Origin of the sequence: Rhizobium sp. ERR 942 (assembly GCF_007828395.1) — a bacterium.
Taxonomy (GTDB): Bacteria; Pseudomonadota; Alphaproteobacteria; order Rhizobiales; family Rhizobiaceae; genus Rhizobium; species Rhizobium dioscoreae.
Genome location: NZ_VIUA01000003.1, coordinates 278,028 through 332,627, shown reverse-complemented (window position 1 = coordinate 332,627; position 54,600 = coordinate 278,028). Strand labels below are relative to the sequence as shown.

60 protein-coding genes (2 of these 60 running past the window's edge) are annotated in these 54,600 nt (G+C 60.2%); 37 read left to right on the top strand and 23 right to left on the bottom strand.

Annotated features, from left to right (window positions below; translation table 11 throughout):
* The 3 genes in view from FBZ97_RS14275 to rsmA are tightly spaced (at most 6 nt apart) and all read left to right on the top strand, a layout consistent with a single transcriptional unit that may run on beyond the window.
* Positions 1-383, top strand: partial view of a peptidylprolyl isomerase gene (locus tag FBZ97_RS14275; protein WP_229002101.1) — the 3' portion only. Its footprint begins 505 nt before the window's first position; 383 of the gene's 888 nt are visible here — the last part of the coding sequence; the start codon falls outside the window, past its left edge; it ends in the stop codon at positions 381-383.
* 6 nt (positions 384-389) lie between these two features.
* Entirely contained in the window at positions 390-1,415 is a 1,026-nt protein-coding gene (gene pdxA / locus FBZ97_RS14270; RefSeq protein WP_145320553.1) for a 4-hydroxythreonine-4-phosphate dehydrogenase PdxA, read from the top strand.
* Entirely contained in the window at positions 1,415-2,242 is an 828-nt protein-coding gene (gene rsmA / locus FBZ97_RS14265; RefSeq protein ID WP_145320555.1) for a 16S rRNA (adenine(1518)-N(6)/adenine(1519)-N(6))-dimethyltransferase RsmA, read from the top strand. Before pdxA ends, rsmA begins: the two co-directional genes overlap by 1 nt.
* Before the next feature lie 6 nt (positions 2,243-2,248).
* Here rsmA and gmk read toward each other — a convergent pair whose 3' ends face one another.
* The 7 genes from gmk to fabD all read right to left on the bottom strand — a co-directional run bounded on the left by gmk (position 2,249) and on the right by fabD (position 8,948).
* Positions 2,249-2,911: a guanylate kinase gene (gmk, locus tag FBZ97_RS14260; RefSeq protein WP_145320557.1), complete on the bottom strand. Its 663-nt coding sequence runs from the start codon at positions 2,909-2,911 to the stop codon at positions 2,249-2,251.
* Between the two features lie 3 nt (positions 2,912-2,914).
* Positions 2,915-3,802: a YicC/YloC family endoribonuclease gene (locus FBZ97_RS14255; RefSeq protein ID WP_069616192.1), complete on the bottom strand. Its 888-nt coding sequence runs from the start codon at positions 3,800-3,802 to the stop codon at positions 2,915-2,917.
* Positions 3,803-3,912: 110 nt separating this feature from the next.
* Entirely contained in the window at positions 3,913-5,127 is a 1,215-nt protein-coding gene (mltG, locus tag FBZ97_RS14250; protein ID WP_113329084.1) for an endolytic transglycosylase MltG, read from the bottom strand.
* 213 nt (positions 5,128-5,340) lie between these two features.
* Positions 5,341-6,603: a beta-ketoacyl-ACP synthase II gene (gene fabF, locus FBZ97_RS14245; RefSeq protein ID WP_145320559.1), complete on the bottom strand. Its 1,263-nt coding sequence runs from the start codon at positions 6,601-6,603 to the stop codon at positions 5,341-5,343.
* Positions 6,604-6,717: 114 nt separating this feature from the next.
* Positions 6,718-6,954: an acyl carrier protein gene (locus FBZ97_RS14240; protein WP_004122114.1), complete on the bottom strand. Its 237-nt coding sequence runs from the start codon at positions 6,952-6,954 to the stop codon at positions 6,718-6,720.
* Positions 6,955-7,240: 286 nt separating this feature from the next.
* Positions 7,241-7,978 carry a 3-oxoacyl-[acyl-carrier-protein] reductase gene (gene fabG / locus FBZ97_RS14235; RefSeq protein WP_092710547.1) on the bottom strand — a complete coding sequence of 246 codons (738 nt, stop codon included), beginning with the start codon at positions 7,976-7,978 and terminating at the stop codon, positions 7,241-7,243.
* A gap of 25 nt (positions 7,979-8,003) precedes the next feature.
* Positions 8,004-8,948, bottom strand: a complete 945-nt coding sequence (fabD, locus tag FBZ97_RS14230) for an ACP S-malonyltransferase (protein ID WP_113329086.1) — start codon at positions 8,946-8,948, stop codon at positions 8,004-8,006.
* Positions 8,949-9,142: 194 nt separating this feature from the next.
* On the opposite strand from fabD, the gene FBZ97_RS14225 reads away from it, so the two are divergent.
* A complete protein-coding gene (locus FBZ97_RS14225; protein WP_113390087.1) occupies positions 9,143-10,186 on the top strand; it encodes an aldo/keto reductase in 1,044 nt (347 codons plus the stop codon).
* A 48-nt stretch (positions 10,187-10,234) separates the two neighbouring features.
* Here the strand turns inward: FBZ97_RS14225 and FBZ97_RS14220 are convergent, their stop codons facing one another.
* Together FBZ97_RS14220 and FBZ97_RS14215 are read right to left on the bottom strand one after the other, a co-directional pair.
* Positions 10,235-11,443, bottom strand: coding sequence for a hypothetical protein (locus FBZ97_RS14220; RefSeq protein ID WP_145320561.1), 1,209 nt, complete (start codon positions 11,441-11,443; stop codon positions 10,235-10,237).
* A gap of 128 nt (positions 11,444-11,571) precedes the next feature.
* The gene (locus tag FBZ97_RS14215) at positions 11,572-12,318 is read right to left on the bottom strand and encodes a phosphoglycerate mutase family protein (RefSeq protein WP_145320563.1); all 747 of its coding nucleotides are present in this window, start codon (positions 12,316-12,318) and stop codon (positions 11,572-11,574) included.
* A gap of 390 nt (positions 12,319-12,708) precedes the next feature.
* Between FBZ97_RS14215 and rpsF the strand changes: the two genes are divergently transcribed.
* The 4 genes from rpsF (at position 12,709) to rplI (ending at position 15,158) form a co-directional block, all read left to right on the top strand.
* Complete coding sequence (gene rpsF / locus FBZ97_RS14210; RefSeq protein ID WP_069616186.1) at positions 12,709-13,155, top strand: 30S ribosomal protein S6; 447 nt, start codon at positions 12,709-12,711, stop codon at positions 13,153-13,155.
* 13 nt (positions 13,156-13,168) lie between these two features.
* Entirely contained in the window at positions 13,169-13,417 is a 249-nt protein-coding gene (rpsR, locus tag FBZ97_RS14205; protein WP_004122103.1) for a 30S ribosomal protein S18, read from the top strand.
* A 165-nt stretch (positions 13,418-13,582) separates the two neighbouring features.
* Entirely contained in the window at positions 13,583-14,560 is a 978-nt protein-coding gene (locus tag FBZ97_RS14200; protein ID WP_145320565.1) for a DUF2232 domain-containing protein, read from the top strand.
* A 19-nt stretch (positions 14,561-14,579) separates the two neighbouring features.
* Positions 14,580-15,158: a 50S ribosomal protein L9 gene (gene rplI / locus FBZ97_RS14195; RefSeq protein WP_069616184.1), complete on the top strand. Its 579-nt coding sequence runs from the start codon at positions 14,580-14,582 to the stop codon at positions 15,156-15,158.
* Positions 15,159-15,254: 96 nt separating this feature from the next.
* Here rplI and FBZ97_RS14190 read toward each other — a convergent pair whose 3' ends face one another.
* From FBZ97_RS14190 to FBZ97_RS14180, 3 genes are read right to left on the bottom strand one after another with little or no spacing between them, the layout of a single operon-like run.
* Positions 15,255-16,322 carry an HlyD family secretion protein gene (locus tag FBZ97_RS14190; protein WP_113351692.1) on the bottom strand — a complete coding sequence of 356 codons (1,068 nt, stop codon included), beginning with the start codon at positions 16,320-16,322 and terminating at the stop codon, positions 15,255-15,257.
* A 17-nt stretch (positions 16,323-16,339) separates the two neighbouring features.
* Positions 16,340-17,986, bottom strand: coding sequence for an MFS transporter (locus tag FBZ97_RS14185; RefSeq protein ID WP_145320567.1), 1,647 nt, complete (start codon positions 17,984-17,986; stop codon positions 16,340-16,342).
* A gap of 8 nt (positions 17,987-17,994) precedes the next feature.
* Positions 17,995-18,438 (bottom strand): MarR family transcriptional regulator, encoded by a 444-nt coding sequence (locus FBZ97_RS14180; RefSeq protein WP_092710521.1) that lies wholly within the window; start codon positions 18,436-18,438, stop codon positions 17,995-17,997.
* 329 nt (positions 18,439-18,767) lie between these two features.
* Here FBZ97_RS14180 and FBZ97_RS14175 point away from each other — a divergent pair, with 329 nt between their 5' ends.
* The gene (locus FBZ97_RS14175; protein WP_145320569.1) at positions 18,768-20,264 is read left to right on the top strand and encodes a replicative DNA helicase; all 1,497 of its coding nucleotides are present in this window, start codon (positions 18,768-18,770) and stop codon (positions 20,262-20,264) included.
* Between the two features lie 60 nt (positions 20,265-20,324).
* Here the strand turns inward: FBZ97_RS14175 and FBZ97_RS14170 are convergent, their stop codons facing one another.
* From FBZ97_RS14170 to FBZ97_RS14160, 3 genes are all read right to left on the bottom strand, one after another.
* Positions 20,325-20,627, bottom strand: coding sequence for an AzlD domain-containing protein (locus FBZ97_RS14170; protein WP_145320571.1), 303 nt, complete (start codon positions 20,625-20,627; stop codon positions 20,325-20,327).
* On the bottom strand, positions 20,624-21,328 hold the full coding sequence (locus FBZ97_RS14165) for an AzlC family ABC transporter permease (RefSeq protein ID WP_145320573.1): 705 nt from the start codon (positions 21,326-21,328) through the stop codon (positions 20,624-20,626). Before FBZ97_RS14165 ends, FBZ97_RS14170 begins: the two co-directional genes overlap by 4 nt.
* A gap of 115 nt (positions 21,329-21,443) precedes the next feature.
* Entirely contained in the window at positions 21,444-22,265 is an 822-nt protein-coding gene (locus tag FBZ97_RS14160; protein WP_145320954.1) for an AraC family transcriptional regulator, read from the bottom strand.
* Positions 22,266-22,491: 226 nt separating this feature from the next.
* On the opposite strand from FBZ97_RS14160, the gene FBZ97_RS14155 reads away from it, so the two are divergent.
* On the top strand, positions 22,492-22,992 hold the full coding sequence (locus FBZ97_RS14155) for a GFA family protein (protein WP_069616177.1): 501 nt from the start codon (positions 22,492-22,494) through the stop codon (positions 22,990-22,992).
* Between the two features lie 315 nt (positions 22,993-23,307).
* On the top strand, positions 23,308-24,471 hold the full coding sequence (gene alr, locus FBZ97_RS14150) for an alanine racemase (RefSeq protein WP_145320575.1): 1,164 nt from the start codon (positions 23,308-23,310) through the stop codon (positions 24,469-24,471).
* A 21-nt stretch (positions 24,472-24,492) separates the two neighbouring features.
* Here the strand turns inward: alr and FBZ97_RS14145 are convergent, their stop codons facing one another.
* Positions 24,493-25,128 (bottom strand): LysE family translocator, encoded by a 636-nt coding sequence (locus FBZ97_RS14145; protein ID WP_145320577.1) that lies wholly within the window; start codon positions 25,126-25,128, stop codon positions 24,493-24,495.
* Between the two features lie 151 nt (positions 25,129-25,279).
* Between FBZ97_RS14145 and radA the strand changes: the two genes are divergently transcribed.
* From radA to FBZ97_RS14125, 4 genes are all read left to right on the top strand, one after another.
* On the top strand, positions 25,280-26,683 hold the full coding sequence (gene radA, locus FBZ97_RS14140; RefSeq protein ID WP_113351685.1) for a DNA repair protein RadA: 1,404 nt from the start codon (positions 25,280-25,282) through the stop codon (positions 26,681-26,683).
* A 92-nt stretch (positions 26,684-26,775) separates the two neighbouring features.
* Positions 26,776-27,396 (top strand): CvpA family protein, encoded by a 621-nt coding sequence (locus FBZ97_RS14135; RefSeq protein WP_069616173.1) that lies wholly within the window; start codon positions 26,776-26,778, stop codon positions 27,394-27,396.
* Positions 27,397-27,560: 164 nt separating this feature from the next.
* Positions 27,561-29,045: an amidophosphoribosyltransferase gene (gene purF, locus FBZ97_RS14130; RefSeq protein ID WP_113351684.1), complete on the top strand. Its 1,485-nt coding sequence runs from the start codon at positions 27,561-27,563 to the stop codon at positions 29,043-29,045.
* Positions 29,046-29,114: 69 nt separating this feature from the next.
* Positions 29,115-29,855: an SDR family NAD(P)-dependent oxidoreductase gene (locus FBZ97_RS14125; RefSeq protein ID WP_113351683.1), complete on the top strand. Its 741-nt coding sequence runs from the start codon at positions 29,115-29,117 to the stop codon at positions 29,853-29,855.
* Between the two features lie 15 nt (positions 29,856-29,870).
* Here FBZ97_RS14125 and FBZ97_RS14120 read toward each other — a convergent pair whose 3' ends face one another.
* Positions 29,871-30,080, bottom strand: coding sequence for a hypothetical protein (locus FBZ97_RS14120; protein ID WP_141720155.1), 210 nt, complete (start codon positions 30,078-30,080; stop codon positions 29,871-29,873).
* Here FBZ97_RS14120 and cysS point away from each other — a divergent pair.
* The 8 genes from cysS to rarD all read left to right on the top strand — a co-directional run bounded on the left by cysS (position 30,079) and on the right by rarD (position 37,113).
* Positions 30,079-31,470, top strand: a complete 1,392-nt coding sequence (gene cysS / locus FBZ97_RS14115; RefSeq protein ID WP_145320579.1) for a cysteine--tRNA ligase — start codon at positions 30,079-30,081, stop codon at positions 31,468-31,470. The two genes, FBZ97_RS14120 and cysS, sit on opposite strands and share 2 nt — an antisense overlap.
* A 200-nt stretch (positions 31,471-31,670) precedes the next feature.
* Positions 31,671-32,039: a DUF559 domain-containing protein gene (locus FBZ97_RS14110; protein ID WP_113390078.1), complete on the top strand. Its 369-nt coding sequence runs from the start codon at positions 31,671-31,673 to the stop codon at positions 32,037-32,039.
* The gene (locus tag FBZ97_RS14105; RefSeq protein WP_145320581.1) at positions 32,036-32,518 is read left to right on the top strand and encodes a GFA family protein; all 483 of its coding nucleotides are present in this window, start codon (positions 32,036-32,038) and stop codon (positions 32,516-32,518) included. The genes FBZ97_RS14110 and FBZ97_RS14105 overlap by 4 nt, the downstream gene beginning before the upstream one ends.
* The gene (locus tag FBZ97_RS14100) at positions 32,515-33,006 is read left to right on the top strand and encodes a GFA family protein (RefSeq protein WP_145320583.1); all 492 of its coding nucleotides are present in this window, start codon (positions 32,515-32,517) and stop codon (positions 33,004-33,006) included. The genes FBZ97_RS14105 and FBZ97_RS14100 overlap by 4 nt, the downstream gene beginning before the upstream one ends.
* On the top strand, positions 32,999-33,475 hold the full coding sequence (locus FBZ97_RS14095; RefSeq protein WP_069616166.1) for a GFA family protein: 477 nt from the start codon (positions 32,999-33,001) through the stop codon (positions 33,473-33,475). The genes FBZ97_RS14100 and FBZ97_RS14095 overlap by 8 nt, the downstream gene beginning before the upstream one ends.
* Complete coding sequence (gene pip / locus FBZ97_RS14090; protein WP_113329104.1) at positions 33,472-34,431, top strand: prolyl aminopeptidase; 960 nt, start codon at positions 33,472-33,474, stop codon at positions 34,429-34,431. Before FBZ97_RS14095 ends, pip begins: the two co-directional genes overlap by 4 nt.
* 45 nt (positions 34,432-34,476) lie before the next feature.
* A complete protein-coding gene (cimA, locus tag FBZ97_RS14085) occupies positions 34,477-36,093 on the top strand; it encodes a citramalate synthase (RefSeq protein WP_145320585.1) in 1,617 nt (538 codons plus the stop codon).
* A gap of 108 nt (positions 36,094-36,201) precedes the next feature.
* Entirely contained in the window at positions 36,202-37,113 is a 912-nt protein-coding gene (gene rarD, locus FBZ97_RS14080; RefSeq protein WP_145320587.1) for an EamA family transporter RarD, read from the top strand.
* A gap of 127 nt (positions 37,114-37,240) precedes the next feature.
* Here the strand turns inward: rarD and FBZ97_RS14075 are convergent, their stop codons facing one another.
* Positions 37,241-37,864 carry a TIGR00730 family Rossman fold protein gene (locus tag FBZ97_RS14075; RefSeq protein WP_113329107.1) on the bottom strand — a complete coding sequence of 208 codons (624 nt, stop codon included), beginning with the start codon at positions 37,862-37,864 and terminating at the stop codon, positions 37,241-37,243.
* A 155-nt stretch (positions 37,865-38,019) separates the two neighbouring features.
* Here FBZ97_RS14075 and FBZ97_RS14070 point away from each other — a divergent pair, with 155 nt between their 5' ends.
* From FBZ97_RS14070 to FBZ97_RS34420, 6 genes are all read left to right on the top strand, one after another.
* A complete protein-coding gene (locus FBZ97_RS14070; protein WP_145320956.1) occupies positions 38,020-40,071 on the top strand; it encodes a LysM peptidoglycan-binding domain-containing protein in 2,052 nt (683 codons plus the stop codon).
* A gap of 203 nt (positions 40,072-40,274) precedes the next feature.
* Positions 40,275-42,161: an ABC transporter ATP-binding protein/permease gene (locus tag FBZ97_RS14065; RefSeq protein WP_113351674.1), complete on the top strand. Its 1,887-nt coding sequence runs from the start codon at positions 40,275-40,277 to the stop codon at positions 42,159-42,161.
* A 133-nt stretch (positions 42,162-42,294) separates the two neighbouring features.
* Complete coding sequence (locus FBZ97_RS14060; protein WP_145320589.1) at positions 42,295-42,993, top strand: phosphatase PAP2 family protein; 699 nt, start codon at positions 42,295-42,297, stop codon at positions 42,991-42,993.
* Positions 42,994-43,298: 305 nt separating this feature from the next.
* Positions 43,299-43,997, top strand: a complete 699-nt coding sequence (locus FBZ97_RS14055; RefSeq protein ID WP_113329110.1) for a phosphatidylserine decarboxylase — start codon at positions 43,299-43,301, stop codon at positions 43,995-43,997.
* A 20-nt stretch (positions 43,998-44,017) separates the two neighbouring features.
* Positions 44,018-44,878: a CDP-diacylglycerol--serine O-phosphatidyltransferase gene (pssA, locus tag FBZ97_RS14050; RefSeq protein ID WP_015339321.1), complete on the top strand. Its 861-nt coding sequence runs from the start codon at positions 44,018-44,020 to the stop codon at positions 44,876-44,878.
* 327 nt (positions 44,879-45,205) lie between these two features.
* On the top strand, positions 45,206-45,346 hold the full coding sequence (locus tag FBZ97_RS34420) for a hypothetical protein (RefSeq protein WP_015339320.1): 141 nt from the start codon (positions 45,206-45,208) through the stop codon (positions 45,344-45,346).
* 75 nt (positions 45,347-45,421) lie between these two features.
* On the opposite strand, the gene FBZ97_RS14045 is transcribed toward FBZ97_RS34420, so the two are convergent.
* Positions 45,422-46,186 carry an SOS response-associated peptidase gene (locus tag FBZ97_RS14045; RefSeq protein WP_113329111.1) on the bottom strand — a complete coding sequence of 255 codons (765 nt, stop codon included), beginning with the start codon at positions 46,184-46,186 and terminating at the stop codon, positions 45,422-45,424.
* Positions 46,187-46,229: 43 nt separating this feature from the next.
* A complete protein-coding gene (locus tag FBZ97_RS14040) occupies positions 46,230-46,550 on the bottom strand; it encodes a YnfA family protein (protein WP_145320590.1) in 321 nt (106 codons plus the stop codon).
* Positions 46,551-46,712: 162 nt separating this feature from the next.
* Here FBZ97_RS14040 and FBZ97_RS14035 point away from each other — a divergent pair, with 162 nt between their 5' ends.
* From FBZ97_RS14035 to FBZ97_RS14005, 7 genes are all read left to right on the top strand, one after another.
* Positions 46,713-47,132, top strand: a complete 420-nt coding sequence (locus FBZ97_RS14035) for an NUDIX domain-containing protein (RefSeq protein WP_069616156.1) — start codon at positions 46,713-46,715, stop codon at positions 47,130-47,132.
* Positions 47,133-47,226: 94 nt separating this feature from the next.
* Positions 47,227-47,661: a TIGR02301 family protein gene (locus FBZ97_RS14030; RefSeq protein ID WP_145320593.1), complete on the top strand. Its 435-nt coding sequence runs from the start codon at positions 47,227-47,229 to the stop codon at positions 47,659-47,661.
* Positions 47,662-47,765: 104 nt separating this feature from the next.
* Positions 47,766-48,023, top strand: coding sequence for a hypothetical protein (locus tag FBZ97_RS14025; RefSeq protein ID WP_068385602.1), 258 nt, complete (start codon positions 47,766-47,768; stop codon positions 48,021-48,023).
* Positions 48,024-48,039: 16 nt separating this feature from the next.
* Complete coding sequence (locus FBZ97_RS14020; RefSeq protein ID WP_145320595.1) at positions 48,040-48,798, top strand: hypothetical protein; 759 nt, start codon at positions 48,040-48,042, stop codon at positions 48,796-48,798.
* A 176-nt stretch (positions 48,799-48,974) separates the two neighbouring features.
* The gene (locus FBZ97_RS14015; protein ID WP_145320597.1) at positions 48,975-49,814 is read left to right on the top strand and encodes a folate-binding protein YgfZ; all 840 of its coding nucleotides are present in this window, start codon (positions 48,975-48,977) and stop codon (positions 49,812-49,814) included.
* Complete coding sequence (locus tag FBZ97_RS14010) at positions 49,811-50,428, top strand: HD family hydrolase (protein ID WP_145320599.1); 618 nt, start codon at positions 49,811-49,813, stop codon at positions 50,426-50,428. Before FBZ97_RS14015 ends, FBZ97_RS14010 begins: the two co-directional genes overlap by 4 nt.
* Positions 50,425-50,958, top strand: a complete 534-nt coding sequence (locus FBZ97_RS14005; protein ID WP_145320601.1) for a tyrosine phosphatase family protein — start codon at positions 50,425-50,427, stop codon at positions 50,956-50,958. The genes FBZ97_RS14010 and FBZ97_RS14005 overlap by 4 nt, the downstream gene beginning before the upstream one ends.
* 57 nt (positions 50,959-51,015) lie before the next feature.
* Here the strand turns inward: FBZ97_RS14005 and FBZ97_RS14000 are convergent, their stop codons facing one another.
* The 3 genes from FBZ97_RS14000 to FBZ97_RS13990 form a co-directional block, all read right to left on the bottom strand.
* Positions 51,016-51,648 carry an EF-hand domain-containing protein gene (locus FBZ97_RS14000; protein WP_246661768.1) on the bottom strand — a complete coding sequence of 211 codons (633 nt, stop codon included), beginning with the start codon at positions 51,646-51,648 and terminating at the stop codon, positions 51,016-51,018.
* Between the two features lie 271 nt (positions 51,649-51,919).
* A complete protein-coding gene (locus FBZ97_RS13995; RefSeq protein WP_113329117.1) occupies positions 51,920-52,432 on the bottom strand; it encodes a superoxide dismutase family protein in 513 nt (170 codons plus the stop codon).
* 147 nt (positions 52,433-52,579) lie between these two features.
* Positions 52,580-52,918 carry a hypothetical protein gene (locus FBZ97_RS13990; protein WP_113351666.1) on the bottom strand — a complete coding sequence of 113 codons (339 nt, stop codon included), beginning with the start codon at positions 52,916-52,918 and terminating at the stop codon, positions 52,580-52,582.
* Positions 52,919-53,209: 291 nt separating this feature from the next.
* Here FBZ97_RS13990 and FBZ97_RS13985 point away from each other — a divergent pair, with 291 nt between their 5' ends.
* Positions 53,210-54,600, top strand: partial view of a DUF2339 domain-containing protein gene (locus tag FBZ97_RS13985; protein ID WP_246661767.1) — the 5' portion only. Its footprint extends 1,372 nt past the window's final position; the window shows 1,391 of its 2,763 coding nt (coding positions 1-1,391); the start codon lies at positions 53,210-53,212; its stop codon lies off the right edge, out of view.

The following is a 54,600-nucleotide window of genomic DNA, read 5'->3' as shown; positions in this document are numbered from 1 at the left end:
GGAACGCCATTTTGAATCAGCGCAAGGCGGAAGCCGAAGCATCGCGGTCGAAGTTCCCGGGCTGCGACCAGGCAAAGGTTTTCGCCGCGACCATGCGTGATGTCTCCGTCCAGGACCTTGGCCGCGTCCTTGCACCAGAAGTTCCGGAAATGTGGAAGCCGCTCCTGGAGAAGGCATCCGGCAACACGACCACGCCGATCGTAACCGATCGCGGCGTCGAATATGTCGCCATTTGCTCGCAACGTCAGGTGAATGATGACGTCGCCGCCGCTGCCGTGTTCCGTGCCGAGGATATCGGTAAGGACAAGGCAACGGGTGTGAGCGCCAATGACAAGAAGTATATGGATGAGCTGCGCTCCAAGGCGCAGATCGTCTATCGCTGATTGACGATGCCACCGCGCTCCTCCCTCCCCCTCGCGCTCACGCAGGGGGATCCGGCTGGCATAGGTCCCGACATCACCCTCGCCGCCTGGCTTCACCGCCGCGAGCTGGATCTGCCGCCCTTCCTGTTTCTTGGCGATACCGCCGTGCTTGAGGCGCGAGCTTCTCAGCTCGGCCTGACCGTACCGCTTGCGACTGCCGATCCGGCGAATGCCTGCAATATCTTTCCCGATGCGCTGCCGATCCTGCCGATCGACGCTGGCATGGATATCATCGCCGGCGAGCCGCATGTGGCGACCGCAAAAGGTACGATTGCCGCCATCGAAACGGCCGTTTCCCTCAGCATGAGCGGCCGGACATCCGCAGTCGTCACCAATCCGATCGCCAAATCGGTGCTCTATGACGCCGGTTTCGGCTTTCCCGGCCATACGGAATTCCTGGCGGATCTTGCAACGCGCGCCACTGGAAAGCCGGTCATGCCGGTCATGTTGCTTGCCGGTCCCAAGCTTCGCGCGATCCCAGTCACCATCCATATTCCGCTGAAGGAGGTGCCTGAAACGTTGACCTCCGATCTGATCGCCGAAACCTGCCGGATTACCGATCACGACCTCCGCGTCCGTTTCGGCATCTCCAAGCCGCGTCTTGCCGTTGCCGGTCTCAATCCGCATGCGGGAGAGAATGGCGCGCTCGGCAAGGAAGACGACGAAATCGTACGGCCTGCGATCGACAGGCTCCGCTCCGAGGGCATCGACGCATTCGGGCCCCTGCCCGCCGACACCATGTTCCATGACGACGCCCGTCGACGTTACGATGTAGCCATCTGCATGTATCACGATCAGGCATTGATCCCGGCCAAAGCGCTCGGCTTCGACGATTCCGTCAATGTCACGCTCGGCTTACCTTTTGTCCGCACGTCTCCGGATCACGGCACGGCTTTCGGCATCGCCGGTAAAGGTATTGCCAAGGAAGACAGCCTTGTCGCTGCGCTGAAGCTGGCCAGCGAAATCAGCAGCACGACCGGAAACAACCCCTGATGGCCGCTCTCGATGGCTTGCCGCCCCTTCGCGATGTAATCCAACGCCACGGCCTCGATGCGCGCAAGGCGCTTGGCCAGAACTTCCTTCTCGACCTCAATCTGACCCAGAAGGTCGCGCGCGCAGCCGGATCACTTGAGGGCGTCACCGTTTTCGAGGTCGGGCCTGGGCCGGGCGGACTGACGCGCGCCATCCTGGCGCTCGGTGCGGCCAAGGTCATCGCCGTCGAGCGCGATGCGCGCTGTCTGCCGGCGTTGGCCGAAATTGCCGATCACTATCCGGGCCGACTAGAGGTGATCGAAGGCGATGCGCTGAAGACGGATTTTGCCTCCCTTGCCCCGCAAGGGCCGGTGAAGATCATCGCCAACCTGCCCTATAATGTCGGGACGCAGCTTTTGGTGAACTGGCTTCTGCCGGCGCAATGGCCACCCTTCTGGCAATCCCTGACCCTGATGTTCCAGAAGGAAGTCGGCCAGCGGATCGTGGCGCAGGAAGATGACGATCATTATGGCCGGCTCGGCGTGCTCTGCGGCTGGCGGACAGAGGCCCGCATGGCTTTCGACGTGCCGCCACAGGCCTTCACGCCGCCGCCCAAGGTGACCTCGACCGTGGTGCATCTGACGCCGAGGAAAAACCCTATTCCTTGCGCCGTCGACAAGCTGGAGAAGGTAACCCAGGCCGCCTTCGGCCAGCGCCGCAAGATGCTGCGACAGAGCCTCAAGCCGCTTGGCGGCGAAGCCCTGCTGCTAAAGGCCGATATCGACCCGCAGCGCCGCGCCGAAACGCTTTCGGTAGAAGAATTCTGTCGGCTGGCAAACTGCCTGTAACCAGCTTTATAGCTTCGGCGTCTCTTCCAGCAGACCGCGGACGAAATCGAACATGCCATGCCGACGGTCGCGACGCAGGCGCTCGGCCTTGACGATCGACTGAACCGCGTCGAAAGCAATGTTCAGATCGTCATTGACGATAACATAGTCGTATTCGCGCCAGTGAGCGATCTCGGCCCTGGAATTGGCGAGGCGCATGGCGATGACCTCTTCGGAATCCTCAGCACGGCGATGCAGGCGCGATTGTAGCTCCGTCATGGTCGGCGGCAGCACGAAGATGGAGACGACGTCAGCGGGCATCTTCTCCTGCAACTGCTGGGCGCCTTGCCAGTCGATATCGAAGAGCATGTCGCGGCCTTCCGACATCGCCGTCTCGACGGGCTCGCGCGGCGTGCCATAGAAATTGCCGTGTACCTCCGCCCATTCGAGCAGGGAGTCGGAATCGCGAAGGCGCTCGAATTCGCGCTGCGAGACGAAATGGTAGTGCACGCCCTCGATTTCGCTCGGCCTGCGCTGCCGCGTCGTGACGCTGACGGAGAGGCTCACCTGCTTGTCCTTGTCGAGCAGTGTGCGCGCGATCGTCGACTTGCCGGCTCCTGAGGGAGAGGAGATGGCAAGCATCAACCCCCGGCGGGCGATCGGAATGGATGTGGATGTCGCCGGCTTCATGGCCTACTCCAAATTCTGAACCTGTTCGCGGAACTGGTCGATGACTACCTTCAGCTCGATGCCGGCGGCAGTCACGGCCGCTGCATTCGATTTCGAACAGATGGTATTCGATTCCCGGTTAAATTCCTGTGCAAGAAAATCGAGCTTGCGGCCGACAGGGCCGCCCTTGGAGATCAGATCGCGCGCCGCGGCCACGTGGGCCTTCAGGCGATCGATCTCCTCCCGCAAATCGGCCTTGGTGGCGAGAAGGGCAGCTTCGGCATGGAGCCGGTCACGGTCAAGGCCCGACGAGCCGTCCAGAAGCATCGAAACCTGCGTCGCCAGTCTCGCAGCAATTTCCTGCGGGGAACGGGACGGATCGCGCTCGACCGTTGATGTCAGCGCCTCGATCGTCGCGACATGACCGAGCAGAACCTTGCCGAGTGCATCGCCTTCCTGCCGGCGCATGTCGCGGAGATCGGCGAGTGCCGCCTCGAGGCCGGCCATGATATCTGCGTCGCGCGCGGCGACGGCGTCCTCGTCTTCCTCGGCTTCCTTGAATTCCACCAGGCCGCGCACAGCCATCAGGCTTTCCAGGCGCAGCGGAGCGGGATCCACGATGCCGGCCAGCTGATCGCGTAGCGCCAGGACCGCCGTCAGCGCATCCTGGTTCACGACGACCTCGATACGGCTTTCTTCCACCGAGAGCGACAGGCTGACCTGAAGATTGCCGCGGGAGAGCCGATCCGCGATCGACTTGCGAACGTCAGTTTCGAGGCGCTCCAGGCCCGGCGGCAAGCGCAGGCGGATATCCAAGCCCTTCCCGTTCACGGAGCGTAGTTCCCATGCCCAGCGGCCACGACCACTCGTTCCCTCACGCCGGGCAAAGCCGGTCATGGACTGCAACGCCATGCAAGCCTCCGATAGTTCCTATCCCCAATCCATCGAAAATCTTCGGATTACGGGCCAATGTAAAGTGAATCCACGCCGGGCACTCTATGCAGACCACGGCGCGGCGAGGATTAGTTGGTCTTCTTCTTCTGCTGCGTGCCCGAACCGGGGGCTACGGCAGCATCGTCGGGCTGACCATCAACGGCAATGGCGCTGGGATCTTCGCCCTTCTCGGCAACCAGCTTGCGCCAGCGCCTGACATTGGCATTGTGCTCGTCCAGCGTTGCGGCGAAGACATGTCCACCGGTGCCGTCCGCCACGAAATAGAGGTCCTGCGTCTTCCAGGGGTTGGCGACGGCCTCCAGAGCATCCTTGCCCGGATTTGCGATCGGCGTCGGCGGCAAGCCCTTGATGAGGTAGGTATTATAAGGCGTGTCCTTCTTCAGGTCGGACTGGTAGATGGGGCGATCGGACGGCTTTCCTTCACCACCGAAGAGGCCATAGATGACCGTCGGGTCGGACTGCAGGCGCATACCCTTGCCCAACCGGTTCAGGAAGACGGAAGCGACATGGGCGCGTTCGTCCGCCACACCGGTTTCCTTCTCCACCATGGAAGCCAGCGTGATGAAATCCTGCTTGCTCGCCAGCTGGACGCTGGAATCGCGCTTCTCCCAAATCTGATCGACCAGTTTGGCCTGTGCCGCCGCCATCTGCTGAACGATTTCGGTGCGCTTGGTACCGCGCGTGAACTTATAGGTGTCCGGTCTCAGACTGCCTTCCGGCGGCAGGGCCGACGGCAGATCGCCCTCCAGCACAACATCGGCCTGCAGCTTGTTGAACATCTGCCGCACCGTAAGCCCTTCCGGCAAAGTAACCGAATAGAGGATCGACTTGCCGGACTTCAGCAGCTCCATGATGTCCTTCATGGAAGCGCCGGCCTTGATCTCGTATTCGCCGGCGCGAAGCGTTTCACCATCATGCAGATAGGTGGCCGTCAACCAGCGGAAGATGCGCTGATCGGTGATGATGTTATTGGATTCCAGGCGGTTAGCGATCTCGCTGAGGCCAGCACCATTGCGCACGATGAAATTGGTGTTGGTCGTCAGAGGACCGGGACCCTGATAGATCGAAAACGCGTAATACGCGCCGCCGATGGCGGCAACGGCGACGAAAACCGCAAGCGTCATCAGGAAGTTCAGGAAGATGACCATCTGGCTGCGGGCCTTGCGCGAACGCTTCGGCGGATCCGGAACACGCTCCGGACGCAGGGCTTCATTCGCCGATTTCGGGATAATCGGTCCTTTCTGCCCGTTCGGAGTTCCGTTGCTCTGGTTCGTATCGCTCACCGGCAATCCCTTCCTTTTTGTGATTGCCTGCTCTTTGGCCAAGCAATGCGGCAAAAAGCAGGTTCAGAAGATAAGGCGGAGCTCGAGGCTCCGACTTCGACCGATCAGGCGTTCCCGCACCACATTTCCGAGAAAGACGAAGGCGCAGCAACAATCAAGGATGCGGGCGAGATTGCCACAAGGCACCCTCATCCCAACAGTTACGCGTTGTTATTAAGCCTCATAACGGCGCAGGACAAGCGACGCATTCGTGCCGCCGAAGCCGAAGGAGTTCGACAGCGCGACGTTGATTTCGCGCTTGCGGGCCTTGTGCGGAACGAGATCGATGGCGGTCTCGCGCTCCGGATTGTCCAGATTGAGCGTCGGCGGGGCGACGTTGTCACGAATGGCGAGGGTCGCAAAGATCGCTTCGATGGCACCGGCAGCGCCAAGAAGATGACCGGTTGCCGACTTGGTGGACGACATGGAAATCTTCGACGCGGCATTGCCGACCAGCCGTTCGACAGCGCCGAGTTCGATCGTATCGGCCATCGTCGATGTGCCATGGGCATTGATGTAGTCGATATCGGCAGGCGTCAGGCCCGCGCGCTTCAGCGCAGATGTCATGCAGCGGAAAGCGCCTTCGCCGTCCTCGGACGGAGCAGTGATATGATGGGCGTCGCCCGAGAGGCCGTAGCCGACGACTTCTGCGTAGATCTTGGCGCCGCGCGCCTTGGCGTGTTCCAGTTCTTCGAGAACGACGATGCCGGCGCCCTCGCCCATGACGAAGCCGTCACGGTCGCGGTCATAGGGGCGCGAGGCCTTTTGCGGCGTATCGTTGAAGTCTGTCGACAGCGCCTTGCAGGCAGCAAAGCCTGCAAGCGAAATGCGGCAGACCGGAGCTTCGGCACCGCCTGCTACCATGACGTCGGCATCGCCGAGCATGATAAGACGGGCGGCATCGCCGATCGCGTGCGCACCGGTCGAACATGCGGTAACGACCGCATGGTTCGGTCCGCGCAGCTTGTGGCGGATCGAGACCTGACCGGAGACGAGATTGATGAGACGACCGGGGATGAAGAAAGGCGAAATACGGCGCGGACCCTTGTCGCGCAGCGTGTAGCCAGCCTCGACGATGCCTTCGAGGCCGCCGATGCCGGAACCGATCATGACGCCCGTCGCGATCTGATCCTCATCCGTGGCCGGGTGCCAATTCGCATCGGCCAGCGCCATGTCGGCGGCCGCCATGCCGTAGATGATGAAGGGATCGACCTTGCGCTGCTCCTTCGGCTCCATCCAATCGTCTGCGTTGAACGTGCCGTCGGTGCCGTCGCCGACAGGGATGCGGCAGGCAATCTTTGCCGCGAGATCATCGACCTCAAATTCGGTCACGAGGCGGGCGCCGTTGTGCCCAGCGAGCAAACGCGTCCAGGACACCTCCGTGCCACAGCCCAAAGGTGATACCATGCCGGTACCCGTGATAACGACACGTCTCATCGCCCGCAGACCCCCGTCTTTTTATGATGATATGCGTATAAGCTTGCTTCGTCCGACGTCGCCGGACGAAATAGGGCGGACTCTTCAGCCCGCCCCGTCAAAAAGCGCGAAAGATTAGGCCTGAGCCTTCTCAATGAACTTTACCGCGTCGCCGACCGTCAGGATCGAGTCAGCAGCGTCGTCCGGAATTTCAACGCCGAATTCTTCTTCGAAGGCCATGACCAGTTCGACGGTGTCGAGCGAGTCCGCACCCAGATCGTCGATGAAGCTTGCGCTTTCAACAACCTTGTCGGCGTCAACGCCAAGATGATCAACAACAATTTTCTTTACGCGTTCTGCGATATCGCTCATGTCGGTTTCCTCGACCTTATATCCTGATGAGAATGCCTTGTGACATCCCTACCCTAATTCAAACCTGCAGCATCTGTTCCGACGCCGCTGGCAAACCCGTTCAACCCGGCATTGAGATCCGGTCCAGCGCCTTGAATGTGGCCCAGTCCGCCTGAATTTTCCGGACGACTGTTCACAGTCATGGCCCGCTTAACACGGTTTAAGTCCGTCGCAAAGCCAGAAAATAGCCGGCTCCGGGTTGCTCAACATGCTATTGGCGGGAAAGTTCCCCCCAACAGCAATTCCTTTAGATCATTGCCATGCCACCGTTGACATGGATCGTCTGCCCCGTGACATAGCTCGCCTCCGAGGAAGCGAGATAAGCAACGGCAGAAGCGACTTCCTGACCCGTGCCCATACGCTTCATGGGGATCGCCCCCATGATGGCTTCTTTCTGCTTGTCGTTCAGCTTGCCCGTCATCGCGCTTTCGATGAAGCCGGGGGCAACGCAGTTGACCGTGACGTTTCGCGTTGCGATTTCCTGCGCCAGCGACTTGGTGAAGCCGATCATGCCCGCCTTGGAGGCGCAGTAGTTGGCCTGGCCCGGATTACCCGTCACGCCGACGACGGAGGTGATGTTGATGATGCGGCCGTAGCGGCGGCGCATCATCGGATGGGTCAACTCCCGCGTCAGGCGGAAGACGGCGGTCAGATTGACTTCCAGCACGGCGTCCCAGTCCTCGTCGCTCATGCGCACGAAGAGGCCGTCCTTGGTGATGCCGGCATTGTTGACCAGGATATCGACGCCGCCGAGCTCCTCTTCCGCCTTGGCGCCGAGCGCCTTGACTTCGTCGCGGTCCGACAGGTTGGCCGGAAAGATCTTGACGCGATCGCCGAGCTCGGAGGCCAGCGCCTCCAGCTTTTCGACGCGCGTGCCGTGCAGGCCGACGATGGCGCCCTGCTTGTGCAGGAGCCGGGCAATTTCTTCACCGATGCCGCCGGATGCGCCGGTTACCAGGGCCTTGCGGCCGGTCAAATCAAGCATGTGCGTCCCTCGTTCCTTGAATATATCAGCCGAGCAATGCGGCAAGCGCCGTATCTATATCAGCAGCATTGTTGACGGCGATGCCGTTGACCGACTTGTCGATGCGGCGGGCAAGACCCGTCAGCACCTTGCCGGCGCCAATTTCATACAATGTTGTCACATTGTTGGCGGCAAACCATTCCACCGTCTCACGCCAGCGCACCTGGCCGGTAACCTGCTCGACCAGCAACCGCGCAATCTCATCAGCATCGGTAACCGGAGCCGCCTTCACATTAGCGATAACAGGCACGACCGGGTTGGCCTTGGCGACGCCGGCGAGCGCCTCGCGCATGGCGTCGGCAGCCGGAGCCATCAACGCAGAATGGAACGGTGCGGAGACGGGCAAGAGGATGGCGCGCTTAGCGCCCTTGGCGGTCGCAAGTTCCGCTGCCTTTTCGACCGGGGCTTTCTCGCCGGAGATAACGATCTGGCCGCCACCATTGTCATTGGCGATCTGGCAGGCGCCGAGTGCAGAAGCCTCCTCGCAAACGGCGACGACATCGGCATGTTCAAGGCCGATGATCGCGGCCATGGCGCCGACGCCGACGGGAACTGCCGCCTGCATGGCGTTGCCGCGGATGCGCAGCAGCCGCGCCGTATCGGCAAGCGAGAAGGTGCCGGCGGCACAGAGCGCGGAGTATTCGCCGAGCGAGTGACCGGCAACATAAGAGACCTTGCTCTTCAGATCGAGGCCGCGAGCCTGCAGCACGCGGATGACTGCGAGCGAGACGGCCATCAGCGCAGGCTGCGCATTGGCCGTCAGCGTCAGCTTGTCTTCCGGGCCGTTGAAGATGACGTCGGAAAGCTTTTCACCGAGCGCTTCATCGACTTCCTCGAAGACGGCGCGCGCCTCGGCGAAATTGTCGGCAAGATCCTTGCCCATGCCGACGGCTTGGCTGCCCTGGCCGGGAAATGTGAAAGCAACAGTCATTATAAAGCGTCCTTTTGGGGGTCGTTTTGCTTCCCAATGACATTGTTTGCAGCGGAGTCAATAGTGCAAGCCCCGCAGCCACAGGCTTTTGCACCCGCGAAGCGCAATGATTTTTTTCTTGCGCTCGCTCAGATCGGGCCTAAATTTGCGCGACCTCATTCATTTTGACCTTCTCCCATCCCCAAGGTTTTCCCATGAAATATAAGAGATTAGGCCGTACCGATATTTCCGTTTCGCAGATTTGCCTAGGCACGATGACGTGGGGCACGCAGAACAGCGAGGCCGAAGCGCACGAACAGATGGATTATGCTGTCCAGAAGGGCATTAATTTCTTCGATACCGCCGAAATGTATCCGACGACGCCTGTGGGGCCGGAGACTCAGGGCCGCACCGAGGAATATATCGGCACCTGGTTCGAGAAGACCGGCAAGCGTAAGGATGTCGTGCTCGCCACCAAAGTCGCCGGTCCGGGTCGCGAATATCTGCGCGGCGGGCAAGGTCCGGACGCCGCCAATATCAATGCGGCTGTCGACGCCAGCCTGAAGCGGCTGAAGACCGACTATATCGACCTCTATCAGGTTCACTGGCCGAACCGCGGCCATTTCCATTTCCGTCAGAATTGGCGCTACAATCCCTTCAACCAGGATCGCGAGAAGGCTATCGCCGATATCACCGAGATCCTGGAGACGATGGGTGAGCTGGTGAAGGCCGGCAAGATCCGCGCCGTCGGCCTCTCCAACGAGACGACCTGGGGTATCCAGAAATATCTGACGATTGCCGAGCAGAAGGGTCTGCCGCGCGTCGCCACCACGCAGAACGAATACAACCTCCTCTACCGCCATTTCGACCTCGATCTGGCGGAGCTCTCGCATCACGAAGATGTCGGCCTGCTCGCTTATTCGCCGCTCGCCGGCGGCATCCTCACCGGCAAATATGTCGGTGGTGCTCGTCCGGCCGGCTCGCGCGGCTCGATCAATCTTGATATCGGGGGCCGCCTGCAGCCGCTGCAGGAGCCGCCGGTTAAGGCCTATCTCGAGATCGCCGCCAAATACGGTATTGACCCGTCGAAACTGGCGCTGGCCTACTGCCTCACCAAGCCCTTCATGACGTCCGTCATCATCGGCGCGACGACGATGGCGCAGCTTGAGACCGACGTGGCCGCCGCTTATGTGACGCTACCCGAGGAGGCACTGGCCGAGATCGAGCAGGTGCACCGGAAATATCCGATGCCTATGTGAGAAGCCTGTCGATAGGATTCAAAAGGATAAACGGGCAAGTTTGCCCGTTTATTCGGCCGTTACAGCGGAAGCACTGCAGCAGATTTCGCGAACGTAGTCGTTGCCATGAGTGATGATGGCGTTGAGAGGAATTTTTTTACTCCCTATCAGGTGTTGATATACCAGCGGAGCGATATTTTTGTCGTAGACGTCCTTAATGGTAAGGGCATACCGCCCCTGCGCGGTCAAATGGACCGCCATAGGAGGGTTTGCCCCCTTGGCCAACTGTATGGCTGTCGTCAACGAGGGATCGACGAATATTTGGATGTATTGTTTGCCAAAGCGATTTTCTTCGAACTCGCGCACCCACACCGACGTCTGAAGCATATAGCCGGATTTCTTGCCGATCGACACACGATACCAATCGCCGATGCTCTTTTTGATCGTCAATTCGCTCCCATTCGGGAAAGTCGCAATCGTCTTGGCGCTCATGTTCCGGCTGGTCTTGAGCAGGGCCGCTCCTGCGTCGTCTTGAACAATGCCGTTTCTCGGGATTGGAACTTGCAGAAGCGGCGACTCCTCGTTCAGTGGCTGAGTTGCCTTACGCGCTTCAGCACTCGCTGCCGGAGCATTGTTAGACGACGACTTTGCTGCGAACTCCTGAATCTCCTGGTATGACACGGTCGTCACTCGAAACTGTGTCATTTCGCTCGATGACAGATAACGAATATCGTTGCTGTCATATTTGAGCGTGAGCTGCAGCAAGCCCGGGTCAATGCCCATTTCGTTCATATAGGCAATCACGTCAGCTGTCTGCCGTTGGACGGCTGCTACGGCAGTCTCGACATCCATTCCTTTTGTATCGCTGACCGAAGACTTGTGAACGCCGATCGAGCCCGGTTCGGCAAACCGGCCCACTCCGCCAAGAAAGGACAAGGAACAAGCCGAGGAGCATTCGGCGCTTCTTACAGCGAGAGTGCTGAGCCCCAGAGATCTTATCAGCCGGCCAAGTTCCAATGCCTTGGATACATTGCCGCCGCCGCTGTCGAAGCCGACGTAGATAGCGTGGCTGGAAACAGCCTTATCGCGGAATAAGCTCAAATCATCATCGGCTTCGAAGCTGCCAATTACGGTGATATAGGTAATTCCATCATCCGCAGTCCGAACGTCGTAGCTCAACCGAGCCGCAGCATCTTGCGCAAGAAGGGCGAAGCCCAGAGCAAAACCCAGCAAAGCAAAGCTTTTCTTCACAGCCCACCCCCATTGCAGCCAAGCCATGAATTCCACAGCTCCGGCCGTTTCACAAGCCATGATTGCAAACACGCATTCGAAAGATTCGGCCTTGCCGATGAAATTAAAGCAGGCTCACATGGCAGCGGGAAAAAGCCATGCTTACGGCAAGCGGCCTATTGCTTTGTCTTCGGCGCAATCGCCAATTCGGAACCATAAGCCGCCTTCAATTCCTCCTGCCCCTTCACACGGTCCACGGACTTATGAAGCAGGATCGAGCGATAGCCTTCCGAACTCCGCCCCTCGATCAAGGTGACATCGGCGTTTCCTGGATTGTCCGAGCGCTCGAACCAATCGACGGGGTGATGCAGGAAATTCATCTCGAAGGCTCGGTTGGTGACGCCGTGGCCGACGATGATGACATTGTTCTTTCCGTTTTCGGCGTCGTGCATGACGGTCTGCAGGAACAGACGGACACGCTGGGCGACATCGGCGCGGCTCTCGCCGTCCGGCGGCCGTGCGTAGAACTTGCCGTTATTGTTGCGCAACCGTGCCCATTTCTCGAACTCGTCGGGAAATTTTCGCTTCTGTTCGGCATGGTCATAGATTTCGGTGAAGAGGCCGAAGTCCTGCTCACGCAGGAGATAATCCTCTCTGATATCTCCGAAGAGTTCGGCAGGCAGAACCTCCAGCAGGGCATCCTTGCTCTGCCGCGTCCTCAGGAAGGGCGAATACCAGACGCTCAGCTTGCGCAGTTCGGCTGATGGCAATGCCTTGAGATAGGCTGATATCGCCTGCCCTGCTTCCAGCACCTGCCGATACCCCCATTCCGTCAAGGGCACATTATGATCGCCGAACTGCCGATAGGCCCGGTCGTCGATATTGCCGAGGGATTCGCCGTGCCGAACGAGAAAGATGCGCATGAACCGTCCCTGTTGCTGCAATTCGTATTCCATCATATGGGAGAGCGCGGCGGGTGCAACGCTGCGGCGGATGGGAGCTCGCGATTTGGCCCAAGCACCGACGCCGCTCACGGGCAAAACGGCATAATTTCGCCCCTACCCTTGCCTTTCGACGAAAAATCCGTATAAGCCGCCCTGTTCGCAACCCGGTCTTCTGGCTGGTGGCTGAACGGAGGGCCGGTTTCCGATAAGGGAATCGTTCGGAACGGAAGCGTTCCAGCCTCCCGTGTCTCCGCTCTCGACCGTCTCGGAAACGCTTTTCTTGCTTGGGTTTACCCTCTCAGGAGCAGTCGTTGAGGCTTAGCCGCCGAATATCGGGTTCAGACCAACGCAAGAAAGGCAAAGCTATCCATGGCTCTTTACGAACATGTATTCCTTGCCCGGCAGGATATTTCCGCTCAGCAGGTCGACGCCCTCGTAGAACAGTACAAGGGTGTCATCGAAGCTCACGGCGGTAAAGTCGGGCGTATCGAGAACTGGGGCCTCAAGTCCCTCACCTACCGCATCAAGAAGAACCGCAAGGCTCACTACGCCCTGATGGACATCGATGCTCCGGCCGCTGCGATCCAGGAAATGGAACGCCAGATGCGCATCAGCGAAGACGTCCTGCGTTACATGACGATCGCTGTCGAACAGCACGAAGACGGCCCGTCGGCCATGATGCAGAAGCGCGACCGCGACGACCGTCCGCGCCGCGATGGCGACCGTCCGGAGCGCAGCTTCGGCGATCGTGGTCCGCGCCCCGATCGTGGTGACCGCGAAGACCGTCCGCGCCGCCCGCGCGAAGACCGCGTATAAGGAGATTTGAGAAATGTCTGAAGTTTCTTCCGCACCGGTCCGCCGTCCGTTCCATCGCCGCCGCAAGACCTGCCCGTTCTCGGGCGCCAATGCGCCGCGCATCGACTACAAGGACGTTCGTCTCCTGCAGCGCTACATTTCCGAGCGCGGCAAGATCGTTCCGTCCCGCATCACGGCCGTTTCTCAGAAGAAGCAGCGCGAACTCGCCCAGGCGATCAAGCGCGCCCGTTTCCTCGGCCTGCTGCCCTACGTCGTCGCTTAATAGCGCCTGACGCAGAATGAATTAGAGGGAAGGCAGCGATGCCTTCCCTTCTCCCTTTCGCGATGGGCGCGGATCGGAACCTTGAAACCCCATGTTGGGGATAAGCTTTCAGGCCCGTGTGGCGAAAGCATCCTCTAACTGCTCGATACGAAGCAGGACAGCGACGTGAAAAAGTTGACCGCAAAAGAGCTTGGCATCGGCGCGCTCGCCGGTCTGACCGCCGCCCTACTCGTGTATGGCGCGACGGTACAGCCATTGCTGTTCATCCTGTTCGGCGCACTTTCCGCTCTCCCGATCCTGATCGTCGGCCTCGGCTGGGGTAACATGGCCGTCATCGTTGCCGTCGTGGTCGCCGGCATCGTCGGAACCGTTACGCAGTCGGTCTATTTCGGGCTCTTCGTCGTTCTCCTGACGCTGATCCCCGCATGGCTCAGCCATCTCGCCAATCTGGCGCGTCCCGCCTCCGAACTCGGAGGCCCGGATAATCTGATGGCCTGGTATCCGCTCTCCGACATCATGCTGCACCTGTGCGGTCTCGCCGCAATCGTCATCATCGTCGCCGGCGCGGTCATGGGCTACGGTGCCGATCTAGTGGGACAGGTCGTCGACGCCTACATGGCCGCCGTAAACCAGCAGTCTCCCGATCTTCAGCTCAATCCGGCTGCGATCGCGAAGATGAAGTCGCTGATGCTCTACATGATCCCGATCGCCTGGGGTATGATCTGGGTCATGATGCTGCTGGCCGCCTATTACGTGGCGACACGCATCGTTGCGGCTTCGAGCCATAATCTGCGCCCGCGCGACGATATCCCCTCGTCGCTGCGCATGAATCGCAATGCGATCTTCGTCTTTCTCGTGGCGATCGTCGCTATCTTCTTTGGCGGAGTTCTGGCTCTCATCGCCGCCGCCGTGCTCGGCGCCTTCGGCGCTGGCTTCATCGTTTCCGGCTTTGCTTCGCTGCACTACCGGACGCGGGGCAAGGACTGGCGCCTGCCGGTTCTGATCCTCTGCTACCTGGTATGCTTCTTTGTGACGCTGCCGCTCTTCATCGTTCTCGTTCTCGGTCTTTACGATACCCGCAAGGCGATATCGCTGACCCCGAACAAGAATGCCGACACACCCAAACAAGACACGAAAATCTGACATCGAAAGGAACAAGAAAATGGAAGTCATTCTTCTCGAACGCATCTCCAAGCTCGGCCAGATGGGCGAAACCGTCAAGGTTCGCGACGGCTTTGCCCGTAACTACCTGCTGCCGCTCGGCAAGGCACTGCGCGCCAATGCCGCCAACAAGGCTCGTTTCGAAGCCGAGCGTGCAACGCTCGAAGCCCGCAACCTCGAGCGCAAGAGCGAAGCCCAGAAGGTTGCCGACGTTCTCGCCGGCAAGTCCTTCATCGTCGTTCGCTCGGCTGGCGAAACCGGCCAGCTCTACGGTTCGGTCGCTGCCCGTGATGTCGTCGAAATCCTCGCCGCCGAAGGCTTCAACGTCGGCCGCAGCCAGGTTCACATGAACACGCCGATCAAGGCCATCGGCCTGCACAACGTCACGATCGGCCTTCACGCCGAAGTCGAAATCACGATCGAACTCAACGTTGCACGCTCCGCTGAAGAAGCCGAGCGTCAGGCCAAGGGCGAAACCCTCACCTCCGCCGACGCCATCTACGGCGTTGACGAAGACGCCCTGCGTCCGGAAGACTTCTTCGATCCGGAAGCTGACCGCGACGGCGACGAAGAAGCTTGATCTTCAAGCCTTTTTCGTAATTTCTAATGCAAGAAAGCCTGGGTCCTCCGACCCAGGCTTTCCTGTTTTCTGACAGAAGATGGAGCGAACGCCAGGTCAGTCGTTATCCTTGATTTCCGGCAACGGAGCCGAATCCTTGTCGATCGAAACGACGACGGACATACCGGGCGCCAACTGGTCCGCCAGAGGCTGCCCATCCTCGATCTTGATCCTGACGCCGAGACGCTGGGCGACCTTGGTGAAATTGCCCGTGGCATTATCGGGTTTGATGACCGCAAATTCCGAGCCAGCGGCCGGGGAGAAGCGCTGGATGCGGCCCTTGATCTCGCGATGTCCGAGCGCATCCACGGAGATCGTGGCGGGCTGATCGAGCTTCATGCCATCAAGCTGCGTTTCCTTGAAATTGGCGATGACCCAGACGTCCTTCGGAACGAGGTTCATCAGCTGCGTGCCGGGCGTCACATATTGGCCAAGACGCACGCCGATCTCGCCGACGCGGCCGTCCTGCGGCGCCCTGATGGTCGTATTGTCGAGATCGATATCGGCAAGCTGCACGGCCGCTTCTGCGCCGCTGACACCGGCTTCCAGCGAAGCGCGGTTGACGATGATCGTCGTCAGGTTCTGCTGGGAGACATCGAGAGCGGCCTTTGCCTGATTGACCGATGCCTGCGCCTGCTGCAGTGTCGCCTGCGCCTGCTCGGAATCGCTTGTCGTCGAGACGCCTCTGGAGACGAGTGTCGTGACGCGATCGAAGGCAAGCTGGGCACGCTTCAGCGCTGCATTGGCGCTGTCGATCTGCGCCTGGCTGGAGACGATGCCGGCCTTGGCGGCCTGCTCCTGCTGCTGCGAATTGGCAAGCGCGGCCTTCTGTCCGTCCAGCGTCGCGTGGGCCTGCGCCACCTTCTGCTTGTAGATGCGGTTATCGATCTGGGCGAGCACATCGCCCTCCTTGACGAGCTTGTAGTCCTTGATCGGCACGTCGGTGATATAGCCGCTGACCTGCGGGCTGATGGTCGTGACATAGCCTTTGACATAGGCGTCGTCCGTGGTTTCGACCGCGGTCTTGAACGGCGGTAGATGCCAGGCGTAGAGCACCAGCATGACGCCGCCGACACCGGCGAGAACGGCGATGACTTCGATTGGGGAGCGAACGAGCCTCGACATGGAGCTATTTCATATCCTCATGGGTTGGATGTCGCGACCTCTACCCGATCGCCAGCGAAGCGAGCCCTGACGACGCGGAAGAGAACATGGATTGAGAGGCCGGCAAGTGACAGGAAGGCGATTACGGCGGCAGTGAAGAAGGCATCTCCATAGGCAAGCATATTGGCTTCGCGGCTGACCTGTGCGCCGAGCAGCGCCAGCCCCTCCCCCTTCAGCAGCGCGCTATCCCCAATCACCTTGCCATAGGAGGATGAAAGCTGGCTGACGCGTGTGGCCACATGCGGATCCGTCAGCAGCACGCGCTCAGTCAGGACGGCCGAATGGAACTTCTCGCGAATGGTGATCAGCGTGCCGTAGAAGGCCGAGCCGATAAGGCCGCCGATGCTTTGCGTGAAGGTGAAGACGACGAAGAAGGTCACCAGATAGGGCGGGCCTTTGGATATAGCCTCCTTGAAGCCTGCCGACATGGATGGCGGCAAGAAGAGCGCCGCGCCGGCCGCCACCAGGGCCTGGCTGAGATACATCTGCTCGGGGCGGGTCAGGTTCGTCACCTGCGAATCCATCAGCGAGCCCACCCCCATCAGAATAAGCGCGACGAACTGGATCTGCCACGTGTAGCCATAGCTCATGAACACGGTGCAGATGAGGCCGCCGATGATCGAGAAGGCGAGGATAATCCAATAGAGCAAGGCAAGCTGGTCATAGAGCAGGCCGACCGCATTCTGATAGAAGGTCATGATGACGGAGGTCTGCTCGGCGGCAATGATGCGGAAGACCAGGAGGATCGCCGTCAGATGCAGAATTTCCGGCCGAAGCAGCCAGCGAACGTCGATCAAAGGCGTCGACCGTCTCAGTTCGACGACGATGGCAACGGTCAGGGATGCGACGGCAATAGCCAGAATGACGCCGAGCCATGGCACCTCCAGCCACCAGTAGAGGCGCCCGACCGACAAGGCGACGGCAAGACAGCCGAAACCGACCGCGACAAGAAGATAGCTGAAGATATCGCCCAGCACGATAACCTTGACACGCGGCGGCGGCGTCAGCGGCAGCAGATAGATGATCGGCATGACGAGGAGCGCCAATGCCATTTCAAGCGTATAGAGGCCGCGCCATTCGCCATAATCGAGTAGCGAGGGCGATACGAGACGGGTGATGGGAGCGGCAAGCAGCGTGTTCATCATCGCCAGGCTGACGCCGATCGTCATCTTCTTGGCAGGCTCGAAGGCCTCCAGCATATAAAGAAAGCCGAGCGTCGAGAGTGGCGCACCGGCAATCCCGCTCAGGAAGCGGACGACGATCGCAGAATGCAGGTCGGAAACGAAAAGATTGAGCAGCGAGGCGAGCACGAAGCCAAGAATGCTGACCTCGGCGAAATTGCGCACGCCATATTGAAGGCGGATCTTCACCAGCGCGATGGCGAGGCTGACATTAGGTGCCATATAGGCAGCAGAAAGCCATGCCGACTCTGTGGTGGTCGCCGCGATGGTTCCCTGAATTTGCGTAAGGTTGGCGAAGGCGAGATTGAGACCGAGGCCCTGCGTCAGGAAGAACATGACGGACGCCGCAATATAGAGCGGCACTTTCCAGCCCGGCATAGGCGGTGGAGCGGGTGGGACGGCGTTGGCTTCCGCATTGGCGACCGGGCCCGGATCCCCGCTCATGCACTACCTCATGATTTGCCGATATTCTGAAGATTGGCAGTCATGGCACGGATAACTTTCAGCGCCATGCCGACATCCTCGTCCGAAATCCCCTCCAAGATATCCGCACGCACACCGGTGGCAAGAGCCTCGACCTCGGCGGCAACGACTTTTCCTGATTCCGTCATGAAGATCTGCTTGGCGCGGCGATCGGATACGGCGGCGCGGCGCTCAATGAAATTCTGCGCCTCCATGGCATCGAGGATGCGCACGAGCGTCGGCGTTTCCAGCTCCAGCTCGTCGGCAAGCTCCCTCTGGTTTATTCCGTCCCGGCGGGAGAGTTTGCGAAAAACCCTCGCGCGGGAAAGGGTCATGCCGTGCTCTCGAACGAGAGCGTCGAAAGCCGCCCTCAGCTTGCGATTGAACGCGGAGAGGTCGTCGAAGAGTTCTTGTCTTGATGGCGCACCTGGCATTATTGCAACTTTATACTATTAGCATCCTACCCTAATTTAAGGGGAATACCCGGATTTTCCCAGTTTTTCAAGCAGGATAGCCGCAACAGTTGATGCGCGCAGCGAAAGACCAGCTAAAATGTTCCCCACAGATAGTTTGCATAAGTGATTCGTGTGTCGATCTTTGCGTTGCAAAGTGGCCACAAGGGATTTTTTACGTGGCGGAAACTTGTCCCTGTGGACGAGTGGAACAACGTTGATAGGTCGGTATGGCCATCCGTTTGCACGGTTGACCATGACATCGGAACATCGCAAACCAGACGACACCCTAAAGCATGAAGAGATGGAAAATGAACGAAGCTGCGCGCAAGCTTGCCGCCATTGCTCCCGCCGACCAGCATTATCGCGAAGCGCCCAATAACATTGAGGCGGAACAGGCTCTGCTCGGTGCCATCCTCGTCAACAACGATGCCTATTATCGCGTCTCCGATTTCCTGAAGCCGATCCATCTCTACGAGCCGCTGCACCGGAAGATCTTCGAAGTCGCCGGTGATATCATCCGCATGGGCAAGACCGCCAATCCTGTGACCATCAAGAGCTTCGTGCCGGCTGACGAGAAGGTCGGCGACATGACGGTCGCGCAATATCTCGCGCGCCTCGCCGTCGAGGCCGTGTCGATCATCAACGCTGAAGATTACGGCCGCGCCATCTATGACCTGGCGCTGCGCCGTGCGCTGATCACCATCGGCGAGGACATGGTCAACATCGCCTATGACGCGCCGCTCGACATGCCGCCGCAGGCGCAGATCGAGGATACGGAGCGCCGGCTGTTCGAGCTTGCCGAGAATGGCCGCTACGACGGCGGCTTCCAGTCGTTCAACGACGCCGTGGCACTGGCGATCGACATGGCGGCTGTTGCCAAGGAGCGTGACGGCGGCCTCTCCGGCATCTCCACGGGCATCCACTCGCTTGATAGCAAGATGGGCGGCCTGCAGCGCTCCGACTTGATCATCCTTGCCGGCCGTCCCGGCATGGGCAAAACCTCGCTTGCCACCAACATCGCCTATAATATCGCCGCCGCCTACGAGGGCGAAGTGCAGCCTGATGGCTCGATGAAGGCAAAGAACGGCGGCGTTGTGGGCTTCTACTCGCTGGAAATGTCGTCGGAGCAGCTCGCCACCCGTATCATCTCCGAGCAGACGGAAGTCTCCTCCTCGAAGATCCGCCGCGGCGACATCAACGATGCCGATTTCGAAAAGCTGGTGGCCTGCTCGATGATGATGCAGAAGGTGCCGCTTTATATCGACCAGACGGGTGGTATTTCCATCGCCCAACTCGCCGCTCGCGCCCGCCGCCTCAAACGCCAGCGCGGCCTCGACGTTCTGGTCGTCGACTACGTGCAGCTCATGACCGGTTCGAAGAAGTCGGGCGAAAACCGCGTTCAGGAAATCACCGAGATCACCACTGGCCTGAAGGCGCTCGGCAAGGAGCTCAACGTTCCGATCGTGGCACTCTCCCAGCTCTCGCGTGCGGTCGAAAGCCGCGACGACAAGCGGCCGCAGCTTTCGGACCTTCGCGAATCCGGCTCGATCGAGCAGGACGCCGACGTGGTGCTCTTTGTGTTCCGCGAGGAATATTATGTGAAGAACCAGGAGCCGCGCGATCCGAACGATCCGAAATATGCGGAATGGGAAGCGCTGTTCGACCGCGTGAAGGGCACGGCCGATGTCATCATCGCCAAGCAGCGTCACGGACCGACGGGCACGGTGAAGCTCGCCTTCCAGTCGGAATTCACCCGATTTGCCGACCTCGCCGACCCGTCTTTCACGCAGTACGAAGAACATTGACGCTTGCCGCGTCAATGTTCCACTGGGATGAGAACCGCTTCGCACTTTGCCGGAAAGGCTTCAGAGTCCCACAGCCCTCAGCAAAGCCACCGTCGCAACGCCGACAACAACACTTGCCAGCAACGGCAAGTGGCGAGAGACGATTGCGGTGACCGTGCAGGCCAGCGTCTCCGCCCAGCCGGTAGCAAAAGCTGTGGGGGCAATGACAGCCATCAGCACGGCCGGTGGAATGGCTTCGATTGCGGTTTGCCGACGCTCGTCAAGCTTCACGTAGCGAATCAAGACGAGACCGCCAACACGGGTGAAGATCGTTGCGGCAGCCATGGCGAGGATGGCGAGCAGGGCGTGGAAATCGAGCGTCATGCCGCTTGCTCCCGCGCTCTGCCCTTCCAGAAAGCCATTGCCAGTCCCGCCAGCGCGCCGGCTGCAATATGCCAGACACCAGGCACGAACTGGTGGACTGCAACGGCTGCAATTCCGCTTGCGGCAAGCACCGCGCCGGTTTCCGGTCCTTTCCAGAAGCCCATGACCAGCACGATGAAGACGGCTGGAAAGGCGAAGTCGAGACCGATGACGGCGGGATCGCCGAGAAAGGCGCCAAGCAGAGCACCCGCAAGCGACGAGCCGACCCAAGCCAAGTAAAATGGCGTGACGATGCCCGCATACCAAGCGGGCGTGAGCCGCATCGTGCCGGCGCGGAACTCCGCCATGGCCCAAATCTCATCGGCGAGAAACAGCATGGCGAGATAGCGTTTGATGCCGGTGAAAGATTGCATCTTCGTGCCAATCGAAGCACTCATCAGCAAGTGCCTGACATTGACGAGCAGGGCCGCGATGCTAGCACCCATCCAGCTTGCGGGATGTGTCCAGATATCCATCGCCACGAATTGCGAGCCGCCAGCGAAGACGAGCGCGCTCATCAGTGTGGTCTCCAGCGGCGAAAGCCCCTTGGTCGCCGAAACCGCGCCGAACACGAGGCCGATCGGCAGGACGGCGACGATCAGCGGAAGAATGGCACGCATCCCGGCTTTGAATTCGCCGACCGGCCGGCTTTGCTGCAACATTGGCAACCTCCACTTCAACAACGACGGAGGGGTAGCCGACGGCAGCCGGCGCTGTATTGAACGAAAGTGATCAGACGCATTCCGGACAGAAAGCCGTTTCGCAATTGGAAATGCGCTAGCCGACGCGGAACTGGCCCGGGGTGACGCCGGTGCGCGATTTGAAGTGGCGCGTGAAATGCGCCTGATCGGCAAAACCGCATTCCATGGCGACATCGGCGGGCATGCGGCCTTCCCTGAGCAATCGGCGGGCAACGATGACACGCCGGTCGGTCAGAAAGGCATGGGGCGTAATATGATACTCCCTGCGGAAGGCACGGATCAGGTGCGCACGGCTCAGGCCTGCGATCTTGGCCAACTCCTCCAATCCGATATCGCTGTCGAAATTCTCAGTGAGATAATCGCGGGCACGCGCGACGGCGCTGCGCTCCTTGGTATCGACGGGAAGGACGATCGTGCTGCCGTAGCGCGCAAAGAGGGCCGCCAGCACCGAGAACATGCCTTCATCGGATTCCAGCGCACCGGCGCCGCTCTCGAGTGTGCGATGCGCCTTATGGAAGGCGCTTGCAAGCTGCGGATCGCGCAACAACGAATTGGCGAAAGATGGCGTCGCATTGAAGGCTTTGCCCGTGACGTCTTCCAGGATGTCGACGAAGAGCTTCGTGTCCGGGTAGATCATGCGGTAGCGATAGCCTTCGCCGCCCGGAGCGCCGTCATGCACTACTCCAGGATTGATCATATAGAGATCGCCCGGTCCGGCTTCCTCCCGACTGCCGAGCAGCGTGGTGATCTGGCTGCCTCTTTCAATCGTCCCGATGCTGAAGGTGTCGTGCGCATGCGGCGCATATTCATGCGTCACGAAGCTTGCGCTCAGGCACTCCATGTCACGAAAGCGACCGTCTCGCCAGAAGCGGGTCGATTCCACCTTGGCAAGCGGCATGGCGTCAGCCGCCTCTTTCTGCGAAACGTTCTGCATCCCCGAAGATTAGCGCGCCGGCTCCCGCGCGTCTTGAACAAAAGTGATCGCATGTGGGAAAGGCTGGCATCCACCCGTCCGCGCTTTTTTTGAGAAGGTGTGGTCGGATCCGTCGTTCCGCTGGACGATCCGAAGATGAAAACCTAAAAAGCATTTAGGCCCAAACTCGCCTTTTGGAGGAGAAGGAAAATTGAAACGCATTGAGATGACGGTAAGCGGCGGCTGCCAGTGCGGTGCCGTGCGCTATCACGCAACTGCCATGCATGATAATTCGCATCTCTGCCATTGCCGCATGTGCCAGAAAGCCTCCGGCAACATCTTTGCCGCGCTTGTCGCCGCGCCTGATGATGCGCTCACCTGGACGCGCGGCAAGCCGAGCATCTGGAAGAGTTCTGAGCTTGTCGAGCGCGGCTTCTGCGCCAATTGCGGCACGCCATTGTTCTTCCATCACCTCGAAAACGGCCGCACCAACCTGATGATCGGTTCGCTTGATAATCCGCATGCCTTCCCGCCGCATGCCAATACCTGCACCGAGAATATGGTGACATGGTTCGATACGATCACGGGCATAGAAAATACCGGCGTAACTGAAAATAACGGCGCCGATTGGGCTGCGGCGATCAAGACGAGCAACAACCAGCATCCTGATCGCGATACCGCCTCATGGGCGGTGAGAAGGCGTGACGACTGAGCCTATTCCGGCGATCGCCAGCGGGGCACGATGCCGCTGTTCCGAAATAGCCATCATCCCGGAAACTAAAGCCTACGACAGCCTGCCTTCAAGATGATGCGCGCAGCGTGCCTGAAGGCCTGCCCTTCAGCTCATTCGTGCCGCAAAGCAGCCTGTTGGTTTCCGACCTTTAGCCGGAAGCTGTCGTCAGAAATGTGGCGGCAGTTTCTGCCTAATTCCGCATACATGCATCGCAGCACTTTTTCTTTTCATCGACGGCCAGTATCCTGACCCAAGCCAAATCACTTCCGGCCACTTCCTTGTTTAGGGCGCCCCATGACAGATAATTTCAATGACGACGATGCTTTCGCTTCCGCCGGCCTGCGGCTGACGGTGGATCTCGGCGCGCTCGTCGAAAACTGGCGCGACCTCGCGCGCCGCTCGGGGAAGGCCCGCGCGTCGGCCGTTGTCAAGGCCGATGCCTACGGGCTCGGGATCGAGGATGTGGGCGAAACGCTTTATGGCGCCGGCGCGCGCGATTTCTTCGTCGCCACCGCCGATGAAGGCGCGACCTTGCGGCTCTATGCCCCCGAGGCGCGCATCTTCGTGCTCAGCGGCATCTGGCCGGGCATGGAGCGCCGGTTCTTCGAAAACGACCTCGTACCCGTCATTGCTTCGGAAGAACAGCTGACCTTCTGGATGTCGGTTCTGTCTGATTATGGCGATTATCCCTGCGCACTGCAGGTCGATACCGGCTTCAACAGGCTCGGCCTGCCGATGGATGATGCGATCGCGCTTGCCGATGACGTCTCGCGTCCGGCAAGCTTTGCGCCGGTTCTCGTCATGAGCCACCTCGCCTGCGGCGACGATCCTTCCAACGCGATGAACGGGCAGCAGCTCGGGGCTTTCCGTAAAGTCAGTGCCGCCTTCGAAGGCATCGAGGCGAGCCTTGCCAATTCGGCCGGCATCTTTCTTGGGGCCGACTATCACTTCGATCTTACCCGCCCCGGCATCGCCACCTATGGCGGCGAGGCAGTGCCGGGCATGGCCAATCCGATGCGCCCGGTGGCGACGGCGGAGGCGCGGATCATCCAGACCCGCTCGGTCAAGGCGGGCGAAACGGTGGGATATGGCCGCGCGCTTCAATTGACCCGCGACAGCCGACTGGCGATCGTCTCGGCAGGTTACGCCGACGGCTATATGCGCAGCCAGTCGAGTGCCGGCGTGCCATTGCGCCAAACCGGCATTGCGGGCGGTCATGGCTTCATTGCCGGGCATAAGGTACCCGTTGCCGGCCGCATCACCATGGACCTCACCATTTTCGACGTGACCGATCTACCGGAAAACCTGGTCAGAGCCGGTGACTACGTTGAACTTTTCGGCAGCAACATCTCGGTCGACGAGGCCGCAAGGGCGGCAGGCACGATCGGCTACGAGATGCTGACCAGCATGGGGCTGCGGCACGAACGCCGGTATATCTCGGAAGAGACCGAGGAATAGCCCGGCTACGTCTCAGGATAGTTAGCGCGCACTGATCGCCAGCCGAACGCCAAGCGCCACGAACAGCGTGCCAAGACCGCGATCGAGCCAAAGGCCAAGGCTGCGATTGCGCCGAAGCGCTTCGCTCAGACGGCCACCGAGCAGGATCAGCGGCGGTTCAATGAAGGCGGCGACGACGATAATGAGGCTTCCGTGCAGCAAAAGCTGTGCCCAGACCGGGCCGGCGCCTTCGACGACGAATTGCGGCAGGAAGGCCAGGAAGAAGATGGCGACCTTCGGATTGAGCAGCGAGACCAGAATACCTTGGCGATAGATACGGCTAAAGGGCAAGGACTTGCCGGCTTCCTTGATCCATGCGCTCTCGCCCTTCGAGCGCAGCGCCTGGATGCCGAGCCAGATCAGATAGGCCGCACCGACCCATTTGACGGTCGAGAAGGCCAGCGCGGAGGCAGCAAGGATCGCCGACAGGCCGGCGGCCGCCATCAGTACATGCAGGCACGCGCCGCTCCAGATGCCGAACAGCGCTGCAAAGCCGGAGCGCATGCCGCTTCTGATCGTGTGACCGAGAATGAAGGCGATATCCGGCCCCGGCGACAGATTAAGGAGAATCGCAGCAGTCAGAAAGCCCATCCAGTGCGCAAGCGAATAATCAAACATCGATCATCATCCATAAAACCCGGCATAAAGGCTGACACGATCGCCGTTGATACGGAAATCATTAGTTTTGATAGGCCGGGAAAGACATTATCTGACTGCCCAAGCGATTCGTCGCGAAAAGCGAAGCATTTGAACTTGAGAATAGCATCCTATGGCTAAGGCCCGCACACAATTCATCTGCCAGAACTGCGGCACGGTCCACAATCGCTGGGCCGGCAAGTGCGACAGTTGCGGCGCGTGGAATACCATCGTCGAGGAAGATCCGATGGGCGGAATCGGCGGCGGACCAACGAAGACGCCGCGAAAGGGCAAGCCCGTCACGCTGACCACGCTTTCGGGTGAAATCGAGGAAGCGCCGCGCATCCATACCGGCATATCCGAACTCGACCGCGCCACCGGCGGCGGTTTTGTGCGTGGCTCGGCCGTTCTCGTCGGCGGCGATCCTGGCATCGGCAAGTCGACGCTGCTGATGCAGGCGGCAGCGGCCCTCGCCCGGCAAGGACACAAGATCGTCTATGTCTCCGGCGAAGAGGCCGTGGCGCAGGTGCGCCTGCGCGCCCAACGGCTGAAGGCGGCCGATACCGAAGTGCTGCTCGCCGCCGAAACCAATGTCGAGGATATCCTGGCAACGCTGGCGGAAGGCAAGCGGCCGGATCTTGTCATCATTGATTCCATCCAGACGCTGTGGAGCGAGCTTGCCGAATCCGCACCCGGCACGGTAACGCAGGTGCGTACCGGCGTGCAGGCGATGATCCGCTTCGCCAAGCAGACTGGAACTGCCATGGTGCTGGTCGGCCATGTCACCAAGGACGGCCAGATCGCCGGACCGCGCGTCGTCGAGCATATGGTCGATGCCGTTCTCTATTTCGAGGGCGATCGGGGCCACCATTACCGCATCCTGCGCACGGTGAAGAACCGCTTCGGTCCGACCGACGAGATCGGCGTCTTCGAAATGTCCGACGCCGGGCTTCGCGATGTGCCCAACCCATCCGAACTTTTCCTCGGCGAGCGCAACGAAAAGTCGCCAGGCGCGGCCGTCTTCGCCGGCATCGAAGGCACGCGTCCGGTGCTGGTGGAGGTGCAGGCGCTGGTCGCGCCGACATCGCTCGGCACGCCGCGCCGCGCCATCGTCGGCTGGGATTCGGCGCGCCTTTCCATGATTCTCGCCGTTCTGGAAGCGCATTGCGGCGTGCGGCTCGGTCAGCATGATGTTTACCTCAATATTGCCGGCGGCTACCGCATTTCCGAGCCGGCTGCGGACCTTGCGGTCGCTTCTGCACTGGTTTCCTCCCTGGCCGGTCTTGCTCTGCCCGCCGATTGCGTCTATTTCGGCGAAGTCAGCCTGTCGGGCGCCGTCCGGCCGGTTGCGCACACCGCCCAGCGCCTCAAGGAAGCCGAGAAGCTGGGATTTTCCGCGGCCGTTCTGCCTGCCGCTTCCGCCGATCTGCCAAAGGGCAATGGCGGACGCTGGAGCGAGATCGACAGCCTGCCGGATCTGGTGGCGCGCATTGCCGGATCGAAAGGTGCGCTCAAGCGAGCGGAAGACGAAGACTGAGCCTTACTTCAGCCGTTCTTGGCGAAGAAGAGGCTCATGAATTGAGGCCGATGCCGACCATGAGGTCCGGCAAGTCTTGAAGTGGATTATAGATGCCCATTACGATTTTCGACGGTATTGTTATCGGCGTTCTTCTCTTCTCCGCCATTCTGGCCATGGTTCGCGGCTTCTCACGCGAAATTCTCTCGATCGTCAGCTGGGGCGGCTCCGCAGTAGCAGCATACTATCTCTATCCGCTGCTCGTTCCCTATGCCTTGCAATACAAGGCCGACACCAAGATCGCCACGATTGCGTCAGCCGCCGTCATCTTCCTGCTGGCGCTCATCATCATTTCCTTCATCACCATCCGGATTGCCGATTTCATCATCGACAGCCGCATCGGCGCGCTCGACCGCACGCTCGGCTTCCTCTTCGGCGCGGCACGCGGCCTACTGCTGATGGTCGTCGTCGTTGCCTTCTGGAACTGGCTGGTGGCACCGGCCGCACGTCCGGACTGGGTCAATAACGCCAAGTCGAAGCCTTTCCTCGATTCGATGGTGGAGAAGCTGACTGCGGCGCTGCCGCAAGACATTCAGGCAAGGCTGCCGGCCGAAATCCTCAACAAGATCGCGCCAAACCAGCAGCAACAGCAGCAGCAGGGAAGCGGCGACAACGCCACGCCGAACGATACCGCGCCGTCGGATGACGCACCGGCGCCGCAGACAAACAATTGACGGTGCGTTTACAGGCTTGACCTGCCGCCCGAGAATCGCCATTTGAGCGGCGTGACAATAGAAGATCCGGCCCGATATTTTTTCCGGCCGGATTTTAAGTTATTTTAATGGTCACTCGTGACGCCGCCCCGATCCGCCCACGTTGAGAGCAAAGGCCCGCAGCCATGAACCATTCCGTTTCCTTCGAGGACGATATCGACGGCGACACGCTGCATGAAGAATGCGGCGTCTTCGGCATCCTGGGGCACCCGGATGCGGCAACACTGACGGCGCTCGGCCTGCACGCCTTGCAGCATCGCGGCCAGGAAGCGGCCGGCATCGTCTCCTTCGATGGTCAGCGCTTCCACTCGGAGCGGCGGATGGGTCTGGTCGGCGACCACTACACCGACCCGGCCACCCTCGCCCGCCTCCCCGGCGACCGCTCGATCGGTCATGTACGCTACTCCACCACCGGCGAGACCATCCTTCGCAATGTCCAGCCGCTGTTTGCCGAGCTGGAAGTCGGCGGCATCGCCATTGCCCATAACGGTAATTTCACCAACGGCCTGACCATGCGCCGTCAGCTGATTGCCGATGGTGCCATCTGTCAGTCGACCTCGGATACCGAAGTCGTGCTGCATCTCATCGCCCGCTCCAAGCATCCCTCCTCCTCAGATCGTTTCATCGATGCTATCAGGCAGATGGAAGGCGGCTATTCGATGCTCGCCATGACGCGCACCAAGCTGATCGCCGCCCGCGATCCGATCGGCATCCGGCCGCTGGTCATGGGCGAACTCGACGGCAAGCCCATCTTCTGCTCGGAGACCTGTGCTCTCGACATCATCGGCGCAAAATATGTCCGCGACGTTGAAAACGGCGAGGTCATCATCTGCGAGATCCAGCCTGATGGTTCGATCACCATCGACGCCCGCAAGCCGGAAGTTTCACAACCAGAGCGTCTCTGCCTGTTCGAATATGTCTATTTCGCCCGTCCCGATTCCGTCGTCGGCGGCCGCAACGTCTATGTCGCCCGCAAGAACATGGGCATCAACCTTGCCAAGGAAGCACCTGTCGCGGCCGACGTGGTCGTGCCGGTGCCGGATGGAGGCACACCGGCCGCCATCGGCTATGCGCAGGCAAGCGGCATTCCCTTCGAGCTCGGCATCATCCGCAACCATTATGTCGGCCGCACCTTTATCGAGCCGACGCAGCAGATCCGCGCCTTCGGCGTTAAGCTCAAGCATTCCGCCAATCGCGAAATCATCGCCGGCAAGCGCGTGGTGCTCGTCGACGATTCCATCGTGCGCGGCACGACATCGGTGAAGATCGTGCAGATGATCCGCGATGCCGGCGCAAGCGAGGTGCATATCCGCGTCGCCAGCCCGATGATCTTCCATCCGGATTTCTACGGCATCGACACACCCGACGCCGACAAGCTGTTGGCAAACCAGTACACGAGCCTGAAGGCCATGTGCGAGTATATCGGCGCGGATTCGCTGGAGTTCCTGTCCATCGACGGCCTTTACCAGGCTGTCGGCGGCGAGCCGCGCAACAATGCGCAGCCGCAGTTCACCGACCATTACTTTACCGGTGACTATCCGACGCGTCTGCTCGACAAGGAAAGCACCAGCAACGTGCGCAAGCTCTCCGTCCTCGCGAGCAACGGCTGACAAGCCCAAGTAACGGCTGACAGGGGCGCCCTGCCCCTTTCTCTTTCCACCCATTCGGATCAAGGCAGCATGAGCGTCAATCTCAAGGACAAGATCGCCCTCGTCACCGGCGCATCGCGCGGTATCGGCTATTTCACGGCACTGGAGCTGGCCAAGGCCGGCGCGCATGTGATCGCCTGCGCCCGCACGGTCGGGGGCCTTGAGGAGCTTGACGATGCCATCAAGGCTGCCGGCGGCTCGGCGACCCTTGTGCCCTTCGATCTTGCCGACATGAATGCCATCGATGCGCTCGGCGCCTCCATCTACGAGCGCTGGGGCAAGCTCGACATCCTCATCGCCAATGCCGGCGTGCTTGGCGTGATCTCGCCGATCGGCCATGTCGAAGCCAAGGTGTTCGAAAAGGTGATGACGATCAATGTCACCGCCACGTGGCGGCTGATCCGCTCCGTCGAGCCGCTGCTGATGCGCGCCGAGGCGGGCCGCGCCGTTATCCTCTCCTCGGCCGCCGCCCATCGCTGCCGGCCCTTCTGGGGTCCCTACTCCGCCTCCAAGGCCGCCGTCGAGGCGCTGGCCCGCACCTGGGCCGGGGAAACGCAGAGCACGCCGCTGCGCATCACCAGTGTCGATCCGGGCGCTACCCGCACCGCCATGCGCGCCCAGGCCATGCCCGGCGAAGATCCGGATACGCTGCCGCATCCGCGAGAGGTCGCTCAGGCGATCCTGCCTCTGGTCGGCCCCGACGTCACCGAAACCGGCAAGCTTTTCGTCGTGCGCGAGAACAGGCTCGTCGACTATCGGATGCCGGAATAAAAACATCCCAGGCCTTTACGCAAGACGCCTTATCCCTACTTGACCAAATTCATCCGGCGCGCGATAAAGCCGCCCATGAAAACGGTTATCTGCATTATCTGCCGGAAGATTATTCGCTAGCGTTTCGCTGGCCTGGCCGTTTTCGTCTCCCAAAATCCAAGATGACAAACGTCCGGCCTGCCGGTGACGGTATTTTTTCGGATTTATGCCTTGGGAGAGTGACATGGCCGCCGAGCCGCAATTGAAGTTCTACAACACGCTGACGCGCGAAAAGGTCGATTTTCAGCCGATTGACCGCAATAACGTCCGCATGTATGTCTGCGGCCCCACGGTCTATGACTTCGCCCATATCGGCAATGCCCGCCCGGCGATCGTCTTCGACGTGCTGTTCCGGCTGCTGCGGCACGTCTACGGTGAGAGCCGTGTCACCTACGTCCGCAACATCACCGACGTCGACGACAAGATCAATGCGCGTGCGCTGCGCGACCATCCCGGCCTGCCGCTGAACGACGCGATCCGCCTGGTGACGGAAAAGACCGAGCGGCAGTACCGTGAAGACACGACGGCGCTCGGCTGCCTGGAGCCATCGGTGCAACCGCGTGCGACCGACAATATCGCTGAGATGATCGCGATCATCGAAACGCTGATTACCAAGGGCCATGCCTATCGGGCCGCCGGCGAAGTGCTGTTCGATACCAAGTCGATGGCCGATTATGGGCAGCTTTCGAAGCGCAATCTCGACGAGCAGCAGGCCGGCGCCCGCGTCGCCGTCGACGAGCACAAGAAGAGCCCCGGCGATTTCGTTCTGTGGAAACTTTCGGACGAGAACGAACCCGGCTGGGAAAGCCCCTGGGGCCGCGGTCGTCCGGGCTGGCATATCGAATGCTCGGCCATGAGCGGACGCTATCTCGGTGAAGTCTTTGACATTCACGGCGGCGGGCTCGACCTGATCTTCCCGCATCATGAAAACGAAATCGCGCAATCGCGCTGCGCGCATGGCACGCATGCCATGGCCAATGTCTGGATGCATAACGGCTTCGTGCAGGTCGAAGGCCGCAAGATGTCGAAATCGGAAGGCAATTTCGTCACCATCTACGAGCTGCTGCAGACGGAAAAGCTCGGCGGCCGGACCTGGCCGGGCGAGGTGCTGAGGCTCGCTATGCTGATGACACATTATCGCGAGCCGATCGACTTTTCCGTCAAGCGTCTGGAAGAGGCCGAACGGCTAATTGCAAAATGGCCTGCCGCGGATGTCAGCAACGCAGCGCCGGACGAGACTGTGCTTGCAGCGCTCGGCGACGATCTCAATACCGTTGCTGCCATTCAGGCGCTCCATGCCCTAGCACAGGCCGCCAATGCCGACGCCAATCTCCTGCCTGTCTTCACGGCCAGCGCCGATCTTCTCGGCCTGCTGCCGAAGAAGGCGGAGATGGACGAAGCTGTGGTCGCGGAGATCGATGCCAAGGTGCGCCAGCGCCTGGAGCTGCTGAAGGCCAAGAACTTTGCTGAAGCCGACAAGCTTCGCGATGAACTTGCAGCGGGAGGCATTCAGCTCAAAGACGGCAAGGACGCGGTGACGGGTGAGCGAACCACGAGCTGGGAGATCAAGCGATGAGCCTTGTTACCCCCCTCTGTCACTATCGTGACATCTCCCCCACAAGGGGGGAGATTGGGGGGAGTTTGCGGCATCTGTCCGCAAAACCGCAGAGCTTAATTTCAGCAGATTCGATCTCCGTTTGGGGCGCGCAAGTGCCACGGGTTAACGATCTCCCCCCTTGTGGGGGAGATGTCCCGACAGGGACAGAGGGGGGTAACTTGCCGCATACTCCAGTCCCGCCGAAAGCCCGAAGCAATGCACGCCGCATGCGCAAGGTCATGACGGATGCGGAACTGCGTCTATGGAACGAATTGCGTGCCCATCGCCTCATGGGCCTCGGCTTCCGCCGCCAGTTGCCCATCGCTGGCTATATTGTCGATTTCGCATGCCCTGCCGAAAGGCTGATTGTCGAAGTCGACGGCTCCCAGCACTGCAATGATCGTGATCAGACCTATGACCAGATTCGCACCCGCCGCCTCGAAGCCGATGGCTGGACTATCCTGCGCTTCTGGAATGACGATGTCCTGAAGGATATCGATAACGTCTGCATGCATATCCTGATCGTCAGCGGAAAGGATAAGTTATGACCGTCTCGACCTACACCGGCGGCTGTCAGTGCGGCGCGGTTCGCTTCCGGGTGCGGGGCGGACTGAAGGATGCGTCGATCTGTCATTGCCGCATGTGTCAGAAGGCTTTCGGCGCCTACTACGCGCCGCTGGTCTCGACGCGTGGTGCCGAGCTCGCATGGACACGTGGCGAGCGGAAGCTGTTCCAATCGTCCAATTATGTGAAGCGCGGCTTCTGCGGGGATTGCGGAACGCCGCTGACCTATGAAGCGCCCGATGGCATTGCAATCGCGGCTGGTGCTTTCGACGATCCCTCGCAGCTGCCGCCTGTCGTCCAATATGGCACGGAAGCCAAGATCGGCTTCGTCGATCGGCTGCATCTGCTGCCCGGACACTCGACGGAGGAGGATGCCGCGCAGGCACCCTTCGTATTGAACATCATATCCAACCAGCATCCCGATCACGATACGGCAACTTGGCCACCGGAGAGCAGCAAATGACAATGGCAGCGGGATATAGCGGCGGATGCCAATGTGGCGCGGTTCGTTATCGCACCGCCGGCGCGCTCGGCTATCCGCATCTTTGTCATTGCCGCATGTGCCAGAAAGCATCCGGCAATTATGCCCTGCCGCTGGGAAACGCCAAACGGGCCGATTTCGAGCTGACACGCGGCGAACCCTCATGGTTTCATTCGTCCGATCTCGTGCGCCGCGGCTTTTGCGGCACCTGCGGCACGCCCCTGTTCTATGATGTGCCCGGCACGGATTCCATCAATGTGACGCTTGGTTCACTGGATGAGCCAACGCTGGTCCAACCCGTCGCGCAATCGAACTGCGCGGCAAAGATGCCCTGGTTCCATGCACTCGATGCGCTGCCGATGGAACCGGACGAGGATAGCTCGGACCGTGCGATATCGATCAAGCTGTCCAATCATCAGCATCCTGATCACGATACCTCAAGCTGGCCAGAGGAGAAGAGCCATGAGTGAAGCTACCAGAAGCGGAGGATGCCAATGCGGCGCGGTACGGTTTCGCATCCGCGGCCAGCTCGGCCGCCCCTCAATTTGCCATTGCCGCATGTGCCAGAAGCAGTTCGGCAATTTCTTCTCCGCGCTTGTTACCGCCCCTGAAGACGGCGTGGAATGGACGCGCGGCGAACCGAGCTATTTCCAGTCTTCCGTCAATATCGACCGCGGCTTCTGCAAGAACTGCGGCACGCCGTTGACCTACCGTCATCCGGGCGGCCTTGAAATCGCCATCGGCGCCTTCGACGAGCGCGACGATCTCGCCCCGCAGATCCAGGTCAACCATGCCTACCGACTGCCTTGGGTAGAGACGATTTTCGAAAAGCCCATTCATCAGGATCCGGATTTCTATTCGCGGCAGGAGCAGATCATTTCCTTCCAGCATCCCGATCATGACACCGATGTCTGGCCGGCCGAGGGGCTGAAAATATGACCGAAGTCCTGCGCACATTCTATCCGGAGATCGAACCTTACGCCTCCGGCCATCTCGATGTCGGCGATGGTCATGTGATCTATTGGGAACGGGTGGGAACTCCTGGCGCCAAGCCCGCCGTCTTCCTGCATGGCGGACCCGGCGGCGGCATTTCGCCCAGCCATCGCCGCGTGTTCGATCCGGCGCTTTACGACGTGACCCTATTCGATCAGCGCGGCTGTGGGCGCTCGACGCCGCATGCCGGCTTGGAAGCCAATACCACCTGGCATCTAGTCGACGATATCGAGCGGCTGCGCAAAATGGCCGGCGTTGAGAAATGGCTTGTTTTCGGCGGCTCCTGGGGCTCGACGCTGGCGCTCGCCTATTCCGAAACGCATCCGGATCGCGTTTCCGAACTGGTCGTGCGCGGCATCTATACGCTGACGAAAGCCGAACTGGACTGGTACTATCAGTTCGGCGTCTCCGAAATGTTCCCCGACAAATGGGAGCGTTTCGTGGCACCCATTCCGCCGGAAGAGCGTCATGAGATGATGGCCGCCTATCATCGGCTGCTGACGCATCCGGACAAGGCTGCCCGCCTGGAAGCCGCAAAGGCATGGTCGATCTGGGAAGGCGAGACGATCACGCTTCTGCCGGAACCTGCCGTCAGTGCCCAGTTCGAAGATGCGGAATATGCGCATGCCTTCGCCCGTATCGAGAACCATTTCTTCGTCAACGCCGGCTGGCTCGAAGAGGGCCAACTCCTGCGCGACGCCTACAAGCTGAAAGACATTCCCGGCGTCATCGTCCATGGCCGCTACGACATGCCCTGCCCCGCCAAATATGCCTGGGCGCTGCACAAGGCTTGGCCGAAAGCTGAATTTCACCTGATCGAGGGCGCCGGCCATGCTTCGTCCGAGCCCGGCATTCTGGATCGGCTCATCCGCGCCACCGACAAGTTTGCAGGCAAAGCATAGGCCGGGCATCTCAATATCAATAACCGGTTCGCCGGAGGAAACAGTATGACACGCGAAAAAATCTATCTCTTCGACACGACGCTCCGCGATGGCCAGCAAACGCCCGGCATCGATTTTTCGGTCGAGGACAAGATTGCCATTGCGACCATGCTGGATGAATTCGGCCTGGATTATGTCGAAGGCGGGTACCCCGGCGCCAACCCGACCGATACGGCCTTCTTCAACGAGAAGCGCACGACATCGGCCTCCTTCGTCGCCTTCGGCATGACGAAGCGCGCCGGCATCTCCGCCTCCAACGATCCCGGCCTTGCGAGCCTGCTGCAGGCGAAATCAGACGCGATCTGTTTCGTTGCGAAGAGCTGGGACTATCACGTCCAGGTGGCGCTCGGCTGCACCAACGAGGAGAATCTTGAAAGCATCGCCGAAAGCGTCAAGGCGGCCATTGGCGCCGGCAAGGAAGCCTTGGTCGATTGCGAGCACTTCTTCGACGGCTACAAGGCCAATCCGACCTATGCGCTTGCTTGCGCCAAGACGGCCTATGATGCCGGAGCGCGCTGGGTCGTGCTCTGTGACACCAACGGCGGCACACAGCCGCCGGAGATTCGCGCCATCGTCGAGGCCGTCATCGCCTGCGGCGTTCCTGGGCACTGTCTCGGCATCCATGCCCATAACGATACCGGCCAGGCGGTCGCCAATTCGCTCGCGGCGGTCGAGGCCGGCGTGCGGCAGATCCAGGGCACGCTGAACGGCATCGGCGAGCGCTGCGGCAATGCCAACCTGATCACACTGATCCCGACCCTGGCGCTGAAAAGAGCCTATAGCGAACGCTTCGAAACGACGATCGACGCCGAGCGGCTGGTGGGCTTGACCGGCCTTTCGCATGCCTTCGACGAGCTTCTGAACCGCTCACCCGACTATCAGGCGCCCTATGTCGGTGCCTCCGCCTTTGCCACCAAGGCTGGTATCCACGCCTCGGCGCTGCTGAAGGACCCGCGCACCTACGAGCATGTGCCGCCGGAAAGCGTCGGCAACTTCCGCAAGGTCATGGTCTCCGACCAGGGCGGCAAGTCGAACTTCATCAATGCGCTGAAGCGGCGCGGCATCGAAGTGGGCAAGGACGACCCGAAGCTCGACCAGCTGATCCAGATCGTCAAGGAGCGTGAAGCGACAGGCTATGCTTACGAAGGCGCGGATGCGAGCTTCGAACTTTTGGCGCGCCGCACGCTCGGTACCATCCCGGAATTCTTTGCGATCGATGGTTTCCGCGTCATGGTGGAACGCCGCTTCGATTCCCACGGCCGGGTGAAAATCGTCTCGGAAGCCGTCGTCAAGATCATCATCGATGGCGAAACCATCATGTCGGTTGCAGAGGGCGACGGCCCGGTCAATGCGCTCGACCTGGCGCTGCGCAAGAATTTCGGCAAATACCAGCACGAGATAGACGATCTGGAACTGGCCGACTTCAAGGTGCGTATCCTCAATGGCGGCACGGAGGCCATCACCCGAGTCCTAATCGAATCCACCGATAGCGACGGCGTACGATGGTGGACGGTCGGCGTCTCCGAAAACATCATCGACGCGTCGTTCCAGGCTCTGATGGATTCCGTCATCTACAAGCTGATGAAAAACCGGCATATGGCAGGCAGGATTGCGGCGGAGTAATCCGCCGCCCATCAAAAAGCTTGACGATGCCGTCAATGAAATGAATTAGCCATGCCGCATGCATTGGAGTAATCCCGTCTCAAATAACAGAGAATGACGGGAAAATTCATGGCCACTGACGCGGTCAAACCTGAAATCAAGAACAACGACGCTATCCGCGGCTTCGGCTTTGCGATGACGGCCTATCTCTTCTGGGGCGTTCTGCCACTCTATATGAAGGCGCTGGCGCATATCCCGGCTTTCGAGGTCATCGCCCATCGCATCGTCTGGTCGGTTCCCGTCGCCGGGATCGTGCTGCTGGCGCTCGGCCGCCTGGGTGACGTGAAGGCGGCGTTTCGCAACCCGCGGACAATCGCCATGGCGTCACTGACGGCAGCGCTCGTCACCATCAACTGGGGAACCTATGTCTGGGCCATCGGCGCCGGCCATTCGCTCGATGCGGCCCTCGGTTACTTCATCAATCCGCTGTTCAGCATCGCGCTCGGCGCCATCCTACTCAAGGAAAAGCTGACGCCGACGCAGATCGTCGCGATCTGCCTTGCAGCCGCCGCCGTCATCATTTTGACGGTGAAAGCCGGCACCCTGCCCTGGGTCGCGTTGTCGCTGACCTTCTCCTGGGGCTTCTATGCCTTTTTCCGCAAAACCCTGCCTGTTGGAGCCAACCAGGGCTTTTTCATCGAGGTGCTACTGCTCTGCATCCCGGCAGCATTTTACATCCTCTATCTGGAAGCGCGCGGTGAAGGCCACTTTTACCAGACCGGCCTTTCGGATACCGCGCTCCTGCTCGGCTGCGGGCTCGTCACGGCGCTGCCGTTGATGATCTTCGCTAATGGTGCGAAGCTTTTGAGGATGTCGACCATCGGCATCATGCAATACATCGTTCCCACAATGGTCTTCCTGATCGCCGTTTTCCTGTTCAAGGAACCCTTCGGCACGACGCAGCTCGTTGCATTCTCGCTGATCTGGGCCGGTCTCGTGCTCTATAGCTGGTCGATGCTGCGTCAGAGCAGAGGAGCATAACCAGGCGATATGGTTAGCAAATCGCTATTTGTGGCGGTTTGGCTTTCAAGAAAGCCGTGAACCGCCTCGTCCCTTGTCATCACGCAGCCCTAAGCGAAAAATCGCCGCGTGTTTTCCGGAACAGCTTTTAGAGCTTGGAAATCACGGCCTCTTCTCCGCCGCGGTCGCCGCGCGTCTCTGCGGCATGCTTGCGGATCGCCGGAATGATATCGGCCACCTTGTCGATCACAAGCGGCTGGACACGATGGGCGGTATGGATGAAGCCCTCGTCCCGCATATGACGGACGATTTCCATCATCGAATCCCAAAAGCCGTTGATATTGGCAAAAACCATCGGCTTTTCGTGACGGCCCAGCTGGCCCCAGGTCATGATCTCGACGATCTCCTCCAGGGTGCCGATTCCGCCCGGCAAGGCCACGAAAGCGTCGGCGCGCTCGAACATGCCATGTTTGCGCGTATGCATGTCCGGCGTTATGATGAGTTCGTCGAGCTGACCGAGCGAGTGGCGCGTCGCTTCCATATCGACCAGAAATTCCGGAATGATGCCGGTGACCTGACCGCCGTGCGACAGCACGCCGCTTGCGACAGCGCCCATGATGCCCTTCGTTCCGCCGCCATAGATCAGGCGCAGGCCGTTTTCGGCAATGCTTTTGCCGAGTTCGCGGCCAGCGGCCATGTAGGAAGGATCGCGTCCAGGCTGTGAGCCACAATAGACGCAAATGGTTCGAATTGGCGCGGAATCGTCGGTCATGGATGCAAAGAACTATGCTGCAGGTGCGCAGTCAAGATTTTTCAAAGGAAAACTTGTATCGGGACATGCGAAAATGGCTGAGAAAGCTTGTAAAAGCAGGCGAAATCGCTAGCAATTTCAGGAGTTGCGATGACTTCGCCGCGTGGAGATGAATGATGATGAAGAACCGTGCCGGTTGGCTGGCTCTGTTGGTGTTGGCAATTGCGACCCTGTTGATGGTCTTCTTCGTGATGCCGCGCATCAACGGTGACAAGACCCCGATCGGCAACGTGGTCAATCAAGCCAGCAATGCGGTGAAAAATACGATCAACCAAAATGCGCAGAAGGCTGGCGAGACCGCCGAGAGCGCGACCAAGGCCACGCAGAATGCCGTGTCGACCGCCGTCAACACCGCAGATCTTGCGAAAAAGCTGACCGGCCTGACCGACGCGGCAACCGCTTCGCTGGCCGATTTGAAGGCGCTCTTCAAGGATGGCAATGCACCGGCCCAGGATGTCTTCACGGCTGCGAAGACAAAGGCGATTACTGCCCTGCAATCGATCGTCGGCTTCGCGCTTCCCGAAGGGATCGACGCAACGACAACGGGACTCGTTAAGAAAGCGCAGGACGGTGCAGGCAAGGCTCTCGCCATCATCCAATCTCTCCCCGAGAATGCTGCCGAAGCCAGTGCGGCGATCGACAAGGCTCTTGCAACGCTGACAGGGCAACAGGCGCCCGGGACCAACTCGGCTGCCAATCCTCGCGTACCATCATTCGACGTATTGCGCGTCGAGCCGGATGGCTCCACTGTTATCGCAGGCTCAGCCGAGCCGAATGCCAAGCTAGAGATCGTCGACGGCGAAAAGGTTGTCACGACGACCAAGGTCGGCCCGAGCGGCGACTTTGCCGCCGTACTCGACAATCCGCTGCCGCCTGGAGACCACGAATTGGTGCTGCGCGCCACCGGCAAGGACGGTAAGGCCGTCAGTTCCGAGGAAATCGCAACCGTCTCCGTGCCGAAGGACAATTCCACCCAGGTTCTCGCGATGGTGTCGAAGCCAGGCGCTGCAAGTCGCATCATCACCGCGCCTTCCGCCAAGCAGGGCCGCGTGACCGCCGGCGAACAGGACGCGTCCGCAGCCGGCACTCAGGCCAAAGCGACCACGACAGACGCCAAGCCGCAACAGGATGGTACGGCGGTCGCATCCGCCAATCCCGCGGCAGGCACGGCAACACCGCCAGCAGCGAAGGTAGAGGCGAATCCAGACGTCATGGTCAATGCGGTGGAGATCGAAAACGATCATATCTTCGTTGCCGGCACCACGAAGCCGAATGCCAAGGTCCGCGCCTATGCCGACGACAAGCTCATCGGCGAGAACGTCGCGGGTGCGGACGGTCACTTTGTCGTGGACGGACCCATGCCTCTTGCCGTCGGCGATCACAAGATCCGCGTCGACGTACTCGATGGCGCCGGCAAAGTCGTCGTGCGGACCAGCGTCAACTTCACGCGCCCCGAGGGCAATCAGGTGACGGTCGCGGCGCAGACACCCGCCGCCGCAAATGGTCAAGGGCAGACGGCCACGGCAAACATGGTGCCGCTCGACGAGGGCGAGCTTGCCAAGCTCAAGGAAGGCGCGGGCAAGGCTTTTGCGCTGCTCAAGGGCCTCTTTACCGACGGCAAGCAGCCGAATACGGAGCAGCTCGCAGCCGCCCGCTCCGGCACGGAAATCGCGCTCAAGTCGCTGTCTGAATTCCGGCCGACCATCAACGCCAGTGCTGCGTTGAAGAAGGCTGCTTCCGACGCTTCGAGCACGGCCTCCAAGGCGCTTGCCACCTTGCTGGCTTTGCCGAAAGATCCGAAATCGGTCGGCGCGGCGCTGCCTGGGCTCGAACAGATGATCGCTGTTATCACGCAGCCTGCTCAGACGGCACCGGCGCAGCCGAACACAGAGGTCTCATCCAACGACAGTGGCCCGAAGACGCTCGAACAGGCACCGCTGTCGCAGGACACCAATGCCGTCATCATCCGTCGCGGCGATACGCTGTGGCAGATATCGCGCCGCATCTACGGTGCGGGCGTGCGCTACACGACGATCTATCTGGCCAACGAGGACAAGATCAACAATCCGGACCGCATCCTACCGGGTCAGGTCTTCGGTCTGCCGAAGGATGCATTGCCGAATGCCGAGGAGCTTCACCGCAAGCGGCTTTCGGGCGAGCACCTCTAGCGCAACGACCGCCCATCGTGAACATTGGCAGCGGCCAGGCTCATCCACGCCTGGCCGCTGCTTTTATACCGCATGAAAATAGTATAAGCGTCGCCCGACCCCATAGCCTTCCCACAACGGCCATGTCTTGGCCATGAAGGCTTGCCAGTCGGCTGTGCAAACGCTGCCACATCCGGCTGCCCAATCATTCGCCGGAGACGGACATGGCAGGCCAGAAGAAAACCATATCGGCGGATTCCAGCAATCCATTGAACACGATCGTCAATCTCTGGCCCTATATGTGGCCGAGCGGGCGCATGGATCTGAAAATGCGGGTGGTCTGGGCAACCGTCTTCCTGCTGGTCTCGAAATTTTTCCTGCTGCTGGTCCCCTACTTCTTCAAATGGTCCGTCGATGCGCTGAACGGCAAGCTCGACATGCAAGGCATTCTGCCTGCTTTCCTGGTCGGCGCCATCGCTTTGATCATCGCCACGAACGCGACGCGTCTGATCCAGCTCGGCCTAAACCAGCTGCGCGATGCCCTGTTTGCGAGCGTCGGCCAATATGCGGTGCGCCAGCTCGCCTACAGAACCTTCGTGCACATGCACGAGCTCTCGCTGCGTTTCCATCTGGAGCGCAAGACCGGAGGCCTCTCGCGCATCATCGAGCGCGGCACCAAGGGCATCGAGACGATCGTCCGCTTCACGATCCTCAACACGTTTCCGACCTTCATCGAATTCCTGCTGACGGCCATCATCTTCTGGCGCGGCTATGGCTTTTCCTATCTCGCGGTCACGGCCGTCACGGTCTGGCTCTACATCTGGTTCACCGTCAAGGCGAGCGACTGGCGCATCTCCATCCGCCGGACAATGAACAACAGCGACACCGACGCCAACACCAAGGCGATCGATTCGTTGCTGAACTTCGAGACGGTCAAATATTTCGGCAACGAGGAGATGGAAGCCAAACGCTTCGATCAATCGATGGAGCGATATGAAAAGGCAGCCACCAGCGTCTGGACGTCGCTCGGCTGGCTTAACTTCGGCCAAGGCTTGATCTTCGGCCTTGGCACGACGGTGATGATGGTCATGTCGGGCTGGTCCGTCTTGAACGGCCATCACACGGTCGGCGACTTCGTGTTCATCAACGCCATGCTGCTGCAGCTCTCCGTACCGCTCAACTTCATCGGCTTCGTCTATCGCGAAATACGTCAGGGCCTGACCGATATCGAGGAGATGTTCGACCTGCTCGAGGTCAAGCCCGAGGTGGTCGATGCGCCTGACGCCAAGGAGCTCGTCATCGGTAATGGCGCAATCGCATTCAAGGACGTGCATTTCGCCTATGATCCGGCGCGGCCGATCCTGAAGGGCATCTCCTTTGAGGTGCCGGCTGGCAAGACGGTCGCCGTGGTCGGGCCTTCGGGCGCCGGTAAATCGACGCTGTCGCGCTTGCTCTATCGTTTCTACGACGTGCAGGACGGCACGATCACCATCGACGGCCAGGATCTGCGAACCGTCACGCAGAAGAGCCTGCGCAAGGTCATCGGCATGGTGCCGCAGGATACCGTGCTCTTCAACGATACCATCGCCTACAACATCCGCTATGGCCGTCCGAGCGCCAGCGAAGGGGAAGTTACCGCGGCCGCGGAGATCGCGCAGATCGGCGAGTTCATCCGCAATCTGCCGGAAGGCTTCGAGACCAAGGTCGGCGAGCGTGGCCTCAAATTGTCTGGCGGCGAGAAGCAGCGCGTCGCGATCGCGCGTACCATTCTCAAGGCGCCGCCGGTCCTGATCCTCGACGAGGCGACCTCGGCACTCGACACGACGACCGAGCGCGAAATACAGGCTGCCCTCGATGTCGTTTCGAAGAACCGTACAACTTTGGTCATCGCGCATCGCCTGTCGACCGTCATCGGAGCAGATGAGATCATCGTGCTGAAAAGCGGCGTGATCGCCGAGCGCGGCACGCATGCCGAGCTTCTGGCGCGGAACGGGCTTTATGCGTCCATGTGGAGCCGCCAGCGCGAGGCAACGCAGGCGGAGGAGCATCTGAAACAGGTACGCGAAAACGACGATCTCGGCGTTGTCGACCGACTGGCGCCGGCAAGCTGAGAAAAACCGTGGAAGCATGGAACTCCGCCGCCCATGACAGCATCGGGTGCGCAATGGTTATGCACCGATTGTTGTCACGAGACTGAGATGACAGCTTGCTAGGTACGAGGGTCTTTTCAACGGAGCCCCTCAAATGCGTAGTTTTGCCAAAGCTTTCAGCTTGTTGCTCGTCGTCGGCCTGGCCTCGCCGGTTTTCGCCGAAGATGCCAAGCCTTTCACCGATGCCAAGGAGATCAACCTCCTCGATCTGCTGCCGCCTCCGCCCGCCAATGATTCCGCACAGATGAAGGCTGAGCTCGGCGAAATCCTGACGATCCAGGTGACCCGCACGCCGGAAATGGCGGCTCGCGCCGTGGCCGATGCCGAAGAGAACGTCTGGCGCTTCTCCGACGTCATCGACAATCCGAAATTCACCAAGGAAAACCTGCCGAAATTTTCGGCCTTCTTCGATCGCGTCGTCGAGACCGAAGGCGCCGTCGTCGATCCCGCCAAGGATGTCTGGAAGCGTCCGCGTCCGCATCTCTACAGCGACCTCGTCAAGCCGATCGTGCCGCTCTCCAAGTCCGGCTCCTATCCATCCGGCCACACCACAGTCGGCACGCTGATGGGCATCGTGCTTGCCAACATGGTGCCGGAAAAGCGCGCCGCCATCATGGCTCGCGCCTGGGAATACGGCCATAACCGTATCGTCGGCGGCATCCACTATGCTTCCGATATCGAAGCCGGCCGCATTGCAGGCACCGTCATCGCCGAAACCATCATGATGCATGAGGACTACAAGACCGAGTATGAGGGCGCCAAGGCTGAACTGCGCTCCGCTCTCGGCCTCTGATTTCCGATCGGCCGACGCGGGACACAGGAGGCCGCCGCCATCGGCGGCCTTTTCATTGCGTCCCGCACGGTTTCCACAGGCTGCACTTTTCAAGTCAGGGGAACGTTGGCATCTTGCTCGACGCGGATTGCGTTGAGGACGAGCGCGCGAAAGCATTGCCCATGACAGAGTTTGCCTGTAGTCACGCTCGACTGGTATTCAGAGCAAGACCGCTTATCTTGTTCTCATTCTTTTGACTGGCATGATCTTGCCGAAGAACCGGAGCCCGGTTCCTGGTGAGCATGCCCTAACGGAGTAGGCCATAGATGAGCTTGATGAACAGCGTACGCAACGTCATCGTTCCCATACACAAGGAGGGCTATCCCTTCGTTGCAGGCTTCTTCGTCGCGTCGCTGGTGCTCGGTTGGATCTTCAAGCCGCTCTTCTGGATCGGCCTGATCCTGACGCTGTGGTGTGCCTATTTCTTCCGCGATCCCGAACGCATGACGCCTCAGGACGATGATCTGGCGATATCGCCTGCCGACGGCAAAGTTTCGAGCGTGCAGATGGTGACGCCGCCGGCCGAGCTCAATCTCGGCAGCCAGCCGATGCTGCGTATCTCGATCTTCATGAATGTCTTCGATTGCCATGTGAACCGTTCGCCGATGCGCGGTCGCATCACCAACGTCGCCTATCGCCAGGGCAGCTTCCTCAATGCCGAACTCGACAAGGCCAGCGAACAGAATGAACGCAACGGCCTCGTGATCGAAACGAAGCATGGCGAAATCGGCGTCGTGCAGATTGCCGGCCTCGTTGCCCGCCGCATTCTTTGCTTCGTCCATCCGAACGAGCCGCTGGATGCCGGCGAACGCATCGGCCTCATCCGCTTCGGCTCGCGCCTCGATGTCTTCCTGCCGGAAGGCGCTGCGCCGCGCGTTGCCGTCGGTCAGCGGGCGATCGCCGGCGAAACCGTCATTGCCGAATTCGGCTCGGCCAAGGGCGCAACCCTTAGCCGCCGCAGCTGAAGTGTAGGAACACGAGCGAGATGAAGACGCCTTTTCCGCCTTTCGAGCCGCACGGGCCCAATGACGAAGCGCGTGGACCGCGTCTCCGGGAAATTCCGTTGCGACTGATCGTGCCGAACATGATCACCGTGCTGGCGATCTGCTCGGGCCTGACAGGCATTCGCCTCGCTTTCGAAAACCGTTACGAGCTCGCCGTCGTGGCGGTGCTGGTCGCCGCCTTCCTCGACGGCATCGACGGGCGCGTCGCGCGGCTGATGAAGGCCACCTCGAAATTCGGCGCGCAGATGGATTCGCTCGCCGACATCGTCAATTTCGGCGTTGCGCCGGCGCTCGTCGTCTACGTCTTTCTGCTGGATCAGGCCCGCTCGCTCGGCTGGATCGCGGCGCTGATCTATACGATCGCCGCCGGACTGCGGCTCGCCCGCTTCAATGTCATGGCTGAACGCGAGCATAAAGCCTCGTGGCAATCCGAATATTTTGTCGGCGTACCGGCGCCTGCCGGCGCCATGCTGGTGCTGCTGCCTGTTTATCTCGGCTTTCTCGGCCTTACGCCGGACCGCACCTTCGCCTTATGGGGCGCAGCCTACACGGTTCTCATCGGCTTCCTGCTGGTCAGCCGTCTGCCCGTATGGTCCGGCAAATCGGAAGGCAACGGCGTAAGGCGCGATCTGGTACTACCGATCATGCTCGGCCTCGTCGTCTATGTCGCGCTGCTGATGAGCTATACGTGGCATGTCATGGTCGTGACCGTCGTCATCTATTTGCTATCCCTACCCTTCGGCGCACGCTCCTGGGCAAAGAAATACGGCACCTACACCATCAATGGCCCCGCCGATCCCAATGTCGACGATTCCAACGACGACATCGGCCGACATATCTAGGACCAGCATATCAAACCGCTGCACAACAGCCCTCTGGCGGCATCGCCGGGCTGCAACCGCTAGTCTGTAAGTCTCCCTTATCAATCAGAGACATGACGGTCGCTCATCGGCGCAACGGAAGGCCAGCTCGGCGCGACATTTCCGCAGATTCAAACATTGCGGCAGTGCGGATTCTACACGAGGTTTCGGCGCTAATCTCTCGAAATATGGTCGTTGTTTACAAAAGCTGATTGGAAAACGCCTTCGATTTGTCATGATTTACGACAAAAAGCACTACTCGACTGTGAATCGAAAAATGCTCCGTGGGAGCATGGTGAGGAGTGAAACATGACGCAGAAAAAGGACCAGCCGGCACAACCGCAGGCAAAGATCGATCCCAGCAAGCATTATCGTCCGCTGGGACTGAAAGCCGTTCTTGCAGCCCATCTGATGCTGAAGACAAAGCCTCTCAAGAAGAAGATCGCCTGAGAATATAGTTCTGCCCACCGCGACCAATGCCGGCAGGCAGCATTTCCGCTCACTGGCCGCTAAAATGGCGGCCGCTCAGAGAAGGCTTAGTTGGCCATCGTCCGGATCCGTCTTTTTCGGCGGTTTCCTGACCGGATCGAGCACCACGGGTGTCTGCACATCCGGCCCCATATTGGCAACTTTGTTGACGCGATCCGAAACCGGGATCGCCTCGAAAAAATCCTCCTGGACCGGCTTCATCAGACCAAACACATCGCGAGGCTCCTGCGTCTTGCAATCGAGCCAGCGGGCGAAATCCTCCGGCTTGATGACGACGGGCATGCGGTCATGGATGGATCGAATGGCGCTGTTTGCCGCCGTCGTCAGGATCGCACCCGTATCGACCTCGGAACCATCTGCCGACGACCAGGTTTCCATCAGCCCGGCAAAAGCGATGACGCCGCCGCTGCGGGGGCGGATCCAGTAGGCTTGCGGCTTCTCGCCGCTTTCCTTCGGCGGCCGATGCCATTCGTAGAAGCCGGATGCCGGGATGAGGATGCGGCGATGGCGCATGGCCGCGCGGAAGGAGGCCTTACCTATTGCCGTTTCCGCCCGCGCATTGATCAGCAGCGGGAAATCCTTGGGGTCCTTCACCCAGTCGGGCATAAAGCCCCAGCGCACGAGCAAGGCGCGACGATCCGGCAGATTGCTTCCCGGTCGCTGCCGATCGCCCGATATCACGACAAGGATCGGCTGCGTCGGCGCGATATTGTAGCGCGCGGGAAAAGCCTCGTTCAGCAGGACGCCGAGCGCTTCCCCCACGTGATCTGCCGTCGATGTCAAAGCGAAACGTCCGCACATCAGGCCTGTGTTGCACCCGAAAAGCGGCTGGTCAAGCCTAACGTCAGCCGCGCGGACCGAGCAGAATGACCGCCGCCCCGACGAGGCAGATGACGGCGCCCGAAATATCCCATCGGTCCGGTAGCCGCCCTTCGGCGAGCCAGAGCCAGAAAATGGAGGCAACAATATAGACGCCGCCATAGGCAGCAAAAGTGCGGCCGGCCGCCTCGCTCGGCACCAACGCCAGCAGCCATGCAAAGAGCGCCAGCGAGACAAGGCCGGGTGCCAGCCACCAGACGGGCTTCGACAGACGCAACCACGCCCAGAAGGCAAAGCAGCCTGCAATTTCGGCAAGAGCCGCCAAAGCATATAGCCCGTAGATCATTCCCGATCGTCCCCATATTCGGCGCATTCAGAATCGCGGCTTCCGCCGGCAGCGAGTTAAGGGGCTTTCACATGGGACAGCAAGCACCGTTTCCTGTAGAAATGGGCCGCAGATGGCTCGTTGCCATCGCGCATCGATCTTCATCCGAATGCAAAGTGATCCATGACTTCCAATCCTCGCCCTGCCTCCTCCGCCATTCTCGAACGCAACGGTCGCTTCCTGCTTGTCTTGCGCAGCAATCCGCCGTCCGCCGATATGTACGCCTTTCCGGGAGGGCGGGCCGAAGACGGAGAGACACCGGCCGACGCGGCGCTGCGCGAGTTCAAGGAGGAGACAGGCATCTCAGCCCGCAATCCTCGCCTGTTCGAGACTTACGATCTCCGCTCTCACGCGGCGGACGGAACGCTGACGAGCCACTTCCTGCTCTCGGTCTTTCTTGTGGATGCCGATGAGGATGCGGTCGCCGAAGCCGCCGACGATGCGGCCGCCATTGGCTGGTACACGCTGGAAGAGGTGCGCACCCTGCCCGTTCCCGCCAGTGTGCTCGAATGCGTGGAACGACTTGCTGCAGAAAACGCATAGCTCGGCGCCGAAATTAACGATGCTGAGCAATATCGGCGTGGAAACCGCCCCTCGCGCCTTGTTCCCGTCATGCTTGTCCGGTCAACATGGTTACATGATTCATAACAGCCTTCGCCGACCACTTCTGATCTGCATCGCGCTTGCCGCAGCCCTTCCCGCTGCCGCACAGCCAGCAGCAAGCGCGCCACCGGCACAGGCTGCCGATAATGCGAATGCCGAGCAGCCTGCGCCCTATGACGAGCAGCTTTCCCGGCTCTCCGAAATTCTCGGTTCGATCGACTATCTGCGCAATCTATGTAGCCCGACGCAGGAAGACGGATGGCGCGGCGACATGCAGCACTTGCTCGACACGGAGACCAAGAGCGAGCCGAAACGAAAGGAAAGGCTCACTGCCGCTTTCAACCGTGGATATCGGTCCTTTGCATCGGTTTACACGAATTGCACGCCGCAAGCCCGCGTCGCGGAAGAGCGATACCGTAACGAAGGTGCAACACTGGCGACAGAAATCACCGCACGCTTTGGAAATTGACGATTTATTAACCTCTTTTCATAGCGAGCCGTGTCGTTTTGGGAAAAGGCTGATAGAGTTATTAAGCAAGTGGTAAGGACATGAACGTCTCGAGGAAAGAAACAATGGAAACCAGCCTGAACGAAATCGACGACATGATCGTTCATGAAAAGATGCAGGCAGCGCTGGAATACCAGAATGAAGCTTGGGCCGACGGCATGGCAGATGGCATCGAGCCCGAAATCATCGCCGACGCCGCCATCGCCCACGCGATTCGCGAGACGATCCGGAATCAAGGGGAACAGGGCGCCGAAGCCTTGCTCGAATCGCTGCGTGAACGCATGCTCGCTGGCGAGTTCTCTCCGAACCGTACCCTGCAATAACACTCAGAGATTGCTAATGCGTATCTTTCCAGGCAATGCGCTCACCTGTTCCATTGCCTCGTTCGCTGCCGTAACCCTGCTTTTGGGCAGCACCGCCTTGCCGCTACCGGCCAATGCCTTTTCCCAGCTCAACCCGCCGGCTCCCCAGGCGAAAGACGCAGCACAGTCCACTCCCAAAAAGAACGAGAAGCCGATCGAGCAGGCGCTGGAAGCGCCTGCCAATAACGCGCTGCCAATGCCCGATCCGCTGATCAACAAGCAGGCAAGCCAGAGCAGCGGCGATGCTTCGAACACGAATAAGTCAGTCGAATTCCTCTACGATATCGACAAGGCGCCGGAGCCGGTAAAGAAGCTGCGTGCGGCGATCGTCGAGGCTGCCGCTTCCGGTGATCTCGAGCGCCTGCGCCCGCTGATGAATGTCGGCGGCGGGCTCAAGCAGACGCAGGTCACCGCCGACGACCCCGGCGAAGATCCGATCAAGACCCTGCATGATCTTTCAGGCGATCCCGACGGCATCGAGATCCTGTCCATTCTCCTCGACATCATGTCGACCGGCTTTGCCCATGTCGGCCAGGGAACCCCTGATGAGGTCTATGTCTGGCCCTATTTCGCCGAGAAGGACATCAAGACACTCTCCACGCCGGAGAAGGTCGATCTGATGCGTATCGTGACGGCCGGCGACTATGCCGACATGCAGGAATTCGGCGGCTATAATTTTTATCGCGTCGGCATCACGCCGGACGGCCGCTGGAAATTCTTCACCTCGGGCGAATGATGCGGCCGGGGAACTTGCGGTTCCCCGTCGAAGGCCCTACCTCTGCGTGATGAAGCATGTCGCGCAAAAGTGCGCAGCGGTTTTGCGACAACGACATGCGCAAGAACAAAGACCTGAAGCGCAGGAAGCGATCTGAAAGATCGCGACGTGCTTTAGGCCAAATCAGCGGAACCATCATGCCAGCCGTATTCCTCAGAGAGCGCTCCTTCATCCGCATTGCCGGCGCGGAGGCGGAGACGTTCCTGCACAATCTCATCACCACCGATCTCGTCTCGCTCGGCACCGACGAGGCGCGCCCAGGCGGGCTGCTGACGCCGCAGGGCAAGATCCTGTTCGACTTCATGATCTGGCGGGACGGCCCTGGCTTTCTGCTCGAAACGGACACGGCGCAGCGGGAGAGCCTGCTCAAGCGGCTCACCATGTATCGCCTGCGAGCCAAGGTCGATTTCGTCGCGGAGGAGATGCAGGGCGTCACCGTCGCATGGGGAGATGTCACAGCTGGCGGTCCCAAGGACAGCCGCTTCGCGAGGGCGGGAATTGTGCTGACCCGGACGCCCGGCGAGCACGGCGGCGATCCCGAGACACTTTATGACGCCCTGCGTATCGACAACGGCATCGCCGTTTCCGGCCGCGATTTCGCATTGCAGGACGCGTTCCCGCATGACGTGCTGATGGATCTGAATGGCGGACTGGGCTTCCGCAAGGGCTGCTATATCGGCCAGGAAGTGGTTTCCCGCATGCACCATCGCGGAACGGCGCGCAGGCGTGTCGTCATCGTCAACGGCAGCGCCGAATTGCCGCCCTCCGGCACGGAATTGACTGTTGGCGGCAAGCCGATCGGAACGCTCGGCTCGACCGCCGGCAATATGGGCCTAGCCATCGTCCGCATAGACCGGGCTGGCGAAGCCATTGCCGAAGAGGTTCCGATAAAGGCTGGTGAGGTTGACGTCATCGTGTCACTTCCGATCTGGTCCGGCCTCTCCTTCCCCACCCGCGCCGACGAGGCGTCGGCATGACATCGGCGACGACCGCGCGCGCCTGGCAGCGCATGTTATCCGGGCGCAGGCTCGACCTTCTCGATCCCTCGCCGCTCGACGTCGAGATCAGCGACATTGCGCATGGGCTTGCCCGTGTCGCTCGTTGGAATGGACAGACCTCCGGCGACCATGCCTTTTCGGTGGCGCAACACAGCCTTGTCGTCGAGGCGATCTTTCGCCATCTCAATCCGTCAACGCCCGACGAACTGCTTGCCGCCTTGCTGCATGACGCACCGGAATATGTGATCGGCGACATGATCTCGCCGTTCAAGTCCGTCGTCGGCGGCGATTACAAGGTCGTGGAGAAGCGGCTCGAGGCGGCAATCTACCGGCGCTTCGCCCTGCCCCCGCATTGCGCGCCGAAGCTCAAGGAAAAGATCAAGAAGGCCGATACGATCTCGGCCTATTTCGAGGCGACGCTGCTTGCCGGTTTCACGCCCGATGAAGCCCGCAAATTCTTCGGCCAGCCACGCGACATCACGCGCGAGATGCTGCCGATCGACCCCATGCCGGCAATCGAGGCACAACGGCTGTTCCTCAAGCGCTTCGAGGCGATCGAGGCGGAGCGTGCCGCCATGAGGGTCGGCGCGTGACAGCAATCATCGTATCGCCGCTTGCGCGCATCGCCGAAATGGCCGTTCGCCATGGCGCGCGCGAAATGATCAGCCTGATGGCCAAGGAGCAGAATTTTCACCGTCCCACCGTCATCAAGGCGGATCGGCATCTGCTGCTCAATATGAACGACATCAGCTTTGCCGGAACCGGCGATCTCGTCGCCCCGCAGGAGACGCATGTTCGCGCCATCATCGATTTCGCTACCGGTTGGGATCGAGGCGCACCTTTGCTCATCCATTGCTGGATGGGTATTTCACGCTCGCCGGCGGCGGCACTGATTGCAGCTTTGGCCATTCACCCGGAGGAGAACGACTTTGTGCTGGTCCGCCGCCTGCGCGCGAGCTCGCCATTCGTCACGCCGAATGCCCGGCTCGTTGCCATCGGCGACGACATGCTTGGACGCCGGGGGCGGCTGGTTGCTGCAGTCAAAGAGATCGGCCGTGGCGCAGATGCTGACGGAAATGCACCTTTCATGCTGCCCTTGGCTGACTCGAGCACCGGCGCTTAAAAAGCGGAGACCGCGTTTCGCAATCTCCGCTCGCTTCACAGCAATGAACAACCGCGATCACGCGGCGACGACATCCGTTTGATCCAGGTCATACTGACCATAAGTATTCTGGTAAAGCGACGACGGATCCTGCATGTCGTTCAACAAGACGTCCAGCGCCTGATCCTTGGCAAGTGTCGCGGCATCCGTTGGACTGCTGTCGCTCGTATCGGGCTCCAGCGACAGCATATCGGCGGCTGAGGCATCCGACGATTTCAGGGCATCGAGACCCTCGGCGAACTGATCCTTGGTCAGGGAGCCGGCGTTTTGCGTATCCAGGCTCTTGAACAGGTTTTCAGCATCGCTCTCGCTCATATCCTTCGGACGGCCAGCGACGAACTCGTCCTGCGAGACTTTGCCGTCCTTGTCGGTGTCCAGGCTGGCAAACAGCTGGTCGATGGGCGATTCGCCGGAAGAGCCGTCGGCCGACGTGGAACCGCTTGACTGGCTGTTCTGCTGCATCTGCAACAGCATCGAGGCCAGATTGCTGGAAAAGACATCCGTTGCGCTGGGATCGCTGCTGCTGTTGCTATCCTCATCGTTGAGCATGCTCGCCGACAGAAGGCCGGACTGCGCCGCCTCCTCCAGCTCCTGAGCATCCACGACGCCGTCCTGATTCTTATCCAGGGGACTGTACGAGGCAGCCGTCATGCTGCTTCCAATTGAAGAAACCCCGCTCATCCAAATCTCCTACGGCAAATGCCATCGCGTGTTTGATAGACCCCGGCACGCTTAATCATCTGCAGATAGGATAGGTCTGTTTGCCCTGCCGGTTGAAGATTGGTGTTAATTCACCATTAACCATAATTGACAGACACCGAATCATATCGCCGGTGGGCGCGTACGCAGCAGAAACAACCGCTGCTTGGCATCCGCCGCTTCAGTGGCACGAATCATCTTCGCTTGCTTAAGGGCCCGCTTCCTATTGGATGACCGCACATGCCAGGCGCTTGCCGGCGCCGCCGACGGGCTGACTGCGGTAATCATCCGAGTCGGCATGGATCATCAGCGTGCGGCCGCGGATGCCGTTTTTCCCGTTCAGCGATACCATGCCATTGAAGACCTGGGCACGCAGCTTGCCATCCTGATCGACATACTGGTTGGGCATATCGCCGGCATGCGGACCGTTGGCGGCCAGAAAGCCGTGTTCCGCCTTGGTTGGGTTGAAATGACCACCAGCGGACTCGAAGCCGTGCGCATGGTCGCAACGGCTATTTTCATGGATGTGGAAGGCGACCCAGCGATTGGCCGGCATGCCGGACACTTCCATCTCGATCAGCACGCCCTTTTTGCCCTCGGTCAAGGTCGCCCGGCCGGCTTGTTTACCGTCGAGGCCGACGAAATCAGCAGTGGCGGTGTTTTGATTTTGGGTTTGCGCTGCCGCGGGCGCGGCTGCGGCAAGGGCAAGAATTGCAACGATCGTCATCCGCTTCATGGAACACCCTCCCTGTTCTGCGTGGCAATTGCCCAACGCGTGGCAGGCATGAGGGTTCCGGTGAATGGAAAAAATGACCCTAATCAAAATGATAAGGCGACTTGCCGGCATTACGGCAGGTCGCCTTGCATCAGACGAAAGTGCTTGTCAGGCCGCTATACTGTCGACGTCATACTGGCCGTATGTGCTGTTATAGGCATCCATCGGCGACAGCAGATCCAGGTCGAAATTGACATTGGATTCCGGTGACTTGGCCGTGGAAGCGATATCGGCGCCCGGCAATTGCATGAGCTTGGCAATGAAGCCGCTCAGTGCACCATTCGAACCATTGGCAGCAGCGTCGGTATTACTGGCCTCGAGAATGCCGGGGCGCTCGTCCACCGCGCGTTCCTCTTGGCTCAAAAGACCATCGCCGTTCGAATCGAGGCGCGAAAGCGTGCCACGATACGGGTAGGAGCTGTTGGATACGGAAGAAACATGGGACATACAAACCTCCTAAGGTAGGAGCCGCCTCATGCGACGTCGTTTGTACGCAATACATTCAGAGTTGGACTATGAGCCGTTATTAAGCTGCTTCGCGCTGCCGGTAAAGACAAATTGTTAATGAGTATTAACCATAGTTCCCAAGCGGTAAATCTGAATTTCCTAATGTTCCCTTTGCAATCCATTATAAGGTAGTCCGGCATAATCCACTGGAATCATAGGGGAATCTGACTATCTAATCTTACCCGGCGAGCGGTTTCGTATATGCTACGGCGGATCGCCCATGGAGAAGACATGATGGAATTGTTACCGCTCGTCATCCTGGTCGTCGGTATCCTGGTACTGCGAGGCCACAACCTAAGGATAAGACAGCTGGAAGCGCGCGTTCAGGAGCTGCAAAATGCTCTCGCGGGCAAGGTGCTGACAGCGGAAACGGGCGAATCGATTCCTGCGACGGATTCGATGGCTCTTGCTGCTGGACAGCCTGTCGAAGAAGAGCCGAAAGCGGTGATCGAAGACACCTCCGCGCCCGATACCGAGCAAGCGGCCCTCGCCGCAAACAATGTCGCGGATGTGGTCGAGGAAAAGACCGCCACTCTTGCCACCCAGACATCCGTGCAGACGAAGGAAAGCCTGGAGAGTACGATCGGTGCACGCTGGGCCGTCTGGGTCGGCGGCATCGCGCTGGCGCTCGGCGGCGTCTTCATGGTCAAATATTCGATCGAGAGCGGTCTTCTCAGCCCCGGCGTCCGGCTTGTTCTTGCGGCGCTCTTCGGTCTCGTCCTGATTGCCGCCGGTGAGGTGATCCGCCGCCGCGCCGCACCGGTTCTGAACAATGCCTTCCAGAATGCGATGATTCCTGGCGTCTTGACGGCGGCTGGCGTCGTTGCCCTGTTCGGCGCGACCTATGCCGCGCATGCCATCTACGAATTCATCAGCCCCACGACCGCCTTCATTCTTCTCGCACTGATCTCGCTCGCCACGCTCGGACTATCGCTGTTGCATGGACAAGCGCTTGCCGGCCTTGGTCTGCTGGCATCAATGGCAACGCCTGCCCTGATCGCATCGACTGCGCCACGCCCTTGGACACTCTTCAGCTATCTCGTTCTGACCTGGCTTGCGACCATATTGGCATCCCGCCTGCGCCGCTGGCTGATCGCGCCATCCCTAGCAAATGGGCTGCTGAGCCTCTGGCCTCTACTCTACATCACCTTCAGCCCCACCGTCGATCTGACGCCGGTTACGCTTGCTATGCTTGCGATGATCGGCGGCACCATCTTCCTCTGGCCGGGGCGCTATCCGATCTCCGAGGCAGCAAAGGAAGACATTGCAACGGCGCCCACCGAAGACGCACCTCCACGCGCCGGTGCCGACATGGAATGGGCGGCGTTTCTCGCCCGGCAGCCGCTCGGAATGACGCTGACGGCAGCGATCGGTGCGCTTATGGTATCGCTCTGTATCGTCGGTTACAGCCTTCGATATGGATACCCCATTATCGATGCGACATTCATGTTTGCGGCGATCGTTGCGGCGGTAGCGGCCTTCGGTGCCGGTCGCCTGCATGCAGCCTGGGCAACGGTCCTGTCGGCACTTGTCGCCGTCCTCGGCACGTCCGGCATTCTGACCAACTGGATCGCCGGGATCGAATCCGCGGGTACGGACGGAACCGCCAGCCTGCAGAGCAC

What these genes read in the sequence shown, in the direction of transcription:
- pdxA (WP_145320553.1), top strand. Translation starts at nt 390, where the DNA reads ATGCCACCGCGCTCCTCCCTCCCCCTCGCGCTCACGCAGGGGGATCCG.
- FBZ97_RS14070 (WP_145320956.1), top strand. Translation starts at nt 38,020, where the DNA reads ATGATGAAGAACCGTGCCGGTTGGCTGGCTCTGTTGGTGTTGGCAATT.
- FBZ97_RS14135 (WP_069616173.1), top strand. Translation starts at nt 26,776, where the DNA reads ATGCCCATTACGATTTTCGACGGTATTGTTATCGGCGTTCTTCTCTTC.
- FBZ97_RS14025 (WP_068385602.1), top strand. Translation starts at nt 47,766, where the DNA reads ATGGAAACCAGCCTGAACGAAATCGACGACATGATCGTTCATGAAAAG.
- FBZ97_RS14175 (WP_145320569.1), top strand. Translation starts at nt 18,768, where the DNA reads ATGAACGAAGCTGCGCGCAAGCTTGCCGCCATTGCTCCCGCCGACCAG.
- FBZ97_RS14095 (WP_069616166.1), top strand. Translation starts at nt 32,999, where the DNA reads ATGAGTGAAGCTACCAGAAGCGGAGGATGCCAATGCGGCGCGGTACGG.
- fabG (WP_092710547.1), bottom strand. Translation starts at nt 7,978, where the DNA reads ATGCTTGATTTGACCGGCCGCAAGGCCCTGGTAACCGGCGCATCCGGC.
- FBZ97_RS14010 (WP_145320599.1), top strand. Translation starts at nt 49,811, where the DNA reads ATGACATCGGCGACGACCGCGCGCGCCTGGCAGCGCATGTTATCCGGG.
- FBZ97_RS14255 (WP_069616192.1), bottom strand. Translation starts at nt 3,802, where the DNA reads ATGGCGTTGCAGTCCATGACCGGCTTTGCCCGGCGTGAGGGAACGAGT.
- rsmA (WP_145320555.1), top strand. Translation starts at nt 1,415, where the DNA reads ATGGCCGCTCTCGATGGCTTGCCGCCCCTTCGCGATGTAATCCAACGC.
- FBZ97_RS14000 (WP_246661768.1), bottom strand. Translation starts at nt 51,648, where the DNA reads ATGACGGCTGCCTCGTACAGTCCCCTGGATAAGAATCAGGACGGCGTC.
- FBZ97_RS14225 (WP_113390087.1), top strand. Translation starts at nt 9,143, where the DNA reads ATGAAATATAAGAGATTAGGCCGTACCGATATTTCCGTTTCGCAGATT.
- FBZ97_RS14020 (WP_145320595.1), top strand. Translation starts at nt 48,040, where the DNA reads ATGCGTATCTTTCCAGGCAATGCGCTCACCTGTTCCATTGCCTCGTTC.
- FBZ97_RS14170 (WP_145320571.1), bottom strand. Translation starts at nt 20,627, where the DNA reads ATGACGCTCGATTTCCACGCCCTGCTCGCCATCCTCGCCATGGCTGCC.
- FBZ97_RS14065 (WP_113351674.1), top strand. Translation starts at nt 40,275, where the DNA reads ATGGCAGGCCAGAAGAAAACCATATCGGCGGATTCCAGCAATCCATTG.
- cysS (WP_145320579.1), top strand. Translation starts at nt 30,079, where the DNA reads ATGGCCGCCGAGCCGCAATTGAAGTTCTACAACACGCTGACGCGCGAA.
- FBZ97_RS14045 (WP_113329111.1), bottom strand. Translation starts at nt 46,186, where the DNA reads ATGTGCGGACGTTTCGCTTTGACATCGACGGCAGATCACGTGGGGGAA.
- FBZ97_RS14215 (WP_145320563.1), bottom strand. Translation starts at nt 12,318, where the DNA reads ATGCGCATCTTTCTCGTTCGGCACGGCGAATCCCTCGGCAATATCGAC.
- FBZ97_RS14160 (WP_145320954.1), bottom strand. Translation starts at nt 22,265, where the DNA reads ATGCCGCTTGCCAAGGTGGAATCGACCCGCTTCTGGCGAGACGGTCGC.
- FBZ97_RS14015 (WP_145320597.1), top strand. Translation starts at nt 48,975, where the DNA reads ATGCCAGCCGTATTCCTCAGAGAGCGCTCCTTCATCCGCATTGCCGGC.
- rplI (WP_069616184.1), top strand. Translation starts at nt 14,580, where the DNA reads ATGGAAGTCATTCTTCTCGAACGCATCTCCAAGCTCGGCCAGATGGGC.
- FBZ97_RS14220 (WP_145320561.1), bottom strand. Translation starts at nt 11,443, where the DNA reads ATGGCTTGGCTGCAATGGGGGTGGGCTGTGAAGAAAAGCTTTGCTTTG.
- FBZ97_RS14190 (WP_113351692.1), bottom strand. Translation starts at nt 16,322, where the DNA reads ATGTCGAGGCTCGTTCGCTCCCCAATCGAAGTCATCGCCGTTCTCGCC.
- FBZ97_RS14030 (WP_145320593.1), top strand. Translation starts at nt 47,227, where the DNA reads ATGATTCATAACAGCCTTCGCCGACCACTTCTGATCTGCATCGCGCTT.
- fabF (WP_145320559.1), bottom strand. Translation starts at nt 6,603, where the DNA reads ATGAGACGTGTCGTTATCACGGGTACCGGCATGGTATCACCTTTGGGC.
- rpsF (WP_069616186.1), top strand. Translation starts at nt 12,709, where the DNA reads ATGGCTCTTTACGAACATGTATTCCTTGCCCGGCAGGATATTTCCGCT.
- alr (WP_145320575.1), top strand. Translation starts at nt 23,308, where the DNA reads ATGACAGATAATTTCAATGACGACGATGCTTTCGCTTCCGCCGGCCTG.
- pip (WP_113329104.1), top strand. Translation starts at nt 33,472, where the DNA reads ATGACCGAAGTCCTGCGCACATTCTATCCGGAGATCGAACCTTACGCC.
- FBZ97_RS14125 (WP_113351683.1), top strand. Translation starts at nt 29,115, where the DNA reads ATGAGCGTCAATCTCAAGGACAAGATCGCCCTCGTCACCGGCGCATCG.
- FBZ97_RS14145 (WP_145320577.1), bottom strand. Translation starts at nt 25,128, where the DNA reads ATGTTTGATTATTCGCTTGCGCACTGGATGGGCTTTCTGACTGCTGCG.
- rpsR (WP_004122103.1), top strand. Translation starts at nt 13,169, where the DNA reads ATGTCTGAAGTTTCTTCCGCACCGGTCCGCCGTCCGTTCCATCGCCGC.
- FBZ97_RS13995 (WP_113329117.1), bottom strand. Translation starts at nt 52,432, where the DNA reads ATGAAGCGGATGACGATCGTTGCAATTCTTGCCCTTGCCGCAGCCGCG.
- pssA (WP_015339321.1), top strand. Translation starts at nt 44,018, where the DNA reads ATGAAGACGCCTTTTCCGCCTTTCGAGCCGCACGGGCCCAATGACGAA.
- FBZ97_RS13990 (WP_113351666.1), bottom strand. Translation starts at nt 52,918, where the DNA reads ATGTCCCATGTTTCTTCCGTATCCAACAGCTCCTACCCGTATCGTGGC.
- purF (WP_113351684.1), top strand. Translation starts at nt 27,561, where the DNA reads ATGAACCATTCCGTTTCCTTCGAGGACGATATCGACGGCGACACGCTG.
- FBZ97_RS14100 (WP_145320583.1), top strand. Translation starts at nt 32,515, where the DNA reads ATGACAATGGCAGCGGGATATAGCGGCGGATGCCAATGTGGCGCGGTT.
- FBZ97_RS14240 (WP_004122114.1), bottom strand. Translation starts at nt 6,954, where the DNA reads ATGAGCGATATCGCAGAACGCGTAAAGAAAATTGTTGTTGATCATCTT.
- FBZ97_RS14105 (WP_145320581.1), top strand. Translation starts at nt 32,036, where the DNA reads ATGACCGTCTCGACCTACACCGGCGGCTGTCAGTGCGGCGCGGTTCGC.
- FBZ97_RS14180 (WP_092710521.1), bottom strand. Translation starts at nt 18,438, where the DNA reads ATGCCAGGTGCGCCATCAAGACAAGAACTCTTCGACGACCTCTCCGCG.
- rarD (WP_145320587.1), top strand. Translation starts at nt 36,202, where the DNA reads ATGGCCACTGACGCGGTCAAACCTGAAATCAAGAACAACGACGCTATC.
- FBZ97_RS14060 (WP_145320589.1), top strand. Translation starts at nt 42,295, where the DNA reads ATGCGTAGTTTTGCCAAAGCTTTCAGCTTGTTGCTCGTCGTCGGCCTG.
- gmk (WP_145320557.1), bottom strand. Translation starts at nt 2,911, where the DNA reads ATGAAGCCGGCGACATCCACATCCATTCCGATCGCCCGCCGGGGGTTG.
- FBZ97_RS34420 (WP_015339320.1), top strand. Translation starts at nt 45,206, where the DNA reads ATGACGCAGAAAAAGGACCAGCCGGCACAACCGCAGGCAAAGATCGAT.
- cimA (WP_145320585.1), top strand. Translation starts at nt 34,477, where the DNA reads ATGACACGCGAAAAAATCTATCTCTTCGACACGACGCTCCGCGATGGC.
- FBZ97_RS14120 (WP_141720155.1), bottom strand. Translation starts at nt 30,080, where the DNA reads ATGTCACTCTCCCAAGGCATAAATCCGAAAAAATACCGTCACCGGCAG.
- FBZ97_RS14055 (WP_113329110.1), top strand. Translation starts at nt 43,299, where the DNA reads ATGAGCTTGATGAACAGCGTACGCAACGTCATCGTTCCCATACACAAG.
- FBZ97_RS14040 (WP_145320590.1), bottom strand. Translation starts at nt 46,550, where the DNA reads ATGATCTACGGGCTATATGCTTTGGCGGCTCTTGCCGAAATTGCAGGC.
- radA (WP_113351685.1), top strand. Translation starts at nt 25,280, where the DNA reads ATGGCTAAGGCCCGCACACAATTCATCTGCCAGAACTGCGGCACGGTC.
- FBZ97_RS14035 (WP_069616156.1), top strand. Translation starts at nt 46,713, where the DNA reads ATGACTTCCAATCCTCGCCCTGCCTCCTCCGCCATTCTCGAACGCAAC.
- FBZ97_RS14075 (WP_113329107.1), bottom strand. Translation starts at nt 37,864, where the DNA reads ATGACCGACGATTCCGCGCCAATTCGAACCATTTGCGTCTATTGTGGC.
- FBZ97_RS14185 (WP_145320567.1), bottom strand. Translation starts at nt 17,986, where the DNA reads ATGAGCGGGGATCCGGGCCCGGTCGCCAATGCGGAAGCCAACGCCGTC.
- fabD (WP_113329086.1), bottom strand. Translation starts at nt 8,948, where the DNA reads ATGACTGTTGCTTTCACATTTCCCGGCCAGGGCAGCCAAGCCGTCGGC.
- FBZ97_RS14165 (WP_145320573.1), bottom strand. Translation starts at nt 21,328, where the DNA reads ATGTTGCAGCAAAGCCGGCCGGTCGGCGAATTCAAAGCCGGGATGCGT.